Raw genomic sequence first — 50622 nt, 5'->3', positions numbered from 1 at the left:
GCCACCCGCTACGACAAGACCGCACAGTCCTACGAAGCAGCCGTCACCCTCGCATCACTCCTGATGTGGGCGTGACATTTGACGACAGAACCTAGGGGTCAAGGTGTGGGCGGGCAAGCGCGGGAAGGCGTGACCGCCTGCGAACGGCCCGCACGCCGGGCCCCGTACAGCAGTCCGCCGCTCCCCACTCGGCCTAGGAACCGTGGGAGCGGCGGAGCCATCCGGCACCACCGCGAAGGAGACCGCCAGATGTCCCTCCAGGATCCCATGGCCACCGCCGGACCGGAACCCGGTCCCGGCCGGCAGCTCACGATTCCGCTGCGCTATCCCTCCGGCACCGGCCTCGCCCTCGCCGGGGGCATCACCGCCGGGATCACCTGGCAGTACGTTCCGCCGGACGCCACCTGGCCGCTGGTCGTGCTCGGCGCCGTCGCGATGATCTGCGACACCGCCATCATCGCGATCCGCGCCCGGCGGCACACGGTCTGACGCTGACGTCTGGCGCGGTCGTCTGACGTGGTCGCGGTCGGAGTCGCCCTCGGCGGGTGTGCCGGTCAGGCCGTGGTGACGGTGAAGTCCGGTCCGGGGAAGCCCGGTGGGAACAGAGGGCAGACGACGGTGCGGGTGAGCACGGCGGTGAGGAACGTGGTCATGGTGCCGGGGTGTTCCCAGTTTCCGGAGCGGCCGATGACGACGACCTGGTCGGCGGCGGGGTGCCAGTGCAGACGCTCGCCGTTGGTGGTCGTCCCCCAGGGGTAGAGGCCACCGGGCTCGGGGTGCAAGGGGTAGGGGACGTCGTCGGGGTCGGCTTCGCGCAGGAGACGGTCCATGAACAGCAGGTCGTCGCCCGCGGTGAGCAGGTTGGGCGGTGCGGCGGCGGGGTGCCGGACGATCAGGAAGCCGTCGATGACGAGCTGGGGGTAGGCGTCGGCCCAGGACCGGTAGTCGGCGGGCGGGACGAAGCCGAGGAGCTGCTCGGTCCGGGCCCAGTCGACCGCCGGTGCGGTCGCCGGGGCCGGGCCGAGCAGGCCGGCCAGGCTACTTCTTGCAGGCATGGGCGGCGGAAGGCGTGTTGGGGAGGGTCACGTGGAACACTGTGCCCTTGTCGCCCCTGGCTGTCATCGTGACACTCGCGGGAATGAGCAGGCCGGGGACGTACGTCGCGGTCACGGTGTAGTCGACCGGCGACTCCGCCTTCACGAGGTCGGCGACCCGGTTCTCGCAGGTCCGCATCACCACCTGGTTCATCGTCCGGTACAGGGTCACGATGTTGCTGAACGTGTTGCCGGCGCCACCGAAACGCGCGCCGATCAGATGCCCGCCGTCGTGGATGGCCGGGTTGTAGCCGCGCGGGGCGACCGAGGCGGCGCTGCCGGTGGGCGGCGGATCGCACAGCACCACGTGCCCGGAGGTGCCGCGGCCCAGGCTGTCCAACGGACCGTAGACCGGGGGCTGCGGGGTGCAGGTGCGCGACGGGCTCGGCGAGCCGCTCGGCGTTCCCGTACCGAAGCGTTCGCGCTGGTGCTCCTCGTGCAGACGCTGGAGCTCTTCGATCAGGTAGTCGATGGCCGCCTCGCTCATGGCGTTGCCGACGACCTGGGCGAGCGCGGTGTAGACGTGGGTGCCGCGCGTGTTGCGGGCCCTGCTGTACCAGGCGGCCCAGGCGGGCGAGGTGTTGGTGCACGCGAGGGAGCCCGTCGCGTTGACGGGCAGGGTCCCGCTGGTGGCGCAGCCGCCGACCGGGCTGCCGCTGCCGGTCATCGACACCGTCATCATCGCGTTGATGTTCGTCGGCGGCTTGAGCTTCGCGCTGACGAACCGGCTGGTGATCGTGACGGTCACCGAGCAGGCGGCCGGACCGCAGCCGGTGAACGCCGCGCTCCCGCTGGCGTTGAACTGGTACGACATGTCCGCCGACTTCGCGAGTTGACGGGTGTTGCTGACGAGCTCGTCGAACAGCTCGTCGACCTCGGCCCGGGTCAGCTCGTCGACGTCGATCTGTGCCGTCGCCGCGGGCGCCCGAGGGACACCGCGGCGGGCCGAGCGGCTCGCCCGGCCGATGCCCGGCACGTCGAGCAGCGCCGACGGCAGCGCGGTCGGCAACGCGTTCTGCATCGACGGCAGCCCCGAAAGGCCCGAAAGACCGCTGCCCTTCGGCGCGATCCGCACGACCCGGTGGGGCGCGGTGCTGGTCACGTAGATGTCGCTGAGCGAGCCCGACGCCTTCCACGCGCTCTTGCCGTCGACCGTCACCGTCTCGTCCCGCTCGGGGAACCGGATCCCCGGCTGGTTCAGCTGCTGCGCCACCGCCGTGCCCAGCAGCTTCGGGGTCAGCGTCCCACCGGTACCCGGAAGCGCGCTGCCGGTCACCCACTTGTCCTTCAGCAGCTCCGCCTGCCCCGGCCGGGCGCCCGTACCGGCACCGGCACCGGCACCGGGGAGCTTGTCGTGCCACTTCACATAGGTCTTGCCGCCCACCGTCAGTGTGTTCGTCAGCGAGCCGCCCACCGTCATCGTGCCGATCGCCGCGCCCTCACGGGTCGCCCGCGTCCGGACCGAAAGCCCGCCGGGGGCGCTCATGCGGTACCCGAAGTTCGGCGCGTCACGCAGCGCGGCCGCCGCCTTCACGAACGCCTCGCGCGATCCGCCGCCCTTGGCGGCGCCCGCCGGATCGTTGTCGTCGCCGCCCGCCTTGCAGCCCGTCAGCAGCATCGCGATCGCGATGCCGGACGCGACCCCGGCGCCCAGCGCCCTGTTCCCTCCACGATGCACGGAGGATCCCCCTTGTCCACCCGAGCCCGCCGCGGGCGTCGGCCGCCCGCGGTCTCAGACACACGAGTGCCTGACGGGGACCGCACCCCGGGACATGGATAGCAGGTCTATCCTTAGATTTGGCGTGCGCATGACGACAAGCGGCTTTCCGGTCACACCACGACCCGCGAACTCCATCGGGTCGTGGTGTGACCGGATCCGGTAGCCGCGGGTGCGGACGGCGTCGATGATCTGGGGCAGGGCCTGTGCGTCGAGGACCGGGTCCTGGCCGTCGAGGGAGCCGACGTGCATCTGGACGATCTCGCCGGGGACAAGGGCGTCGAGGGCCCGTCTGACGGCCTGCTGCACCGTCATCCGCCCGCGACGCCCTGCGGGTGGCGCTCGGCGAAGTGGCCGGTGAGGAAGAAGGTGGCCGGGGCCGGCTGTCGGCGGCGGCCACGGGCGCGCGGAGTCCGGATGGGGCACGGCAGCGTGCATGTCCTGGGTCGCTGGCCAGGTTGCCGACGAAGCGGTGGACGACGTGGTTCGGCGCGAACATCCGGGTGAACCAGCGTTCCCGCAGCTTCTCTTCCACGCCCTGCTGCCCGTACTGGCGCGGGCACTTGCGGCAGGACTCGCCTGCCTCCCAGTCCCAGAAGGCCGAAGGCCCGTGCGGGCAGGGCTACTTGGCCAGTCCGTGCAGGAGTGTGTCGACCATCTGCTCGGTGCGGTCCTCGTCGAGCGGTTGCCGGATGAGCAGCGCCCGGAAGTGGAGGGGTGCGATGAGCAGTTCGAGGGCGAGCTGGTGGTCGGTGTCGGCGGCCAGTTCGGCGCGGTCGATGGCGCGGTCGATGATCGTGCGAGCGGCGTCGTAGCGGGCTCGCCAGAATCGGTCGCGGTTGGCGGCCAGGGCGGGGTCGTCGTCTCCTGCTGCCATGGCCTGGGCCAGTGCCGTGCCCAGTGGTGTGTCCAGGTAGGCCGTGACCAGGCGGGCCAGCGCGACCATGTCGTCCCGGAGGGTTCCGGTGTCGGGGATCGGCAGCTGCTCCTGGCTGTAGGCCAGAAGGGCGTCGAGGATCAGGTTCTGCAGGGTGCCCCAGCGCCGCTGGATCGACGTGGCGTGGACGCCCGATCGCCGGGAGATCTCGCTCATCGTCAGGCGGTCGGCGCCGCGGTCGGCAAGCGCTTCCAGCGTGGACTGCAAGACATCGGCGCGGATTCGCGCGGATCGGCCGCCCGGGCGGCGGGTCACCTGGGTGTGCATCTCGTCCCCGTTCACACCCCTGAGCTTAACGCACGATTCTTGCGTTTGCGGTCGACCGGACGTAGCGTCCCTGACGCACGAAGTCTGCGTTAGGGATCGCGTCGTAGAAGGAGCTGTCATGTCCTACCAGTGGCCGCTGGATGCTTCCGAGCTCTTCGGTGAGCGGTATCCGCAGATGATCAACACCGGGCTGCCGGTGTCCGATGTCGACACCGTGCGTGCTGCGGTCGCGGACATGTGGACGGACGCCCCGGGCGGCTGGGTCCATGAATGGTCGAAACTGGCCGCGTCCTACGCGGAGGCGGGCGCGCACGAGCGGGCCGCGCTGGCCTACGGGTGGGCGAAGTTTCCCGCCCTGGCCGATGGAGGCAAGCGCGTGGCCCTGGCCAGGCAGCTCGAGCAGTATCAGCTCGCCGCCCCCGGATTCGGTCTCGAATTCCAGCGTCAGGTACTGGGGTTGCCGTACCGGGGCGGCACAACCGACGTGTCGGTGCATGTGTTCACGCCCTTCGGCCTGCCCCCTGGCCGGCCGGTGCTGATCGCCAGCGGGGGAGTGGACAGCTGGAAGATGGATGTGCACGGGGTGCTGGTGCTTCTGGCGACCCAACTCCAGCTCCGCGTAGTGGCTTTCGACATCGCTGGTACCGGCGAATCCGCTGTGCCGATGACGGGTTCCGGCGGTGCGGAGATCGTCGGCGGGCTGATCGACCATGCCCGGTCGCTCGGCAACGGTGTGGTGGGGCACGTGGGGATCTCGATGGGCGGTTACTTCTCCGCCCGGTCCGGTCTCGCCGGCGATGTGGACGCCGCCGTGGTGTTGGGCGGGCCGGTCGAAGCCGCGTTCACCGGTGAGCGGAAGGCCGTCTTCGGAATGGACGGGATCGTCGGCAACGCCCTGGGGTTCGATGCGCCCCCCAGTCCCGAGGAGTTCGCGGCAAGCAGGGCGGAGTTCTCGCTGCGCCCGCTGCTCGACCAGGACCGCAACGCCCCGATGCTGATCGTCAACGGCGCCGATGACGTGCATGTCCCGCAGCACGACACCCTGGTGTTCCAAGGGCGTCGGGACACGGTGGTCGACCTTGTTCCCGACACCGGGCACTGCGCGGTGAGCAAATGGGGCGAAGTGTTCCCCACCGTCATCGGCTGGCTCGACCGTAGCCTCGCCGCCGCGGGGACGTCGCGATGAGTCCTCGGATGTCCTCGACCGCTTCCTTGCTCAACTCGGCCGCTGGGGCGAGGACGACCAGATCGGTGCGCTGAACCTTGTCGGCGCCGAACAGGTCCGCGCCGGGCCGCAGCCCGGCGGGCTGCGCTCCGATCCCCAGCTGATCACCGCCGCGACCCGGAACCGACCATCTCGCGGCGCGGCACGCAATGGTGCTTGTGCGTGACAGCAGGCTGTCGGTGTGCGACTGCTCGGTCCTGAACGGGGGGCCGGGCGGCGGGATCACTGGCACGGTGCCGGCCGGGGTCCCGGAGCTGTCGGGTGCATTCGCCGTGGGCGTGTTCGTGGTTGAGGTCGTGCGGGAGAACGGTGGGGGCCTGTGCGGAGAGGCGGATCTGAAGCCCCTGGAGGGCAAGCCCGCGCTCCAGGCGATCAGCGGCAGCCACAGGCGCCGGCCGCCGTCCTCGCACGCGAGGGGGTACTCCGGCAGCTCACCACCCGTGCTGACAGGGGAGTCCGTATCGCCGACGGCCCGCAGCCGGTCAACGGGCCGCCGCGGCACCGGCCGCCTGCGGTGCGGCGACCACCGCCGGGCCACCGGCTGGCGGCCCTGCGGCGGGTCGGCCGCCGGGTCCTTCGGTCGGCCTCGGACCGGCGTTCCGGCCCCGATATGTCCCGGGCGGGCGCACCGGATCATCGGACCGCGGTCGCCTCGATCTCAAGGAGCACACCGGGGCGGGCGAGCCGTTCGACACCGATGGCCGCGCTGGTGGGCTTGATGCCGGCCTTGTCGAGTCGGTCGATGACCTGGTCGAAGTGCTGGAAGAAGAGATCCTCGTCGGTCACCGAGTACCGCAGGTTGGTGATGTCCGAGGGCTTGTAGCCGGCGTCCTTGACGTACTTCTCCACCTGGTCGAAGACACGGTCGATCTGCCGCTCCATGTCCCACAGGTGCAGATAGGTGTTGTTCTCGTCCTTCGCCGTCTGCCCGGCCACGAACAGGATGCCGCGCGGGTCCTTCACCTCATGGGTCTGGTAGAGGGCGGTCCTGCCGTCGTACTTCCAGGGCTCACCCAGCTTTCGTCGGCTGTCCGTCTTCTGCGGTGCGGTGTCGGCGGGGGCCGCGGGTGCGGCCTTGGCCGCGCCGGTGGTGGTCAGTTGTGGACCGTCGCCGGTGCCGGACTGGACGCCGAGCACCAGCGCCGCGGTCGCCAGGCCGCTGACGACGGCGGTGGCGAGGTTCGTACGGCGGGTCAGGCTCTTGGTCATGGTCGTGCCTCTTCTCGGTGAGTGACGTTCGCGGGAATCCGTCGTGACGAGCCGTGGTGATCGGCCGCCGCGACGAATCGTCGTGACGAGGACAGTGAAGACCGCGGTCCTCCCACCGGCCCTCACCTGCGGTCCCTCATGCCCCTACGTGCAGGATTCCGTCACCCGACTCCCTCCCGGCGGTGGATTTCCGTCACCATGGGCCTTGACCACGAACAGGGCCGGAGGCGCGGCCCGGTCGAACTCGGAGGGGCCGCGATGGACGACACGGACAAGCTGGTGGTCTCGGCGCTGCTGGCCAACGGGCGGGCCTCGTGGGCGGTGATCGCCGAGGCTCTGGACCTCACCGAGAGCACGGTCCGCAGACGGGGCACCCGGCTGATGGAGTCCGGGCTGCTCGCGGTCACCGTCCTGGAGAACCCCTACCGCGCCTGGGGCGGCTGGCCCCTGCTGCTCATGCCGCGTGCCCGGCCCGACCGGACCCTGCGGCTGGCGCACCAACTCGCCCGGATGTACCCGGTGAAGACGGTCTGGGTGCTCGACAACGGCGAGATCTTCGCCCTGGTCCACCCCCGCCACCGCGACGAACGCAATGACCTGACGCTACGTCACCACGCGCTGGTCGGTGATCTCGTCGACCTGCGGACCCTGCCCGTGCTGCGCGCCCACACCCTGGCCGGTCCGCCGCATCCGCCCCTGCTCACCGCCGCCCAGACGGATCTGATCCGGCACCCGTACGGTGCTCCCGGCCTCGGTCCCGGCCCTCGTCTCGACACCGACGAACAGCACCTGGTGGAAGCGCTCGCCGTGGACGGCCGGATGAGCCTCGCCCGGCTCGCGGCGGCGACCCATACCTCCTCCGCGACCGCGCAGCGCCGCCTCGACCGCCTCCGACGCGGTGGGGGCGCCGAGATCGCCACGGTCGTGGACCGCTGCCAGGTGGGCCTGGAAGTCCAGGCGGTGTTCTTCATCCAGTGCGATCCGGCGACCCTGGCCGACACGGTCAAGCAGTTCACCTCGCTCACGGCGGTCCATCTGGCCGCCGCGGTGAGCGGCCCCGACAATCTGATCGCCGCGGTGGCGGTGTCGCACACCGACGACGTCTACCGCCTCCAGGCCGATGTCCTGCCCGGTCTGCCCGGCTACCGCCACTCCCGCGTCCATCTCGTCACCACGTTCATCAAGGACAGCGGGATGGTCTACCGCGAGGGCCGCTGGCAGCCGATCGAGCCCTGACCGACGGCCGCTCCGACCGGCCGCTCGGACCCGCTGCTCGGACCGGCTCCTCAGACCGGCCCCTCAGACCGGCCTTTGCGCCGCCGCGCTCTGGGCCTTCGCCACCTGACCGAGCGCCTGCTTGAAGGTGGCGTACGCCTCCTCGCCCAGGGCCTTCGCGTGCCGTTCCTCGATCGCGCGCATGATGGTGGTGGCCGTCTCCATCTGGAGGAGACCGCGTTCGGTGGGGCGGACCAGTTTGGCGCGGCGGTCGGCGGGGTCGGGGGCGCGCTCGACATAGCCGAGGCGTTCCAGGTCGTCGACGAGTGTGCCGACCACCTGCTTGTGCTGGCCGGACAGCCTGGCCAGTTCGCTGGCCCGGATGCCCTCGGGACGCAGATGGGCCAGGACGACCCCGGAGCGCGGCAGGATGTCGTCGAAACCGCGCTCGGCGAGGGTGGCGAACAGTTCGCGCTGGACGGAGAGCAGGACCCGGGCGGCGAGCACTCCCAGATCCGGTCCCGGTTCGGCCTGCCGGTCCCCGGTCATGTGTCCACGCCTTCCTTCCCGCTGCCGCTCTGCCTGCCGCCGTTGTGTCCAGGGCGGTCCTACCAGCGAGTTTATCCGTCCGGCCGTTGCCCGGCCGGCACCGCTCCAACTCCGGCTTGCATCTCTGGCGATGGTCACCTAGATTCAAAGTCGTCACTGAAATTGACTATCAAGATTAGTGACCAAACGTGAGTGGCTGAATCCCCGTTGACGATCCGAGGAGAAGAACGTGAGCGAGCGCAGCAAGTACCTGGAGCCGGTCACCCGCGAGAACGCCGCCGTCGTCCTGGTCGACCATCAGGTCGGTCTGCTGTCGGGCGTCCGGGACATCCCGGTGGGCGAGCTGAAGCACAACGTGGCGGCGCTGGCGCGGGCCGCGACCGCGCTGGACATCCCGCTGGTGGTGACCACCACCGCCGCCGACAGCATGTGGGGACCCACTGCCCCCGAACTGGTCGAGGCCCTCCCCGCCGGACAGAAGATCATCGACCGCAGCTCGGTCAACGCCTGGCACGACGGCCGGGTCCGCGAGGCCATCGAGGCCACCGGCCGCCAGAAGCTGATCTTCGCCGGGGTGTCCCTGGAGGTCTGCGCGGCCCTGCCCGCGTACGCGGCGACCGCCGCGGGCTACGACGCCTACGTGGCCGTGGACGCCTCCGGTACCTTCAGCGCGACCAAGCGGGAGGCCGGGCTGGCGCGGATGCAGCAGGCGGGCGTCATCCTCAGCGACTACGCCACCCTCATGGTCGAGGCCCTCGGGGACAACGCCGCCCCCGAGTCGGCGGCCGTGTACGCCGCGCTCGACATGCCGTTCGCGGTGCTGGTCGGCCAGATCTCGGCCGCGCACCGGTCCTGACACGACGATGGGCGACGCCCGTCCGGCGGTCGGGGGGCGACGCAGGGGGGCCATCGGTCTCACCGCGCGCCTCGTCATGAGCCGGGTCGCGATCGGCACCGGCGATCCGCCCACCCGGCCCCCCGGCCCCGCATCCATCTCGCCCTGCGCGTCGAGGTGCCCGGCCGACCGCTGCCGTATCTCTGGCGGGCCATGTTCTCCCAACCCGGGCAGAGCATGCGTGCCTCGGGCTCCCGGAACAGGACCGAGACCATGTTGCGATCCGCCGGGGGCCGGTCCGCCGGATCGCCCAGCAGGGCTTCGGCGAGCGGGTTCCAGGCGAGGACGTCGAGGTGGCGGCCGAGCACCGGGCCGGGGGTGGCCAGGACATGCAGCAGGCGCCGGGTGCTCTCCGGGACGCGTTCGGCGCTGCGGTGGTCCTGTGGGGATGGGGATGAGGATGCAGCCGGCGCCTGGGCCGACGACTCGACCGTACGCGAGCGGCACGCCCAGTCCAGGCCGGGCGGCAGCTCCGTCACGTGCTCGACGCGGTACGCGTCAGGATTCGTCCCGCAGGTCGAGGGCGGCCTGGAGGGACCGCCGGTAGCCGTCGCTGGTGACCGTCGCCCCCGTCACGGTGTCGATGTCGGCGCTCTGCTTCCGCAGGGTCTCCTCGATCAGCCGCGGCAGCGCGGACGTGGTCTGCGGGTGGGGCGGCGCCTTGAGCGCCCGGACCTCGCTGATCCGGCCGCCCGCGAGGGTCAGTTCGACCTGAACGTCGCCCTTCTCGGTGGGTATCGTCGGCCCGGCGATCACCTGCCGCCCGGGGGAACCCCCGGGCGGCGCCGACGAGCCCTCCGGGGCCGGCGCCGGTGCGTGCGGTACGGCCGCCGGGACGGGCGGTGCCTGCGCCGTCGTGCCGACCGACGGGCTGTACCGCCAGACCGGGACGAGGGCCGCGAAGGACACGACCAGGACGGGCAGGGCTCGCTTCATGTGGGGGTCCCCTCGGCTCGCCGGATCCGTTTCATCCGGCCAGGCTGAATCGTTCGAAATGGATCTGCGGCTTCGGTACGCCGAGCGTGCGCAGGCCGCGCAGCACGGCGCTCGTCATCCCGGGCGGGCCGCAGACGAAGACGTCACGCTCGGCCAGGTCGGGCACGAGCGCGACCAGGGCGTCCGGCGTGAGCGGGTCGGGGTTCGGCGGCCCGCTGATCAGGTGCAGTGCCGCGCCCCGGGCGGCGGCGAGCGCCCGCAGCTCGTCGTAGAGCACCGCGTCCTCGGGGCTCGACACGCGGTAGACGAGCACGGCGTGGCCGGGCAGTTCTTCCAGGAGCGCGCGGATCGGCGTGATGCCCACCCCGCCGGCGATCAGCAGGGAGTCCTCGCGGACGCGGTGCAGCGAGGTGAACGCGCCGTACGGGCCTTCGGCGAAGACCCGGGTCCCCGGCGTGAGCTGCCGCAGCGACGCGGAGCCCGCGCCGGACGCCTTGACCGTGAGCCGCAGGCGGGTGCCGTCGGGCGCGGCCGACAGCGAGTACGGGTTCGCCTGCCACCAGTGGTCCTTCGTCAGGAACCGCCACAGGAAGAACTGACCGGGGAGGGCGGGCAGCCGGTCCAGGTCGCGGCCCGTGACGTGGACGGAGACGACCCGGTCGGACTCGGGCACGACGGCCGCCACGCGCAGCCGGTGCCGCAGATTGCGCCGCACGGGCAGGGCGACCCGGCCCGCGAGCACCGCTCCGAGCGCGCAACCCCACAGGCCGTACCAGTAGGCGGTGGCCACCGGCGAGGACGTGAACGTGGTGCCCGCGGCGACCTGGTGGGTGAAGGCCAGCACCACCGCGACATACGCGTACAGGTGGACGAAGTGCCAGGTCTCGTAACTCAGCCGGCGGCGCGCCCAGCGGGCCGAGGCGCCCCCGACCAGCAGGATCAGGGCCATCGCGACAACCGCCCGCAGCACCCCCTCGGTGGTCTCCGCGAGGTCGACCAGCTGGTCGACGGGGTCCAGCGACGACGCCTGGGCGTAGCCGAAGGTGATGAACACGCCGTGCCCGAGGAGCGTCCACAGCAGTCCGAAGCCGGTGACCCGGTGCCAGGACGTCAGCCGGTCCATGCCGATGCGCCGGTCCAGCCACGGCAACCGGGCGACCAGCAACAGCTGGAATGCCATGAACAGCGCCCCGTACAGGCCGCACAGCCGCCCGAGGAGGATCAGCGCGTTGGACGCGAAACCGGCCTGGGCGAAGAACCAGCCGACGGCCGCCGCGTTCGCGGCGAGCAGGGCGTACAGCCCGAAGCCCGCCACCACCCGGGGGCGGGACGACGGGCGCACGGGCGGCGCCGGAGGCGGCTTCGGGGGTGTCAGGGGGACAGCAGCGGTCACGGGAGGGGACCTCCTGGATCGAGTCGGTGCTGAGAGCTTGACCGCCGGATCCTGTCGATTCCCTGTCGGGAGACTTCCAACTCCGTGTCAATGTGGGTCAGGACCGGCGGACGGGGCCGCGGATCCGGCCCGGTGCCGCAGGATGGGGGCGTGGACAAGACACGCGTACTGGTCGTGGACGACGACCCGCCGATCGCCGACCTGGTCGCGACGGTCGCCCGCTACGAGGGCTGGGAGGCCGTCACGGCCAACTCGGGCCACGAGGCGCTGCGGCTGGCCGCCGGGTTCGCGCCGGACATCGTCGTGCTCGACCTGATGCTGCCCGACATCGACGGCTTCGGCGTCCTCGACGCGCTCCGCGCGGCCGGGACCATGGTGCCCGTGGTGTTCCTCACCGCGCGCGACGGCGTCGCCGACCGGGTCGCCGGACTGACCCGCGGCGGCGACGACTATCTCGTCAAACCGTTCGCCGTCGAGGAGTTGATGGCCCGGCTGCGCACAGTGCTGCGCCGCAGCGCGGGACCGGCCTTCCAGCGCTCCGTGCTGCTCGTCGCCGACCTCACCATGGACGAGGACACCCGCGAGGTGCGCCGCGGCGACACCCCGCTGGTGCTCACCCCGACCGAGTACGAGGTGCTGCTCTACCTCATGCGGAAATCGCCCACCGTGCTGACCAAGGCACAGATCCTCGACCACGTGTGGGAGTACGGATTCGGCGGACGGTCCAACGTCGTCGAACTCGTCGTCAGTCGGCTCCGGCGCAAGCTGGACGCCACCGGCAGCCCGCTCATCCACACCGTGCGCGGCTTCGGCTACGTGATCAGGCCGGCCGCCGGATGATCGCGCGGCTCCGCGGCACGTACCGCAGACTGCGCCTCGGCACCCGCCTCGCCCTCGGTCTCGGCGTGCTGTCGCTCGTGGCGTTCGCCGTCGTCGGCACCGTCCTCACCACCTCCATGCGCCACTACCTGGCGCACCAGCAGGTCGCGCAGCTCACCTTGGTGCAGGACGTGCAGGCCAAGGACGCCGCCCAGCACCGCACCGTCACCCGGCAGCCGTACTACGGCTGGTACACCGCCGTGTACGAAGTCGGCGACGGCATCGCGCGTCTGCGCCGCCCGGCCGAAGTCCCCGGCGACATCGCCGAGTTCACCGCCCTCGCGCAGGAACGTGCCGACGCCGGGGGCGATCTCACGCGGACCGCGTGGGTCTCCGGCGAGGGCGCCTACCGGTTGCGGGCCTGCGAGGTCGTGCCCGGTGTGGTCCTGGTGAGCGCCGCGCCGATGGCGGAGACCGAGGACACGATGCGGCAGCTGATCACGGTCCAGGTGATCGCCTTCACGATCGCCCTGCTCGCCCTCGTCGTCCTCGGGCGGATCCTGCTGCGCCGGGGTCTCCAGCCGCTGAGCGACATGGCGCGCACCGCGCACGGCATCGCCTCCCACGACCTCAGCGAGTCGGCGGCCCGCCTGCCGCTGCGCGCCGACCGCTCCGGCGGCGGACCCGAGGTCGAGGAACTGCGCACCGCGTTCAACACGATGCTGGAACACATCGACGACTCCCTCGCCGTACGCGCCGAGGCCGAACAACGACTGCGCCGTTTCGTCGCCGACGCCTCGCACGAACTGCGCACCCCGCTCATGTCGGTGCGCGGTTACGCGGACCTCTTCCAGTACGCCGCCGCCAACGTGCCGGAGGAACGCGACCGGCACCTCGCCCGGCTGCGCTCCGAAGCGGCCCGCATGGGCGTCCTCCTCGACGACCTGCTGCTGCTCGCCCGCCTCGACGCCGCCGAGGTGGACGCGCCGCTGCGCCGGGAGCGCCACGACCTGGCCGACCTGGCCCGGCAGGCCGGCGACGCCTTCCGGGCCGCCCGGCCGGGGCACCCGCTCACCGTGGACGCGGGGCCCCGGGCGCTGCCGCTGAGCCTCGACCCCGTCCGGGTCCGGCAGGTCCTCGACAACCTGCTCGCCAACGCGGCGGTCCACACGCCCGAGGGGACGCGCGTGTCGGTGACGGCCCGCGCGACGCCGGGCGGTGCCCGGGTGGTCGTCGCCGACGAGGGGCCGGGCATCGGCGACGCCGACCAGCTGCGCGTCTTCGACCGCTTCTACCGCGTCGACAAGGCCCGCAGTCGTGACCGGGGCGGCAGCGGGCTCGGCCTGTCGGTGGCCCGCTCCCTGGTCGCCGCGCACGGCGGCACCCTGACCGTGCGCAGCAGCCCGGGCGCGACCGCGTTCGTCCTGGACCTGCCGGGCCGCACGGAGGACGACGGCTCCGGTCGCGGGTGACCCGGTGCGCGCGGTTCACGCGCGGTTGCCGCTGCCCGTCGCCCGAAACGGCCCCCGGGTCTGCCCGACGGTGCACAAGTCCGTCCGCTACGCCCCCAAGTGGTGTGTTCGCCGCTCTTCAATGACTAACGGTTAAGTAGATTGCCGTGCTGTCGGCGCGAACGCACAAGTGAACCTGGAGGGAATCGTGAGAGGTGCGTCCAAGAGCGGGTTCCGGGCGCGGACCGGGGCCCCTTCGTACGTCGGGGTGGTCTCCCTCGATCGCGACGAGACCTGGCTGTGGCGGCTCCGACGGGCCGGGGGCCCCTTGCTGGTCCCGCTGACCTGGAGCCAGGCCGCCGACCGGGGCAGCGACGGCCGGCTGACCCTCGTCGACAGTGCCGTCCCCCGCGAGATCGCCGAACTGGAGGAATGCGTCCGGTCGTTGGTGCTCGTCTCCCAGGTCGTCGTGTCGACCGCGGAGCACCGGCACACGACGGCGCTCCTCGAAGCGGGCGCGGTGAACGTCCTGCACCGGGACGCCCCGCCGGGCGTCCTCGTCGCCCGGCTCGACGCGGAACTGCGCTGGCTGGGCCGCACCGGGACCCAGCCGAAGGCCCCGGCCTGGGACCTCCCGCACGGGGGCGGGGAGCCGGCTCCGTCGTTCCGCACGCAGTCGCTGCTGATCGACATCCTGCGCACCCTTCCCGGCCCCGTGTGCTGCCACGATGTCCGCCGACTCCTCGGCGCCCCGGGCCGGTTGATGACGCTGCGGGCTCTCCGCAGCCGCATCCAGCGGCTGGCCCCCCACCTCGCCGAGCTCGGCATCGTGTGCGTGCGGACGGTCCGCTGGGGCGCCGACACCCTCACGGTGCACGCCCTCGACGACACGGCCCCCCACCCCGCACCTCGCCGGGCGTCGTAGGCCGCGCCCGGCGTGGCGCCTAGAAGATCTCCGTCGCCGAGTCGGTGAGCCGCCTGCGGGCCGTCTTCGCCGCGGGCGCCAGGGCGGCGGCCGCGCCGACCGCCGTCGCCGTGGCGACCAGGGTCGCCAGGAGCAGCGGCGACGGCACGTGGGCGATGCCCGCGCCGATGCCGCTGGCCCGCCCCTCCCGGTCGACGAGCCAGCGGCCGACCGCCGAGCCGACCGCGGTGCCGAGGAGGGCCGAGACCAGGGTGCTCAGGGCCGCCGCCGTGACGACGACGCCACCGATCTGGCGGGGGGTGAGGCCGATCGCGCGCAGCGCCAGCAGGTCACGCACCCGGTCGCGGGCCCCGGTGCCGATGAGGGTGAGGAGTTCGACGAGGGCGATGAAGGCGAGGACGGCGATGAGCGCGGCCATCACGCCGCGCGGGGTGTCCAGCCGGTCGGCCGGCGTGGGCGTCTCGCGGACCTCCAAGGGGCCGCCCGCCGCCCGGGACACGTCGGCCGCGACCCTGCCCGGGTCGGCGCCCGGTCGCAGGACCAGCGCGTGGAACTCGGCCCGCAGCGCGGGTGCGGCGTCGCGGAGGGTGTCGAGCGAGGTGGAGATCACCTGCCCGTCGCGGTCGGGTTCGAGGCTGCGGCCCACGACGTGCAGGATCTGCGGGCGCCCTTCGACGGTCATCCGCACCCACTCCCCGACCCGTACGCCCAGCAGGTCGAGCAGTCCCTGCCCGGCGACCGCCTCGTCCGGGCCGCTCGGGGCGCGCCCCTCGACGACGCTGTGCGGGTACGGGCGGGCCCGGCCGCCCAGTCCGCGCAGGGTGATGGTGCCGGTCTGGCCGGGCACGAGCGCGACGAACTCGGCGCCGGGGTAGGCGTCCTGGACGCCGGGGACCGAGGCCAGGGCGCGTTCCAGGGCCGGGTCGTCGCCCGGCCCCGGGTGTTCGGCGCGGACGGTCAGGGCGGCGGCCCGGCCCATCCGGGCGGGATCGTCGCCGAACTGGGCGAGCGTCGACCAGGCCACCAGGGCGACGCTCATCAGGGCGACGGGCAGCGCGAGCCGCGCGATCGACAGCAGGCTGCGGCCGCGCCCGGTGAACGCCGAGCGCCAGCCGAGGACGAGCGCGGGCGACAGGCGAAGTCCGAGGGCGCGGCGGCCGAGGAGGGTGAGCGGGGCAGCGGTCAGGCGGGCCGATCGGGCGGCGGGGACGGGCGGCACCCGGCCCGCGCGCCAGGCGGCGAGCCCGGTGGCTGTGCCGATGAGCAGGACCGCCGCGCACGGCAGGCCGACGACGATGGCCCGGTACCCGGGGAGCTCCGGCCACAGCACCATCGCCTCGCCGATCCGGCCCGGGATGAGCCGCCCGAGGGTGAGCGTCGCGAGGGTGCCGAGCCCGGCGCCGAGGGTCGCGAAACCCAGGTGCTGGACGAGGAAACCGCTGATCACCTGGGCGGGGGTGAAGCCGACGGCCCTCAGGACGGCGATGTCCCGCAGCTGGCCCCGTACCTGGGCGCGGACCGCCCCGGAGACGGCGACGGCCGCCGCGAACAGGGCCGCCAGACCGAACGCGGCGAACATCTGCCCGAGCAGCCGGTCGTCGCCGCCCGCGGAGGCCCTGGCCTCCCGCCAGTTCGTCACCTGGTCGACCCGGTCCGCGCCGAGCAGGGTCACCGCCCGCTGGACGACGTAGTCGGTGTCGTCCGGGTCCTTCAGCCGCAGGCCCACGCTGCGCCCCGCCGGTGCGGTGCGGTCCAGGGTGCTGGGCAGAACCCAGGCGAGGCCGGCCCCCTGCCCGGCCCGGTAGCGGGGTTCGGCGGTCTCCGCGACGCCCGCGACCCGCAGCGACAGGGGGGTGCCGGTGGAGCCGGTGACGGTCACCGTGTCGCCGGGGTCGGCCCACAGGGCCCGGGCGAGCCCGCTGTCCAGGACGATCTCGCCGCCGCCGGGCGCCGCCGCCAGCCAGTGCCCCTCGGTGACCTGCGGGCGGGCCACGGCCGGGGGCCGGATCCCGGCGCCCCGGAGCACGACGGAGGCGCGGGCGCCGCCCGCCCGGACGGTCGCGTCGGCCGTGCGGAACGGGCCCGACAGCGCGGCGACCTCGTCGAGCGAGGCCAGCGACGCGAGCGCGGGCGGGTCGAGGTCACCGCGGGTGTGCAGCCAGATGTGGGCGCCCTGGGACTGGTTGAACACGCGCTGCCACGGGTTCACGGCGTAGCTGAGGAGCGCCCCGGACAGCAGCAGCGAGGCGATCACACCGGCGCTGGCGAGGACGGCGAACAGCGCCTCGCCCCGATGGGCCCGCAGGTCGGAGTGTGCCCAGCGCAGAATGGCTCGCACGTCGCGCCGCCTCAGTCCTTCAGTTCGAGCACGCCGGACACCCCGGGCCGTGCCGTGCCGCCGGTGCCGAGCGTCGCGTCGTCGGTGACCTGGCCGTCGAAGAAGCTGATGACCCGGTCGGCGGCGCTGGCCATCCGGGCGTCGTGGGTGACCATGAGGATGCTCTGGCCGCGCCGGTGGAACCGGGAGAGGAGCCGGACGACGTCGCGGGTGCCCTTGCCGTCGAGGCTGCCCGCAGGCTCGTCGGCGAGGAGCAGCGCCGGGTCGTTGACCAGCGCCCGGGCCAGCGCGACGCGCTGCTGTTCACCGCCGGACAGCTCGCCGGGCATGGCCCGGTGCCGGTGCCCGAGGCCCAGTTCCTCCAGGAGTTCGGTGCGGCCGCGGCGGGCGGCACGGGGCGACACCCCGGCGAGCAGGGCCGGCAGTTCGATGTTGTCGGCGACGGTGAGGTTGGAGACGAGGTTGAAGAACTGGAAGACGACGCCGATGTGGCGGCGCCGCAGCACCGCCCAGCGGGCCTCGGAGTAGCCGTCGACGCGTTCCCCGCCCAGCCACAGCCGCCCGCCGTCGGGCCGCTCCAGACCGCCGACGAGATGCAGCAGGGTCGACTTGCCCGCTCCGGACGGTCCGGTGACGGCGACGAACTCGCCCGCCCGCACGGTCAGGTCCACGCCCCGCACCGCCCGGACGGGGGCGCTGTCACCGCGGTGGGTCTTCGTCAGGCCCTCGGCGCGCACGATCGTCCCGTGCGGCCCGGCCGTGTCCGGAGCTCCGGTCATTCCAGTTCCTCCTGACAGCGCTCCAGCCAGTCGAGGTCGGCCTGGAGGTGCAGCATGGCGCCCTCGATGAGGAGTTGGGCGATCTTGTTGTCGCGGTCCTCCGTGGCGGCGAGCCGGGACAGGGTGCGCATGGTGTTCAGGTGCTGCCGCCGCTGCCGGTTGATCAGGGCGATCGGGTCGGCGAGTCCCGACAGCGGTGCCAGCGCCAGCTTCATGAAGAACTCGTCGCGCACCCTCGGCTCGTCGGCGGTCTCCTCGAACCAGGCGGAGACGGCTTCCCGGCCCGCCTCGGTCAGCCGGTACGTCCGCTTGTTGGGGCGGCCGGTCTGCTCGACGTCCTCGCCCTCGATCAGACCGCTCTTCTCCAGCCGTCCGAGGGTCACGTAGACCTGGCCGACGTTCGGCTGAGGGTAGGCCGAGCCCAGCATCTGTTCAAGGCCCTGCTTCAGCTCGTAGCCGTGGGCGGGGCCCCGGGTGAGGAGTGCCAGCAACTGCTGCCGCACACGCTCCCCCTTCTGTGTCGTTCGGCAAGCCCGGACCTGAGACCGGCGGACCAGGTGACGGGCGGTGTCATCCGGCGGTCCAGTATCACCGATTCCCCCGGGGTCGACCTATGCCACGATGGTCCTCGTCACGTCCAGGACCACGTCCGGGAGGAACCCATGGGGTGGATACGGGCCGTGGGGAGGGGCGTTCTCGTGGCGGCGGTCCTGCTCACCGGGTGCTCCGACGCCGCGCGGCGCCCCGCACCGGCGCCGGACGGCCGGGGCCCGCTGACCTTCGTCACGGCCGGTGACCTCACCCACTACCTCGCGCCGCTGGTCGACGCATGGAACCGGGACCACCGCGCCGAGCCCGTCACCCTCGTCGAGCTGCCGGACACGGCGGACGAGACCCGGGCCCAGATGCTCAGTGAACTCCGCTCCGGCAGCAGCCGCTTCGACGTCCTCAACATCGACGTCGCCTGGACCTCGGAGTTCGCCGCCGCCGGACTGGTCAGGCCCCTCGACCCGGGCCGCTTCGAGCTGGACGCCTTCCTGCGCCCCGTCGTCGACACGGCCACCTTCGAAGGACGCCTGTACGCCGTCCCGTACGTGACCAACGCCGGGCTGCTCTATTACCGCGCGGACGTCCTGGAAGCGGCCGGCGAACGGCCGCCGAGGACCTGGGCCGAGCTGGCCCGGCAGGCCCGCACCCTCGCGCCCCGGCACGGACTGGCCGGATACGCGGGGCAGTTCCTGCCCTACGAGGGGCTGACGGTGAACCTGACCGAGGCGATCCAGTCCGCGGGCGGCACCGTCCTGCGCGACGACGGCACCCGCGTCGGCGTCGACTCCGACGCGGCGCGCGCCGGACTGGAGTTCCTCGCGGACGGGCTGCGCGAGGGCTGGATCCCCGCCGAGGCGCTGCGCTACAACGAGGAGGAGTCCCGGGCCGCGTTCGAGGCGGGCCGCCTGCTGTTCCTGCGGAACTGGCCGTACGTCTACACCGACGCCAACGGCACCGGTTCGAAGGTCGCCGGACGCTTCGGAGCCGTCCCGCTGCCCGGTCTCGACGGGCCCGGCACGAGCGTGCTCGGCGGATCGAACCTCGCCGTGTCCGCCCGCTCCCGGCACCCCGCCACCGCCGCCGACTTCCTCGCCTACCTGACCAGCGAGCCCGTGCAGCGGACCGTGCTGACCCGGGGCTCCCTGCCGCCGGTGCGGGCCTCCCTCTACGACGACCCCGGACTCGTCGCCTCCCACCCCTATCTGCCGATCCTCCGGCAGAGCGTCCTGGCCGCCGTGCCGCGCCCCAAGAGCGCCCGCTACGAGCAGGTGAGTCTGGCCGTCCAGGCCGTCGGGCAGGACCTGCTCGCCCGGCGCGCCACCCCCGAGGAAGCCGTCCGGCGCCTCGCCCGGGAACTCGCCGCGATCGCCGGGACCTCCTGAACGCCACCCCGTCCCGGTCCGCGCGCATCACCCTTGACTCCTGTCTCTCGAAGCACTGTTGACCATGGCCGGTTCCCTTCGGTGCAGCACCTGTGCCCAAGTGGGCATCCGGCCAAGCAAGTTCGGCAGCATCGTTGACACCCGTCCGTCATCACTACTTAACATGAATGCATAGCAGGGTGCCCCGGTCGGGTGCTCCCGCATTCACCTCAGACAGGTCGACGCGAGATGCTCAGCACTCTTCCGGCCCAGGCCGGCCCTCCCTCCACCCGCTCCGCCACCCCATGGTGGCGGGACGCGGTGATCTATCAGGTCTACGTCCGCAGCTTCCTCGACAGCACGGGGGACGGCGTCGGCGACCTCGCCGGTGTCCGGGCGGGGCTGCCGTACCTGAGGAAGCTCGGTGTCGACGGGGTCTGGCTCAGCCCCTTCTACCCCTCGCCGCAGCACGACCACGGCTACGACGTCGCCGACTACCGCGACGTCGACCCCGTGTACGGCGACCTCGCCGAGTTCGGGCGCGTGGTGACCCAGGCCCACCGGCTCGGGCTCAAGCTGCTCATCGACATCGTCCCCAACCACTGCTCCAGCGAGCACCGCTGGTTCAGGAAGGCGCTGGCCGACGGGCCGGGCAGTGTCGCCCGCCAACGCTTCCACTTCGCCCCCGGGCGCGGACCGAACGGCGACGAACCGCCGAACAACTGGCACGCCATGTTCGGCGGACCCGCCTGGACCCGCGTCACCGAGGCCGACGGCACCCCCGGCGAGTGGTACCTCCACCTCTTCACCCCCGAACAGCCCGACCTGAACTGGCGCGACCCCCGCGTCGCCCAGCAGTTCGAACAGGTGCTGCGGTTCTGGCTCGACCGGGGTGTCGACGGCTTCCGCATCGACGTCGCCGCCGGCCTGTTCAAACACCCCGACCTCCCCGACTCGGACGATCCGACGGCCGACGAACGCACCCGCGACTCCGTCAACCCGCTCGCCTGGAACCAGCCGGAGGTCCACGACGTGTGGCGCCGCTGGCGGTCCGTCTGCGAGGAGTACACCGCCCGCGACGGCGTCGAACGGCTCCTCGTCGGCGAGGTGTCGGTGCCCAGTGCCCGCGAACACGCCCAGTACGTACGCCCGGACGAACTGCACCAGGCGTTCTTCTTCGACCTGCTCAGCGCCCCCTGGGACGCCGCCGCCTTCCGTACCGTCATCGACGAGGCCCTGCGCGACATCGCGGGGACCGGCTCCACCGTCACCTGGGTCCTCAACAACCACGACCAGGTCCGCACCGTCACCCGCTACGCGGGCGGCCCCGGATCCGAGAACGTCGGTGCCGCCCGGGCCCGCGCCGCCGCCCTCCTCATGCTGGCGCTGCCCGGCGCCGCCTATGTCTACCAGGGCGAGGAACTCGGCCTGCCCGAAGTGCTCGACCTGCCCGACGACGTCCTGACCGACCCCATCTTCCACCGTACCGGCAGCCGCGAGCGGATCCGGGACGGCTGCCGTGTCCCGCTGCCCTGGTCGGGCCAGGCATCCCCGTTCGGCTTCAGCGACGCCGCCGCCGGGGCGCGCACCTGGCTCCCGCAGCCCGAGTGGTTCGCCGAGTACGCCACCGACCGCGCCCTCGCCGACACCCGGTCCTTCTGGCACCTGTACCGCGAGGGTCTCCAACTGCGGCGCAGTCTGCCTCAATTGGGGGAGGGGACGCTCCGCTGGCTGGAAGCGCCTCCCCAGGTCCTCGCCATCGCGCGGGGCGACGGACTGGTCTGCGCCGTCAACTTCGGCTCCGAGTCCGTTCCCGCCCCCGTCCCGGGCTCCCCCCTGCTGGCCAGCGGCCCCTGCCGGGAGGGCGAGCTGCCCGGCGCGACCGCCGCCTGGTGGTCCACCGACACCCCCGTCTCCTGATCCGAACCGCCCCGCCCCGAGGCACATCTCCCAGGAAAGGAAGACCGTCATGCGACGACCCGCCGCGACAGCCCTCCGCACCACCGCCACCGTGTCCAGCGTCCTCGCCCTCACGCTCGCCGTCTCCGCCTGCGGCGGCGACACCGAACCCGCCGGAGGCGGCGGCGAACTCGCCGGAAAGACCGTCACGGTCGCCGGAGTGTGGACCGGCAGCGAGCAGAAGAACTTCAAGAAGGTCCTCGACGCCTTCAGCGCCAAGACCGGCGCCAAGACCGTCTTCGTGCCCTCCGGCGACAACGTCTCCACCTTCGTCGGGAGCAAGATCGAGGGCGGCAACGCCCCCGACGTCGTCCTCGTCCCGCAGGTCGGCGTCCTCCAGCAGTTCGTCAAGGCGGGCTGGCTCAGCCCGCTGTCCAAGGAGACCACCGCCACCGCCACCGCCGGACTGGCCCCCGTCTGGAAGAACTACGGCACCGTCGACGGCACCTACTACGGGCTCTACTTCAAGGCCGCCCACAAGTCCACCGTCTGGTACGCCCCCGACGCGCTGTCCCAGGCCGGCGTGAACGAGCCCAAGACGTGGGCCGAACTCCTCGCCGCCGGACGTGCCCTCGCCGACTCCGGACGCCCCGCGTTCGCCGTCGCCGGGGAGGACGGCTGGACCCTCACCGACTGGTTCGAGAACGTCTACCTCTCCCAGGCCGGACCCGAGAAGTACGACCAGCTCGCCCAGCACCGGATCAAGTGGACCGACCAGAGCGTCGTCACCGCCCTCACCACCCTCGCCGAGGTCTTCAAGGACAAGCAGCTCGTCGCGGGCGGCGCCCAAGGCGCCCTCCAGACCGACTTCCCCGGCTCCGTCGAGAAGGTCTTCGGCCCCCAGCCCGAGGCCGGCATGGTCTACGAGGGCGACTTCGTCGGCGGCGTCGCCAAGGACGAGTTCGGCAAGAAGCCCGGCGTCGACGCCAAGTTCTTCCCGTTCCCCGCGGTCGGCACGGGCACCCCGCCCGTCGTCAGCGGCGGCGACGCGGCCGTCGTCCTCAAGGACGCCAAGAACGGCGCGGGCGGCATGAAGCTCCTGGAGTTCCTCGCCACCCCCGAGGCGGCCGAGGTGTGGGCCGGCGCCGGCGGCTTCCTCTCCCCGAACAAGAATGTCAAGCCCGAGGCGTACGGGGACGACACCGCCCGCGCCACAGCCAAGTCGCTCGTCGCCGCCGGCGACTCCGTCCGCTTCGACATGTCCGACCAGGCCCCGGCGGCCTTCGGCGGCACCAAGGGCGCCGGCGAGTGGAAACTCCTCCAGGACTTCCTGCGCGACCCGTCGAACCCCAAGGCGACCGCGGCGGCACTGGAGGCAGCGGCGGCCAAGGCGTACGGGAACTGACGCCGTGTCCGTCACGACCCCCGACCCGAAGCCGGGCGCCGCGGTGAACCCGCGGCGCCGTGCCCTGCGCAGGCGCCGGCTCCTCGGCGCGCTGTTCGCCCTGCCCGCCCTGCTGCTCCTCGGCGCCCTCGTCGTCTACCCCGTGCTGTTCTCCGTCGGACGCAGCCTGTTCGACGCGACCGGCGACCGCTTCGTCGGCGCCGACAACTACCTGGAGATGTTCCAGGACCCGGCCACCCTCAAGGCCGTCCGCAACAGCGCCCTCTGGGTCGTCGTCGCCCCCGCCCTCCTCACCGGCCTCGGACTGGTCCTCGCCGTCCTCACCGAGAAGGTCCGCTGGGCCACCGCGTTCAAACTGGTGCTGTTCCTGCCGATGGCCGTGTCCTTCCTCGCCGCCGGCATCATCTTCCGCCTCGCCTACGACCAGGACCCCGAACGCGGCGTCCTCAACGCGGCGATCGTCACCGTCCACGACGCCGTCGACCCGCCCGCCCCCTACCCCACCGCCCGCGCCCGCCCCGGGCGGGGCCTCGACGGCAGCCCCGGCGCCGGCTACACGAGCGAGGCCCTGCGCCCCGGCACCGACGCCGTCCTGCCCTTCGTCGGCGTCGCCCCCGAAGCCGTACCCGGCGGGGCGGCCCCCGCCCGCGCCCCGGGCCCGGCCGCCGGCACCCTGACGGGCGCGGTCTACCTGGACTTCACCCCCGGAGCGGGCGGCCGGCAGGGCGCGATCGACCCGAACGAGAAGGGCCTGCCCGGCATGACCGTCGAGCTGCTGCGCGGCGGCACCGTCGTCACCACCGCCGAGACCGCCACCGACGGCTCCTTCCGCTTCGACGGCCTCACCGACACCACCTACACCCTGCGGGTCCCCGCGTCGAACTTCGCCGCCGGCTACGCCGGAGTCGACTGGCTCGGCCCCGCCCTGGTCACCCCGGCCATCATCGGTGCCTACCTGTGGGTCTGGACCGGCTTCTCCATGGTCCTCATCGGAGCCGGGCTCTCCGCCATCCCGCGCGACGCCCTGGAGGCCGCCCGCGTCGACGGCGCCACGGAGGGCCAGATCTTCCGCAAGATCACCGTGCCACTGCTCGCGCCCGTCCTCACCGTCGTCTTCGTCACCCTCGTCATCAACGTCATGAAGGTCTTCGACCTCGTCTACATCATCGCCCCCGGCCCCGTGCAGGAGGACGCCAACGTCCTCGCCACCCGCATGTGGCTGGTCTCCTTCGGCGGCGGCAACGACCAGGGCCTCGGCAGCGCGCTGAGCGTCCTGCTCCTCGCCCTCGTCGTCCCGGCGATGGTCTTCAACATCCGGCGCTTCAGGAAGGGCGGATCATGAGCAGCCACACCGGCCGGAACCGCTGGCTGGGCAACTCGGCCGTCCAGGCCCTCCTGGCCGTCGTCGCCCTCGTATGGATCACCCCGCTCGCGGGCCTCTTCCTCTCCTCGCTCCGCTCGGAGCAGGACAACGCCTCGCACGGCTGGTGGACGTCGCTCCTCGACCCCGCCCAGCTGTCCGTCGACAACTACCGCGCCCTCTTCGAGGACTCCGGACTCGTCCAGGCCTTCTGGAACACCGTCCTGATCTCCGTGCCGACGACGGTCCTCGTCGTCGCGATCGCCGCGCTCGCGGGCTACGCCTTCGCCTGGCTGAGTTTCCCCGGACGCGACGCGATCTTCCTCCTGGTCGTCGGCCTGCTCGTGGTCCCCGTCCAGATCGGCCTGCTGCCGGTGGCCAAACTCTTCGGCGCCGTCGGCCTGTTCGGCACCACCGCGGGCGTCATCCTCTTCCACGTCGCCTACGGACTGCCGTTCGCCGTCTTCCTGCTGCGGAACTACTTCGCGGAGATCCCCGCCGAGATGCTGGAGGCGGCGCGCCTCGACGGCGGCAGCGAATGGCGGATCTTCCTGCGCCTGATCCTGCCGCTGGGCCGGCCCGCCCTCGCCAGCCTCGCCATCTTCCAGTTCCTCTGGGTGTGGAACGACATGCTCGTCGCGCTGCTGTTCGCCGACAGCGAGTCGCAGCCGCTGACCGTGGCGCTCCAGTCGCAGATGCGCCAGTTCGGCAGCAACATCGGCGTCCTCGCACCCGGCGCCTTCCTCTCCCTCATCGTGCCGCTGGTGGTGTTCTTCGCCTTCCAGAAGCACTTCGTCCAGGGCGTCATGGCCGGATCGGTGAAATGACGTCGACGCCGTGACGACGTCGGCGTGGCGTCCTGCCCGCCGGGCCGGTCGCCCGGCTCAGACCGCGCTGTAGCCGCCGTCGACCGCCAGTACGGACCCCGTGACGTACCAGGCGGCCGGGGACGCGAGGAAGACATAGGGGGCGGCGATCTCCCAGACAGTGGCTCGCCGCCCCAGTGGCGTGAGCATCCCGGCCCGCCGGTCCGAGGCCGGATCGGCGGGCAAGGTGACCCCGTCCATGACGGGGGCGGCGTGACCCGGCGCTATCGCGTTGACCCGGATGGCGTGCGTGGCCCATTCCGCCGCCAGCGTGCGCACGAGCTGGTTGACGCCGCCTTTGCTGGCGGCGTACGGGGCGAGCATCGGAATGCCGACCACTCCGGCGGCCGAGGACGTCATCGTGACCGACCCGCCCGACCCCTCGGCGATCCAGTGCCGGGCCGCCGCCTGCGCGGGTTGGAAGGCCCCCCGCAGGTTGACCGCGACCACGTGGTCCCACTCCTCCGGCAGGTAGTCGACCGCCGGTTTCACGATGTCGACACCCGCGTTGCACACCAGGTGGTCGAGGTGCCCGAAGACGCGGACCGCCTCGGCGACCAGACCCCGCGCGAGATCCGCGTCCGTGACGTCCCCGGCGAGCGCCGCGACCCGGGGCCGCGCCCCCGGCGCGCTGGGGTGCCGCGCGCGCAGTGCCTCCAGCGCGGCTGCGGTCTCCGCTTCGTCGTGCCCGTGCACGAGGACGCTCGCACCCTCCTCCAGCAACGCGCGGGCGACACCCAGGCCGATGCCCCGGCTGGACCCGGTGATGACGGCGGTACGCCCGGAGAGGTCGAACAGTTGGCTCATACGGGGTCTCCTCAGGTGGACTCGGTACGGGGAAACGGGACGGCACCCCGCGTGCGTGGACCGGTCAGGCCGGCCGGCTCTCCTTGTGGTAGCCCAGCTCCGTCAGCCTCTGGTGCAGGGCGGCCCGCGAGGAGATGCCCAGCTTCGGGAAGAGGTTGTAGAGGTGGGTGCTCACGGTGCGCGGGGAGAGGTACAGGCGGCGCCCGATCTCCTTGTTCGACAACCCCGACGCCGCGAGCCGCCCGATCTGCAACTCCTGCCGGGTGAGCGCGGCGGGGTTGCCCGCCGGGCCGGTGACGACGGGGGCCGGGGCGGCGGGGCCGACCGGCAGCAGCGGGGTGATCCGGGCTGCCCCGGGATCGGGCTGAGGATGGGCGATGACGGCCCGCACACCCGTGCCGCGGGTCTGGGCCGGGACGGCCGACCGGTTCCCGCCGGCCACCCGTCGCCTCCGTTCGAAGGCCAGCCGCAGCCGCGCGCAGACGAAGGCGTTCCGCTCCCGCTCGGGAAACCCCACCGACGTCTCGAACAGGGACTCCGCCTGCTGCGGCGGCGCGAGCAGGGCACGAGCCCCGGCGAGCAACGCCAGGTGCCGCGCCGAACGGTGCGCGAGCCCCGCCGCCTCGGCCGCCGCCACGTGCATGTGCGCCTCCTGGGTCCGGCCCGTCAGCACGGCCGACTCCACGAGCGTCAGCACGACCCACGGCTGCAGCGGCGACAGCACCGCACTGTCCGCCGCCGCCCCCGAAGCCCGCAACGCATGCGCGTACGCCTCGGCGTACGAGCCCTCCGACAGGGCGGCCCAGGCACTCGCCTGATGCGCCATCAGGGCGGTGAACCCGGTAGGGCCGATGACACTGGTGGGGTCGGTGGCGCCGTCATGCCGGTGAGGCCCGCTCAGCTCGTGGGGCCGGCTCGGCCCCCCGTACACCTCGTCACCGCCGGTCACCCCGGGTGCGCCGCCCATCCGTTCCGCACCGACGACCCCGTACGCGCCCGTCGAGGGCTCCGCGCCCGTCGCGTACCCCCCGGGGACCGGGTGCGTCATCGACGCGGCGACCAGCGTGCGGGCCGCCTCCGCGTCGCCTCGGGCCGCGGCCATCAGTGCCGACTGGGCCCTGGCGCGGCGGGCGGTGAGGAACAAGCCGTGGGCTTCGGCGAGGTGGAGCATGCGGGTGGTCGCTTCCTCGGCGGCGTCCTGATGTCCGGCGAGGAGGAGGTCGAGGCCGAAGATCCCGAGGGCCTCCGCGCAGTCGGCGACCGATCCGCCGCGTTCGGCGGCCTCGGCCACTCGCCGCAGCCGTTCCCGCAGGGGGCCCAGGCCGTCGAGGGCCAGCGCCAGATGGGAGAGGCGCAGGACCTCGGCGCAGTCGGCGTCCGGGGCCAGCTCCTTGACGGCGGCCTCCAGTCGGGCCGTCGGCCGCCCGCTCCCGTCGGCGACGGGCGCCGCCAGTTCCTTGACGAGCCGCGCCCAGCCCGGCCCGGTGCCCAGCCTGGACGCGGTCGCGTGCCACTGTTCGGCGTCGCCGGAGAGCAGTGCGAGCGAGAAGAGCCGGCTCAGGAGCGCGTCACGCCACGCGACGGGGGGCCCCGACTCGCCGCCCGGCGCGTCCCCGTACGAGTCGAACGCGCCGAGCAGCAGGTGGAACGCGGCCCGGCCGTCGCCGCCCCGCTCGGCCAGCAGCTGCGCCCGCGCGAGGGCGAAGGCGGCTCCTTCCGGGGCCCCGTCGGGTCGAGGCGCCCCCGCCGACGCCTCGGCCAGCAGCTCGGCCGCGAGCCCGAACCGTCCCGCGCGCCCCGCGTTGTGCGCGCCGAGGGCCAGCAGGGCTGCGCGCTCGGCGGCGTCCCCGGTCAGGTCGGCCGCCCGGCGGTGCGCCGCGAGGGCGACCCGCTCCAGGCCGTGCCGGGCCGCGCGGGCCGCGCCGGTCGCGAGGGCCCCCGCCACGGCGGGGTCGAGTCCGACGGCCGCCGCCATCAGGTGCCGTACCTGGGTACCTGGTTCGTGGTCGAGGACGGAGGCGAGCGCCCGGTGTGCGGCGCGCAGCGCGTCGGGCGTGGCCGTCGCGACCACGGCGGCGCGCAGCAGCGGGTCGCTGAAGACGACCCGTTCCCGTTCGCCGGCCACCCGTAGGATTCCGTCCCGTTCGGCGGTCGTCAGTGCCTCGCCCGCCGCCGCCCAGCCGTGCCGGTAGGCGGCCCACACCGGGCGCGTGCGGCCCTGCTCCTCCAGCGCCATCAGCAGGACCAACTCCCGTACCTCGACCGGCAGGTCCTCGACCTGCGGGCCGTACCGGCGCAGCAGCGGGTCGCTGAGCGGCAGGACGGCGGGCAGCGGCTCGCGGCCCGTCAGCTGGGCCGGGGACAGGGCGCGGGGCAGTTCGAGCAGGGCCAGCGGGCTGCCGGCGGCGGCTTCGAGGAGCCGGCGCCGGGGCTCCGGTGCGAGCCCGGCATGGCGGGCGTCGAGCAGTTCGGCCGCGGCGGTCCCGGGCAGCGGGCCCACCGGGCACAGTGCCGTCGGGGCGGCGTCGAGGAAGGGGCGGGCGCCGTCCGCCGTGGCGGCGACGAGTGAGATCCGGGTGCCGGTCAGCCGCCGTGCGAGGAAGGCGAACACCGCGCGGCTCTCCGTGTCGAACCAGTGGACGTCGTCGAGGACCAGGAGCACCGGTCGCTCCCCGGCGGCCCGGCGGAGCGCCGCGAGCAGGTCCGTCGACAGGCGCAGGACGTCGTCGGGGGTGCCGACGGCCGCGCGGGTCAGGGTGTCCGCGAGGCCGGGGAGGCCGTCCGGTCCGTCCGGGGCGGACCACAGGGCCAGGTGGAGCGCCCCACCTGTGAGAGCGCTCTCCGAACGTGCCCCGGCCGCCCGCAGGACGAGCGCGCCGACAGACCGGGCTTCGGCCGCGCAGGCGTCGAGGAGGGCGGTCCTGCCCATTCCGGGCCGCCCGTGGAGGATCACGGCCCGCTCGGCGTCCGGGTGGCGTGGCGGTCGGGCGAGTGCGCGCAGCCGAGCTGTCTCCGTCTCCCTGCCGACCAGTCGCCCGGGGGTCCTCACCTCGGCGGACTCCATCCTGTCCCGCCCCCTCAGCCTCGTGTTCCATCGCTCTTGCCGTCCAGCACAGCACGCGGTTCCGGGGATTCCCGAAGCGAGGAGCGGTCCGCCTCCCGTTCGGGCAGGACGTGTGTCCGGCCGGGCAGCTGAGGGGCTCCGGGTGAACCGTTCCGATAGCCAACACGTATCCATGCCCCGGGACGGGCCCCTGCGGAGTCGACCGGACCGGGCCGCCGCCCATGGCCAACGAGTAGCTAGGCCGGGTCCGGAAAGTCCCGCCTGCCCCGGAGCGGCCTCGGGCGCCCGGAGCCCGGCTTCCGCGACCCCCCGGCCCCGGCGCGGGGAGGCCCCCGCCCGGGTGTTCCGGACGGGGGCCTCCTCTCGTACGGGGCGGGTGCGCGGATGCCCGGTCAGTACTGGGTGCCGCTGCCCCAGAGGAACCGTCCGCCCGCCGCCTGGATGGTGACGTTCCCGTCGTTCTGCAGCACCAGCTGGGCCCCGGGGTTGCCGTCCGTGCGGGTCGACCAGACGGTCGTCCCCTCGGCCGACAGCACGACCAGGTTGCCGTCGCCCTGGAAGACGGCTCGGTCACCGCGACCGGAGGTGCCCGTGGACCAGCGGGCCCGCCCGTTGGCGTCGAACACCACCAGGTTGCCGTTCTGCTGCATGGTCAGCGAGATGCGGTTGGTGGAGACCGACTGGCCGCGCCCGATCACGTACGTGCCGTGCACGACCCTGGTCTGTCCCTGCCGCGCGGTCGGCGCCGACGGCTTGGCGGCGGCCCGCACCGGGCTGGCCGCCCGGGTCCGCGCCTGTGCCGCCGGCGCGGGCTTCACCGAGCGCACGGCGGCCGGTTCGGTCGCCGTGCGGGTGGCGCTGCCCGCGGCGGCGCGCCGGACCGGCGGCGGCGCGGGCTTGTCGGCCGCCATCGTCAGGACCGCCGGACGCGTCGCGGGCTCGCGGTCCGCGTCCGCCTGCCGCACCTCGGACCGTCCGCCCTGGCCGCCGGTGTCGCCCCGGACGACCTGGACGACCGGGGGAGTGGTGACCGGACGCCTGACGGGCGTCCTCGGGACGCTCGTCCCGCTCCGGACGTTCGCCTTCTCCTCGGCCGGCGAGATCGGCGGCGGCCGGTAGCCGGACGTGTCCACCACGTCCTGCCGCCCGGGCGCGCCCTTCGACGGGACTCCGCCCGACGGCTCCTGGACCCGCTCGGCGGGTACCAGGGACTGCCGGTCCGTCCTGCCCTGCGGGCTGGGCCACGTGGCACCGCCCTGCTCGCCGAGGAGCGCCACGGGGGCGGACGCGGTGACGTCGTCGACCGCGCGCGTCTCCTGCCCGGCGTCGGAACGCTGGCTCATCACCAGCGGTACGGACACCAGGACGGCACCCGCGATGGCCGCCGCGGCCATCAGGGGACGCCCGCCCTGACCGCTGCTCCCGCCCGCGGTCTGGTGGGGCGGCGGGGTGGCGCCGTCGGAGGCGGCGCGCGGGGCCGCCGTCGTCGGCGAGGCCGCCATGGTCCCGGCGGGCGCCGAGCCGGAGCCGTCCGGCTCCTCGGGCGTTGCCGCCGGGACCGCCACGAGCGGTGCCGGTTCCGGGGTGACGCGGGCCGGACGGGCCTCGGTGGCGGTGGACCGGGAGCGCCGCTCGGCGCGTCCGGTTCCGCGGGTCGTGGTCGGTTCCGTCCCGGCGGGCCGCGGTGCGGCCGCGGTGCGCCCGGGCTGCGACACGAACACCGGCCCGACGGAGGTCCGTGCGGACTCGGCGCCGGCGTTCAGCGTCACCGCCTGCCGGATCCTCGGCCGTTCCGGGCTTCCGAGCGAGCCGCCCGGAGGGCCCTCGCTCATGGTCGGTTCTTCTGGTGCCACGGGAAATCTCCTCTGTCGATGTCGACGTCGATGGGCTGACCGCCCTGGCCTTCAGGACAGGACGGGTGCGGGACCGGCCGCGGGCACGGGGGCACCGGGCCGCTCCCGCAGCCGCCCGGCGCAGCGCTCGGGCCAGGCGGCCGTCTCGTCCCAGCGCGGTTCGGCGTCGGCGAGCCACGCGAGCAGTCGCTCCATGAACAGCGCGTCCTGGCTGTCGAGTTCGCCGGGCACGGCGGGCGGCGCGGAGTCCGGCAGTTCCCGGAGCAGGATCAGCCGGCCGTCGGGCCGGTCGTCCCGCACGCCGAGGACCCGCAGCCGGGTCCCCGCACCGAACACGACCTCCTCCACGCGGTCCGAGCCCTTGGTGCCGTCGTCGAGGAGCGGCCGGATCCGGCGGGCGGTCGCCGACCAGATCAGATACCGGTCCCCGCCGGTGCGGGGCAGGGCCCGGTCGGCGGCGAGCGCGCTGACCGGCGTGTCGGAGGTCAGCTCCGTGCCGGGTACGGGATCGTCCGCCCCCACGCCGGGGCCGGTGGTCCGCAGCGCGGGCCCCCGGTACGAGGGCAGTCGGCGCAAGCCCGCGTTGATCGCCGCGCGGCGCCGCTCCTCGGGCAGGACGCCCGCCTCGCCGGTGAGATGCAGGTGAAGGGCGACGAGGTCCGCCCGCATGGCGTCGTCGGCGCGGCTGCGCATCGACGGCAGATGTGCCAACGCGCGCACCACCGCTTGATGATGCCGCTCCCACGCGGGTCCCAGCAGCGTGCGCAGATCCGTACCACCGCCGTCGCCTCCGGTCCGTGCCGCGACCGGCGCGGCCGCCCCCGAGGTCCGGGACCGCTCGACGCCCGCCGGCAGGGTCTCGGGTCCTTCTGCGGGCTCGGGCTGTACGGGTTCGGGCCGGTCGGGTTCGGGTCGTACGGGCTCGGCCTGGGCGGCTTCGGGGCGTACGGCCTCGGCCGTCGCCGGACCGGGAGCCAGGGACCCGGTCCCGGAGGGGCCGGACCGCGCCGGCTCCCGCTCCGGCCCCTGCTCCGGGCCCGCGGTCTCCGCTGTCCCCTCGGGCTCCGGTTCCGGCGTGGGCTCCGGTTCGACGGCGGTGTGTTCCGGTGTGGTGGGTGTCGCTGCGGCGGGTTCGGTGGTGCGGATCGGGGTTCCGGAGGTCAGCCAGCCCGGCAGGGCGGCGGCGGAGGCGGCCGCGACGGCGGTCTCGGGGAAGCCGATCTGCGGTAGCGCCAGTACCCGGGTGGTCTCCGGGTTCTCGGCCTCGGAGGCGGTCCCGGCCTCGGGCTCGGTCCCGGCCGCGGGCTCGGCCGGGGGAGCGGCCGTGGTCAGGGACGGGGCGGTGGTGGACATCAGGGCGGCGGGGGCCGGAGCGGCCGTGGGCCGGGGCGCAGGTGTCTGCGCGGTGGCCGGGGTGTGGCCCGGCAGGTAGGCGGTGGCGTCGACGCCGGGCAGCCAGCCCCGGCGGGCCATGCCGATGCCGTGCCGGACGGCGATCCTGCGCAGCTGGGTCAACTGCTCGGGGGTGCACTCCGCGTGGACCTGGAGCATGGCGCGCTCGCGGCCCGACGGCTCCAGCCTGGACAGCATGCCGTCCAGGACGGGCAGCAGGGAGTCGTCCGCGCGGGTGCCGGGCAGTCCGACGTCGATGGCCAGCACTTCGGCCTCCACCGGGCGCTCCCAGGCGCTGATGTCCTGCCCGGTGGGGCCCACCCACAGTCCGGCGCGGGTGACGGCGACCTGCCAGTCGTCGGAGAGGCGGTAGCTGCCGTCGCGGCCTCCGGGGGCGAGCCCGGGCAGCGGCGGCCGCCAGCGCTTGAGGCGTCCGCCGGGGCCGTCGTGGGGACCGTAGACGACGGATTCGACGTACGAGTGCCAGGTGGGGTCCCCGTCGGTCGAGACCAGCAGGGTCCGCGACTCGGGGGGCTCGCCCTCGGGCGCGTCGAGCAGCAGCGGCAGGCCGCCGGCGACCTCCACCTCGGTGTCGAGGAGGTGGGCGACGTCCTTGGCGACCGGCAACAGGTCCCCGGACCAGGGGACGAGCCGGGTGGCGCGGCGGACCCGGTCCGGCAGCGCGGCGAGCACGCTGGCCACGGCCTCGGCGGAGGTGCCGCTCGCCCAGGGGCCGCCGGTGAGCAGGATCGCGCTGGTCGCCTCCATCGGCACGGTGTGCGCGAGGGCCGGTACCGGCGGTGCCGCGTAGCGGTCGGGGCGCAGGATGACGCCGGCCGGGATGTGGTCGATGCGGTGTCCTTCCGCCGTGTCGGCGGCGAGCCGGGAGAACGCCGCCTCCCAGGCGGGCGTCGGGTAGCGGCGACCGACGACTTCGGGGGCCCGGCCGGACACGAAGCGCAGCCAGCCCTGGTGGCTGAAGAGGGTGCCGTCCGGTCCGACGACGGGCACTCCCCGGCAGGCGAGGACCTCGACCGGCCAGGCGTCGGCGATGAGTGCGGCGATGCCGGACAGCGCTCCGTCGGCCATCACCAGCGCCACCCGGCCGACCTGGTGGCGCACGGCGGAGGCCAGGACGGGGGTGAAGCGGTCGAGCAGGCTGCCGGAGTCCTCGGCGCCGTTGACGCCGCTGTCGACGAGGAACACCACCTGCTCCTGAGCGACGGGACCCAGGCACTGGGCGGCTTCGGTGAGGTGCTGCGGCGGGTGTTCGGTGGTGTGGAAGAGGTAGACGCCGGGGCCGCCCTCGGGCGGGGCGGTCGGGTGGGAGTCCGTCGCCGACGCGTCGCGGTCGCCCCCGGTCGCGCGGCGGCCGAGGAAGCTCTGCCACAGGCTCATCGGCGGGCCCCTCCTTCGTGCTGGAGCGTTTTGTGCGGGTCGCGTGCGGCGGGGGTGTCCGGCGGCAGGTCCTCCGGGAGCAGCCGGCTCAGGGCCTCCAGGCTGGGATCGGTCAAACCGCGCAGCCGGCCGGCCTGCCGGGTCATCATGGTCTCCACGATCTGGCGGGCCAGTCGGGCGTTGCCGAACGACTTGCCGCGGGGGGTGGCCGCGAAGACCCGGCCCAGGGCGTCCAGGGTCTCCGGCGCGCACTGGTAGCCGAGTTCGAGGGTGTGCCGGTCCGCGATGGTGACGAGTTCGGCGTCGGTGTAGTCCTCGAAGGTGACGTGCCGGGAGAAGCGGGAGGCGAGGCCGGGGTTGGAGTCGAGGAAGCGGCCCATCTCGCCGGTGTAGCCGGCGACGATGACGACGACCTCGTCGCGGTGGTCCTCCATCAGCTTGAGCAGGGTGTCCACGGCCTCCCGGCCGAAGTCGGACGGCGAGTCCAGCGGAGTGAGGGTGTACGCCTCGTCGATGAACAGCACGCCGCCCAGGGCGCGTTCGAAGGCTTCGCGGGTGAGCTGCGCGGTGTGTCCGATGTAGCGGCCGACGAGGTCGGCGCGGGCCACTTCGACGAGTTGGCCGCGGGGCAGCACCCCGAACGAGCACAGCAGGTCGGCGTAGAGCCGGGCGACGGTGGTCTTGCCGGTGCCGGGCGGCCCCGCGAAGACGAGGTGGTGGCTGATCCTGGGGGCCGCCAGGCCGGCGGCCTGCCGCTGTCGGGTCGCCTCCAGGAGGTCGACCATGCCCGCGACCTCCGCCTTCACCGCGGAGAGCCCGATCATGCTGTTGAGGCGTGCCAGCACCTCCGAGTCGGCGGGTCGCTCCTCGCCGCCCGCGCTGATGAGGGCGGCCTCCTCCTCCCCGACGTCCTCGGCCACGAGCTGCGCCAGGTCGGACTGGCTGATCTCGGCGCGCGACGCGAGCCGGAAGGCCTGTCGGTCGACCATCTCCTCGAACACCTTGCGGGCCGCACGGCCGTTGCCGAAGCCGGCGTCCCTGGGCATGCGGGTGAAGTGCAGGGCGAGTGCCTCGCGGGCGGTGGGCGCCAGTTGGTAGCTGTGGGAGGCGCACATGTTCTCGACGATGGTGACGAGCTCGTCGACGGTGTAGTTGATGAACTCGATGCTGCGGGTGAACCGGGAGGCGAGTCCCGGGTTGGCCGACAGGAAGGCCTGCATCTCCTTGGAGTAGCCGGCGACGATCACGACGACCTCGTCGCGGTGGTCCTCCATCAGTTTGACCAGGGTGTCGATGGCCTCCTGGCCGAAGTCGGCGCCGGAGCCCTTGCTGTCGGAGAGCAGGGTGTATGCCTCGTCGATGAACAGGACCCCGCCGAGGGCGCGTTCGAAGGTCTCGGTGGTCTTGATGGCGGTGCCGCCGATGATCTGGGCGACCAGGTCGGCCCGGGAAACCTCCACGATGTGCCCGGAGGGCAGCGAGCCCAGTTCGGCGAGGATGCTGCCGTACAGGCGGGCCACCGTGGTCTTGCCGGTGCCCGGCGGGCCCGCGAAGACCAGGTGGCGGCTCATGGGCGGCGCGGGCATGCCGAGGCTGGCGCGCTGCTGGGCCAGCCGGTTGAGGTTGATCAGGGTGCTGACCTGGTGCTTGACGCCTTCGAGGCCGACCAGGGCGTCCAGTTCGCCGAGCGGGCCCTTCGGTGCGGTGTCGGGGGCCGGGCCGCCCGGGGCGGTGTCCCCGGCGCCGGTCCCGTTCGCGGGGAGTTCCTGCTTGGGGGCGCCGTCCCAGCTGTCGACGGCGCCGTTGCCCGTGCTGACCAGGCCGTCCACCAGGAGCCGGGGGCCGGGACGGGAGTGCCGCAGTCCGGCGCCCCGGTTGGTGCGGACGGTGCAGCCGGTGATGGTGACCTGTTCGGCGCTGTCGACGCGGATGCCGTCGCCGGTGCTGTCGGTGAACCCGCAGGAGGTGAGCGAGGCCCGGGCTCCGGCGGCGACCAGGATGCCGTGGGCTCCGGCCTCCTTCACGTCGACCCGGGTCATGGACAGTTCGCCGCCGTCCTCCACCGACACGCCCTCGGTGCCCGTCCCGCCGATCTCGCAGTCCCGCAGCGAACCCCGGCCGAGCGAGCCGACCGACACCCCGGCCTGCCGGGAGCCGCGCAGGGCGCTGTTGCCGACGTGCGGGTTGCCGTGCCCCTCGATGCGCAGGGCCGCCGAGCCGGTGTCCTCGACCTCGCAGTGTTCGAGTCGGCCACGGCCGTCCTCCGCTACCTCGATCCCGTACCCCTTCGTGCCGTTGACGCGGACCCGGCGCAGCAGCGGGTTGGCGCCGGAGCGCACGGAGATGCCGTGGCCGCCGGAGTCGAGGACGTCCAGCCGGTCGATCTCGGCGACCGACTCGTCGGCGAGGAGGACGCCGACGCCCTCGGTGTCACGGACGGTCGTGCCGGTCAGGACCGGGCCGCTGGACTCGGCGACCCGCACGGCCGCCTGCGCCGAACGCAGGAAGACGCAGTCCTCGTAGGTGCCGCGCGACCGGCCGGTGACGAGCAGGCCGCTGCCCCGGGTGTCGGCGGTGCCGCAGCGGCGCAGCAGCGGGTCCGAACCGGCGGCGACGACCATGCCGTGCCCGGTGGTGTCGGCGACGTGCACGTTCTCCAGGACGGTCCGGGACGCGCTGGTGACGTAGACGCCCACGGTCACGCCGGTGACGGTGACGTCCTGCACGGTGAGGCTGGAGGAGCCCTCCAGGGCCACCGCCGGCTTGTCGGTGGAGGAGATCTCACAGTTCTCGACGGAGCCGCGCGCCTCGCCGTTGGCGAGGACGCCGTTGCCGCGCGCGTCGCGGAGCCGGCAGCCGCGTACGCTGATCCGGCCCTGGTCGACGACGACGACCGCCGACGTGCCCAGGTGCTCGATGACGGAGTCCTCCACCGCGGACGGCTGGGCCGAGGTCACGACGACGCCCGCCCCGTCGGGGTTGGTGATGCGGCAGTTCCGCAGCGCGAGCGACCCGGTGTCGGAGGCCGAAACGGCCGTCCAGCCCTTGCCGACGACCTCGCAGTCACGCATGGCGAGCTGTCCCCGGGCGGCGTGCACCACCGGTACGTCGCTCTCGCCGCCGCGCACCAGCAGATCGGTGAGCATCACCGCCTCGGCGGCGAGGGTGATGGCGGTGTCGCGGCGCGGCGCTATCTCGACGCTGCCCTTGGGGCCGTCGGCGACGATGGTGACCTGCGTGGTCACCAGCAGGTTCTCCACGTAGCGGCCGGGCTGCACGCTGATCACCGCGCCCGTGCGGGCGTGGCTGAGGGCCTCCTTGATGGTCCGGTACTCGCCGGAGCCGTTGTGATCGACGGTGAGTACCTGGCGTACCACGACGGTGCCTCCCCTGATGGTGCGGCGGTGCGCGACGCGTGCCGCGGCCGGCTGCCAGGCTGCCGGGGGAAGGCCGGCCCCCACTACCGCGAAATGACTGGTTCGGGCGACGTAGCGGGCCGGGCCGATGACGTAGATTTCCCCGTCTGCGTCCCCCGGCTTTCCGAACTCCGCCCGCGCCCGGCCCGGTCGGCGGGCGGCGCTCCTACGCTGCGTCCATGAGAGCGATGCGACGGGGCGCGGCCCCCCTGCTGTCCGCGCTGGCCCTGGTGGGTGCCGCGACCGCCCCCGGCGTGGCCGCCGGGACCGCCGACGAGACGCTGCCGGTGGTCGTGCAGACCCTCGCGGACGACGCGCCGTGCCGGCCGGCCTCCGGCAAACGGGCGGCGGAGCCGCCGTGGACCCAGGACATGCTCGGCCTCGACCGGGTGTGGCGGATGGCTCGCGGCCGGGGTGTCGCCGTCGCCGTCGTCGGCACCGGGGTCGGCGCCACCGTCCCCGCGCTGCTGGGGCGGGTGACGCCGGTCGGCGCGGGCAGCGGCCAGGACTGCGTGGGCCACGGCAGCTTCGTGGCCGGGCTGATCGCCGCCGCGCCCCGCGAGGGCGCCGGTTTCACGGGGGTGGCGCCCGAGGCGCGGATCCTCGCCGTGCGGGCCACGAGCCAGCGTGGCGCGGCCACCCCGGCCGGGGTGGCCCGGGGGATCGAGGCGGCCGTACGGGCCGGGGCCGACGTCATCGCCGTGCCGTACGCGTTCTCCGCGCGCCGCCCCGAACTCACCGCCGCCGTACGCCTGGCGGCCCGCGCCGACGCCCTGGTGGTGGCGCCCGCCGCGCCCGACAAGGCACCGGTCCTCGCGGGAACCGGCGATCTCCCGCCCCGCGACTACTGGCCGGCGGCCGAGCCCGGGGTGCTGTCCGTCCTGGACTTCGGCGCCGACGGCTCCCGCCCGCAGAACGCGCTCGTGCCGCGCCACGCCGACCTCGGCGCCCCGGGCGACCGGGTCGTCAGCGTCGGCCCGGGCGGCGAGGGGGCGTTCACCGGTTCGGGCTCGTCCCTCGCGGTCGGCTTCGCCGCGGGCGCCGCCGCGCTGGTCCGCTCCTACGAGCCCGGCATCGACGCCGCCCGGACCCGTACCCGGCTGCTCGGCGGCTCGTACACCTCCGCCGTGCCGAGGCTCGATCCGTACGCGGCGGTCTCGGGCGTGCTGCCCGCCGACGCCGCCCCGGCGCCGCGGCGGGCCGACCCGGTCACCCTGCCCGTGCCGGTCCCGGACGGCGGGGCCCGCTCCCGCAGCCTCCTCATCGCGACCGGCGCCCTCTCGGTGGCGCTGCTCCTCGGCGCGCTCGCCGTGGTCCTTCCCCGGGCCCGGGCCCGGGGGTGGCGGGCGGGCTGAGCGCCGCACCGGCCAAGGGGGCCGGACGCCCGGCCCCCCAGGGCCCGGCCCCCGTCAGTCCTCCAGGAGCGCCGTCTGGATCATGAGGCTGCGGCGGCGGGCGATGCGGACGGCCCGGCCCGGCGGCAGCAGCTTCGGCTTCACGTTGCCGATGAAAGTGCCCTCGTTCGGCGGGCAGGACATCAGCAGGGCCGTGCTGTTCGCGTCGAGGAGGCCGCGGATCATGCTGTCGGAGGCACCGCGCACCGCGCCCGACGACGCCCTCGCGACGACGAGGTGGAGGCCGATCTCGAAGCCGAGCGGGATGTGCGGCAGCAGCGCCTCCAGGGGCGAGTTGAAGCCCGTGCCGACCATCTCGTAGTCGTCGACCAGGACGAACAGCCGGGGCCCCTCCCACCAGTCGCAGAGCCGCATCCGGGCCGGCGGGATGTCCTCGCCGGGAGTGCGCTCGGTCATCGCCTGCGCCACTCCCTGCGCGTACTCGCGCAGCGCGTCCCCGGACACGGCGTGGCCGAGCCGGTACTCCGGCGGCACCGCGTCCACCAGCTCGCGCCGGAAGTCGGCGATGAGGATCTTCGCCTCCGACGGCGAGTAGCGGCTGGTGATGGAACGGGCCAGCGAACGCAGCAGGTTGGTCTTCCCGCACTCGGTGTCGCCGACCACGACGAGGTGCGGGCTCTGCGAGAAGTCGTGGTGCACGGGGGAGAGTTCGTTCTCCTCGACGCCGAGCGGCAGCCGGTACCCGTCCGGCGCGGGCAGCTCCCGGTACCCGAGGCGGGCCGGGAGCATCCGGACCGCCGGGGCGGCCGGACGCCCCGCCCAGCCGTCCGCCACGGCGCTCACCAGTCCGGCTACGCCGTCGGCGAGGTCGTCGGCCGAGTCGGCGCCGTCGATCCGCGGCAGCGCCGCGAGGTAGTGCAGCTTGGTCTGGGCGGTCAGCCCCCGGCCGGGCGCGTTGGTGGGGACGGTCGCCGCCTTGCGCATGTCGATGGTCGAGTCCATCGGATCGCCCATCCGCAGCTCCATCTTGGTGCCGATGGCCTCGCGCAGCACCGGAGTGAGCTCCATCCAGCGGGCCGTCGACAGCATCACGTGGATGCCGTAGTTGAGACCCCGCTGCGCGATCTTGTTGATGTCGTCGACGAGCTGGTCGAAGTCCTGGCGCACCGTCGGCCAGCCGTCGACGACCAGGAAGACGTCACCGAACGGCTCGTCGGCGAACTCCCCGGCGGCCCGCCGCTGCCGGTAGGCGGTGACCGTGTCGATGCCGTGGTCGAGGAAGAACTGCTCGCGGCGCCGCAGCAGGACGCTGACCTCGCTGACCGTACGCGCCACCCGGTCCTCGTCCAGCCGGCCCGTCACTCCGCCCACATGCGGCAGCCCGGCCAGACCCGACAGGGAGCCGCCGCCGAAGTCCAGGCAGTAGAACTGGACCTCACGCGGGGTGTGGGTCAGCGCCAGCGAGGCGATGAGGGTGCGCAGCAGGGTCGATTTGCCGCTCTGCGGGCCACCCGCGATGCCCACGTGCCCGCCCGCCGCCGACAGGTCGACGGTCAGCAGGTCCCGCAGCTGCTCGAACGGCTTGTCGACCACCCCGACCGGCACCCGAAGCCGCGGCTTCCCCTCGACACCCGTCAGCCCCCGCTCGGGGTGCGGCTCGAGCGGCGGCAGCAGCAGGTCCAGCGGCGGCGACGCGGCGAGCGGCGGCAGCCACACCTGGTGGGCGGCCGGACCCGAGCCGACCAGCCGGCCCACGGCCACCGACAGGAGCGAGTCGGACTCCTCCTCGCTCGCGGCCCGCGCCTCCTCCTCCGTCGGCTCCACGGGCTGCCGCGGCACCACCCAGGTCGTCGTCCACGGCACGATCTGGTGGGCGACCCGGGAGGTCGACACGGCGCCCGCGCGGCTCTTGTACGTCCCCGAGACGTACGCGGCACGGAACCGGGTCAGCTCCTCCACGCCGGTCTTCAGATAGCCGTTGCCCGGCTCCGGCGGCAGCAGATAGGCGTCCGGCACGCCCAGCACGCCCCGGCTCTCCATCGCCGAGAACGTCCGCAGTCCGATCCGGTACGACAGGTGGCTCTCCAACTGGTGCACCCGGCCCTCGTCGAGCCGCTGCGACGCGAGCAGAAGGTGCACCCCGAGGGACCGCCCGAGCCGCCCGATCATCACGAACAGATCCATGAAGTCCCGGTGCGCGGAGAGCAGTTCGCTGAACTCGTCGACCACGACCACCAGGCTCGGCAGCGGCGCCAGCGGCACCCCGCCGGCCCGCGCCTGCTCGTAGTCGAGCGCCGACGCGTAGTTCCCGGCCTGCCGCAGCAGCTCCTGGCGCCGCATCAGCTCACCGTGCAGGGCGTCCTGCATGCGGTCGACCAGAGCCGCCTCCTCGGACAGGTTGGTGATGACCGCCGAGACGTGCGGGAGCGTGTCGAGGCCCAGAAACGTCGCACCGCCCTTGAAGTCGACGAGGACGAAGTTCAGGCGCTCCGAGGAGTGCGTCAGGGCCAGACCGAGGACCAGCGTCCGCAGCAGCTCGCTCTTGCCGGAGCCGGTCGCCCCGATCAGCATCCCGTGCGGCCCCATGCCGCCCTGCGCGGACTCCTTCAGGTCCAGTTCCACCGGCGCCCCGTTGCCGGCGAGCGCGATCGGCACCCGCAGGTGCTGGTGCGCGGACCGCCGCTGCCACAGCGTGGCCGGCTCGTGGCGCCGCAGGTCCTTGATGCCGAGCAGCCCGCTCAGCTGGATGTCCGAGGCCAGCGGCTCGGCCGACTCCCCGCCCGTGGTCGCCCGGAAGGGCGCCAGCTCCTTGGCGAGCGCCCGGGCCGCGTTCGGCCCCAGTGTGTCGGGGACCCCGAGCACCGTCGACTGCTCGCGCCGGCTGCTGTCCGTGCGGACCAGCTCCACCCGGCCCTCGGTCAGCGCGAGCCGCAGGGTGGTGCGCCCCGGCCGCCACCGCAGCTCGCCGGACAGGTCGAGGACCACACAGTTGCGGAAGCCCGTGCCGTCGAACCGGTGCCCCGACGACACGTTGCCCCCGTCGATCACCACGACCACCATGGGTTCGTCCCGGGTCGGCGACGCCGTCGGGTCGAACGGCGGGCGCTCGGAGAACTCGGCGCCGATCAGATCGGTCAGCTCGCCCACCGCCGACGCGGCCATCCGGGTCGGCCCCGCGCCGTCGGTGGCCTGCGGGTGCAGGGCGTGCGGCAGCCACTTCGCCCAGTCCCACTCGTCCTTCACGTCGTCGCCGACGCACAGCGCGAGCCACAGGTCGTCCGGGCTGTGCAGGGTCGCCAACTGTCCCAGCACGGCCCGCGCGAACGCCCGCGCCTCCGCGGGCTCGGCCCGGACCAGCACCCGCGACCAGGCCCGCAGATACACGGCGATCGGCTGGTCGGGGATCTGCGCGTAGGCCTCCACGAAGCACCGCAGCGCGTGCGCCGTCAGCGGCTCCAGATCCTCCACCGGACGGGTCGTGACCGGCGCGAGTCGCAGCCCGAGCCGCTGCGCGCCGCGCGCGATCCGCACCTCGGCGAAGTCCGGGTCGGTCACCCGCCGCTCCCACAGCCGCGGCGAGCGCGCCAGCGACCAGAGCGCCCCCGGCGCGGGATGCCGCCAGGCCAGGGCCTCGCCCTGCTCGACGATCGCCTTGCGCACGCGGCGCCGCACCTGCGACAGATAGCGCAGATAGTCGCGCCGCTCCCCGTTCATCTTCGACTTGCGTTCGCCGCGACGCTGCATGGCCTGACCGATCAGCATCGCCAGCAGGCCCAGCACCATCATGCCGACCGCGACGTACATGAACACACCGCCGGACCCCGGCCGCAGGAACATCATCATCATCGACAACGACATGATGCCCATCGGCAGGAACGTCCAGACGCCGCCGGCGTTCGGCTGCGCCTCGGCCAGCACCGGCGGTTCCTGGAGGTTCAGCTCGCCGTCCGGCATCTCCGGCCCGCGCCGACGGGCCGGCCTGCGGAAGAGGACCACACTCACGGACTGCTCCTTCGTCTGCGCGCCGGCGATGCGCCGGGGGGTCCGAGCACCCTAGGACGCACTCCGGCCCGCCCGGGCCGCCCCGCGAGGAACACCGTCATCAGGGTCGCGCAATTGCGTCATTCGTCGGAAGGGAGCGGTGCCCGCCCGCCCGTAAGGTGCGGCCCATGAGTGAGAGTCCCCTCGCCGGGCTGACCCGCCTGACCATCCAAGTGCCCGGCCGACGAGTCGAGTTGGCCGCGCCGGCCGACATCCCCGTCTCCGATCTGCTGCCGGCCCTGCTCGGTTTCGCCGGGGCCGCGGCCGAGGAGACCAACGTCGAGGGCCAGGGCTGGGTGCTCCAGCGGCTCGGCGAGGCCCCGCTCGACCCGGAGGGCACCCTGGCCTCGCTGCAGGTGCGCGACGGCGAGACGCTGCATCTGCGCTCCGCCGCCGACACCATGCCGGAGGCCCACTTCGACGACGTCGTCGACGGGGTGGCCACCGTCATGGGCCGCCTCGGCGGCGACTGGACCGAATCCACCAGCCGCGCCTTCGTCCGGGTCGTCGCCGCCACCCTGCTCGCCGCCGTGGCCCTGGTCCTGGCCATGGACGGACTGCCGGCCATGGACCGGGGCCTGACCGCCGCGCTGTGCGGGGTGCTGCTGCTCGCCGGCGCCGGCACCGCGAGCCGGGCGATCGGCGACGCGTTCACCGCGGTCATGCTGGGCTGCGCCGCCGTGCCCTTCCTGGCGCTGGCGGGCTGGCTGCTGCCCGGCGGACCGCCCGGCGCCGAACTCCTCGGCCCCCGGCTCCTGTCCGGCGGGGCCGCCGCGGCCGGCGGCGCGGTCCTCGCGCTGTCCGTGGTGGGCGCCTCGGCGGCCGTGTTCATGTCCGTGGGGGTGGTCGCCGCCTTCGCGACCGCGGCCGGCGGACTGATCGCCGCCACCGGCTTCCCGGCCCCCGACGTGGCCGCCGTCGTCGCGGTCGGGGCGGTCGTCCTCGGCGGGTTCGTGCCCGGGCTCGCCTTCCGCATGGCCGGCCTGCGCATGCGCCCGCTGCCCACCTCGCCGGAGGAGCTCCAGCAGGACATCGAACCCCACGCGAGCGAGGACGTGGCCGCCCGCTCGGCGGCGGCGAACGCCTGGCTCACCGCCCTGTACGCGGCCACCGGACTCGTCTGCACCTTCTGCGTCACCGTGCTCGCCCGGCACTTCGGCCTCGCCGAGGCCGTCACCGCCGCCACCCTCACGGTGCTGCTCCTGCTGCACGGCCGCAACCTCGGCAGCCGCTGGCAGCGGGTGTCCATCCTCGCCCCCGGCGTCTGGGGCGTCGCCGTCCTCGCCATGGCCTGGGCCGATGCCCTCGAAGGCGGCGGACGGCTGGGCCTGGTGGCGGCCCTCGCCGCCCTCGCCGTCGTCCTGACCATCGCCATCTGGACCGTCCCGGGCCGCCGCATGGTCCCGTACTGGGGCCGGGCGGCGGAGATCCTTCACTTCGTGGTGGCCCTCGCGCTGCTGCCCCTCGCCCTGTGGGTGCTGGGGGTCTACGGCAGGGTCCGCGGCATGACGGGCTGAGTACACCCCGCCCCCTCCCCGTACCCCCCCGAACACCGACGATCAGGCCGGAGGGCCCCGTGCAGTCAAGGCGCGACCAGGTACAGGCGCATCTCTTCCAGATGGGCCGGCTCACCTCCGGGATGCTCCGCGCCAACCCGGACCACCTGGAGACCCCCGGCGGGCGCACCAACCGCGGGATGGCCTTCGGGCTGGTGATCGGTGTCGTCGCGGTGCTCGTCTCGGCCCTTGTCGGCCTCTTCTCCCCGGGAACGCCCAGCAGTTGGCGGACGGAGGGGACGCTGGTCCTGGAGAAGGACACCGGGAACCGGTACGTGTACGCGCAGGGCAGGCTGCGGCCCGTCCTCAACTACGCCTCGGCGCGCCTGCTGACGGGCGGCGACATGAAGTCCGCGACCGTCTCCAGCTCCGCCACGAAGGACACCCCGCACGGGCCGCCGGTGGGCATCCCCGGCGCCCCCGACTACCTGCCCGGCCGGACGAGCCTGCTGTCCTCCGCGTGGCAGGTGTGCGCGGCCACCACCCGGCAGACCTCGGGGGAGATGGTCGTCCGGACCCGGCTGGCGCTCGGCGCGGCCGGGGCCGCGCGTCCGCTGGGCGCGGGCGAGGGCTTCCTCGTACAGGGCCCCGACGGGCGCCGCTCGCTGCTCCTGGGCGGTGAACGGCACCTCCTCGACGAGGCCACCGGCGCGGCCACCTCACTCGGCTACGGCGCCGCCGGCGCGTATCCCGTCTCCGCCGCCTTCCTCGTCGCGGTCCCCGCCGCCGCCGACCTCGCGGCGCCCGCCGTGCCGGGCCGGGGGGAGCCGGGGCCCGCGCTCGACGGGGCGGCGACCCGCGTCGGGCAGGTCTTCAGCGTGCAGGTGCCGGGCGCGGCCGGTCAGCTGCACCTGCTGCGGCGGGAGGGCCTGAGCCCGCTCACCGGGACGGAGGCCGCCCTCCTCCTCGGTGATCCGCAGACCCGCAAGGTCGCGTACGCGGGCGGGACGCCGGTCGCGCGTCCGCTCGGCGCGGAGGCCGTCCGGGGGCACCTCGCGCCCGCCGCGAGCCGCCCGGGCGGCGAGTCCCTGCCGGCCACCCCGCCCCGCCTGGTCGGGATTCCCGCCGGGTCCGAGCCCTGCGCGGTGGTCCGGCCCAGCGGCGGCACGGCGATGGGCGTGAGCATCGCCTTCGCCCCGGCGGAGGTCGCGGAGGACCATGTGGCGCAGCCGCCGGCCGACTCGGTCGCCCCGGCCTGCCTGCCGGTGGACCGGGTGGAGGTGCCGCCGGGCAAGGGCGCCCTGATCCAGGCCCTCAGCAGCGCGGGTACCCGGATGGGCGACACGGTCTACCTCGTCACCGACGCGGGGGTACGTCATCCGGTCGCCCCGGGCGGCGCCCTGGCGGCCCTCGGTTACACGTCCGCGGACGTCCGCGGACTGCCCTCGGCGCTGCTCATGACCCTGCCGACCGGCGCGGCCCTGGACGCGTCGGCCGCCGCCCGGCCGCCGGCGGCCGGTTCGGGCGCCCCGCGCAGGAGCTGCCCGGGCGCACCGGGCGCCGCCGAGAGCACCGCCAACGCTGTCGAAACCCTGTCGAACCGGGGCGGTTGACGTATCCGCCGAGGCGCCGTCGGCAGATACGTCACGCGACGGATCCGGCCGGGGGGCGGCCGGATGCAGGCTCACACCCCAGGAGCACGACCCACACGGAAAGGGTGAATCCGATGCCCGACGACATTCCCGGCAGCGGTTACAAAACCACAGTCGAGGCGAACCTCAAGGTCGCCGAGCTGATGCAGAACGCGCACGACGACATCACCCGGATCCGGGGCATCGTCCGCAACTCCGCCAACGACCTGGTGGGACCCGCGGGTTACACCGGCGCCGACGGCAAGGCCTACCAGGACCTGCTGGCCTCGTGGGACGCCGACGTGATGAAGGTCGAGCAGGGCCTGGAGGGCGTCAAGGAGACCATGATCCGCAACTCCGGTCAGCAGCAGAACCAGCAGGACGACCTGACCGGGCGGATCAACCGCTTCCAGAGCGTCATCACCGGCCTCAAGGGCTGATCCCGTACCCCCAACCGCAGACGCAGGACGAAGGAGGACCTCGTGCCCGAGGCCAGTTACGACCACGGATCCATCAACATCAACTACGGCACGACCGACGGCGTGACCGCCCAGCTCCTCAACGCGAGCGAGGCGATCGACACGGTCCTGAACAATCTCCAGGCGGCCATCAGCCAGTGGGCCGACAGCTGTGTCGGTATGGACAAGGCGGCCTTCAACCAGAAGTTCGTCGAGTGGCACGGCTACGTCGACCACGCGGCGCAGGCGGTCGCCGGCAGCGGCAAGCTGCTCAGCGACATCGCCGAGAACTACGGCGCCCTCGACCGCAGCCTGGCCCAGGACTGGGGCAACCTCCAGGTCTACTGACCGTCCCGCCGGACGAAGGGAGCGGCCACGTGCCCACCGACGCGCAGCTCACGAAGCTCGACAGCCCCGCGATCCAGGCGTTCATCAACGGGCCCCTCGCCGAGTTCTTCGCCACGCTCGAAGCTCTGGGCAAGGACTCGGGTACCGACCTCTCGCCGCGCAACATCGCCCGGGGCTACACCAACCCGGACAACTTCACGCTGGTCAAGCCGCTCGCCATCGGCATCATGACGTCCAGCGACAACATGCACGGTCAGTCCTTGAACGGCAACACGCAGGTCTTCACGGAGAGCATCGACAAGATCCTCACCTTCATCCAGAACCTGTCGCAGGAGATCGAGGACACCCTCCTGAAGATGATCGAGGAGTTCCTCAAGAAGCAGGGAGGGACGCTCGACGACATCAAGGCGCAGGAGTTCCTGAACACGATCAAGTCGGCCGGCAGCCCGAAGATCCCGAACACGACAGGGCTGCCCGACGATTCGACCACCACCGGCGCCTGAGCCGTCGGCCCGGAGAGCAACACCGAAGAGCGGAGGGTATTCATGCCTGGGGACGACTGGGCGAACGCGGTCAAGAACCTGACGGGCTATCCGATGCCCGATCGCTCCACGCTCTTCCAGGAGCTCTCCGGGACCGACGGCAAGGTCCCGCTGATGAACGTCTCGGTCGAGACCTACGACAGCGTGACCATCCAGTCCAAGCTGGGGGACAGCGTCGGGCCGAACGTGAACGGCCACTCGTACATGCTCGCGTACTACACGCAGCGCACCATGGGCAGCCTCAACCTCAACAAGATCACCATCGACTTCCTCTGGAACCCGGCCGAGCGCCCGGCGCGCCCGGGCACCCCGCTCGACAACTACATCTTCGGTCCGCTGAACATGCTGAACCGGCTCGTGAACCTGCCCTTCTCCACGCAGGACGGCAACTACGGCGGGCTCGCGGTCGATCCGCAGAACGCCGTGAAGCTGCGGACCTTCTCCGACGTCGCCGGCGCCTACGACCGCTCGTACCTGTACTTCCGCGACCAGGAGGAAGTCCTCAAGCAGTGGGCGGAGTCCCTGGGCCACCCGGACGCCGACATGCGGGGCACGGCGGCCGACGCCTTCGCGGCGCTGATCAGGCGGATGCAGGAGAACTTCAAGGGGTACAAGGAGCAGCTGCGCCCGGAGGGCTTCTCGCCCAAGAACTTCGCCCTGTACCCGGTGTACGGCCAGGGCGCCTCCCTGACCAGGCCGGGCGACTCCCTGATCGGCGCCGCCAACGCGGTGCACCAGGCGGGCTACGAACTGGTCCAGGCCTGGCACAACTGGGCGTCGAACTCCCTGTCCAACCCGATGCAGACGCTGAACAAGCTGGTCTACGACATCGCCATCTGGATCCAGGCGAACAACATCGGCCAGGTGCTGCAGGACATCGGCGTGAACGGCGACAACTACTGGATGGCCCCCGGAGCGAACTTCTGGCAGGACCATCCCACGTACGGGAATCTCACCCAGATCGACGCCTGGACGAGGATCGGCAACGACGCGATCAAGGCCTGGAACGACTTCGGCGACGGCACGCTCGTGCCGAAGGGCACCGAGCAGATGAGCTACGTGAACAACGCCTTCATCTCCGCGACGACCGCCCTCGTCGAGCCGCTCGCCACCCGCAACACCTCGCCGCTCGGCAGCGACAACAAGGGCGGGGGCGGCGACGGCAAGGGCGGCGGCTCCGGGAACCAGAACGTCGACGACATCCTCAACAAGCTGGGCCTCGGCGGCGGCAACGGCGACAACGGCAACGACGGCAAGAACGGCAAAGACGGCGCGGGCGGCGACAACAAGACGAAGATCCCGCCGCCGCCCGACCTCAACAGCCTCGGCGGCGACGGGGACAACGGGGCGAACGGAGCCGACGGGAAGGACGGGAACGGCGGCCTCGGCGACCCCAACCGGTTCCTCGCGAACGTCCCCCCGCCGGGCCTCAACGGCCCGGGAGGCGGGGGTTCCGGCCTGAACACGCCGGACGGCCTCGGGGGCGGCGCCCCCGGCGGCCTCCCCGGCAGCACCGGAGCCGGTGGTCCCGGAGGTACGGGGAACCCCAGGACCCTCGTCAGCCAGCCGCCGCCCGGCCTCGGCCTGCCGGACGCGGTCACGCCCGGTTCCGGTCTGCCCGGTTCCGGCACCCCGGGCTCCACCCCCGGCACCTCCCGGCTCGTACAGCCGGACCTGCCCGAACTCGGCTCCCCCGGTGGGGGACTCCCCGGCGGCAGCGGGCTTCCGGACAGCGGCCTCCCCGGTACCACCAACCCCGACGGCACCACCGGACCCAACGGCACCACCGTCCCCCTCGTGCCCGGCGGGACCCGGGTCGGCATCAAGCCGCCCTCGCTGCAGGACCGGGACCGCGCGGGCGGCCTGCCGACCGCCCTTCCCGACGGCAGCACCCGCACCGTCCTTCCCGACGGCAGCTCCGTCACCACCGACCCCGACGGCACGAAGACGACCCGGCGCCCCGACGGCACCATCCTGACGGAGAAGCCCGACGGCACGAAGGTCACCACGGGGCGCGACGGCACCACCACGACGGAGAAGCCCGACGGCAGCAAGCGGGTGCTGCACCCGGGCGGCATCGTCACCCTCACCTCGCCCGACGGCGAGACCTCGTACCTGGGCCCGGACGGCAAGCCGCTCGGCGACCGCCCGAAGACCGACCTGACCACGCCGCCGCTGCCCTCCCTGAACCCGCCCGGCCTCGACCTCCCCGGGGTGAGCACGGCGTCCGGCTACGACACCTCCGGCGGCGGCGTCACCGGCGGCGGCGGAACCCTGCACAGCGGGGGCGGGAACCCGCTCCAGGCGACCCTGCCCCGTTACGAGGAAGCCGGCTACGACGTGTCCACCGACTTCCCCGACTACGGGGTGAACGCCCTCAGCGGCATCCCCGACCCGTCCCTCGGCGGCACGCCGAACGGCTCCCCGGCCGGGAGCCCGATGATGCCCGGCATGGGCGCCGGCGGGATGGGCGGTATGGGCGGCGCGGGCGGCATGGGCGCCGGCGGCGCCGGCGACCGGATCCGCGAGTACGCGGGCGACCCGGCCGGCTCGCCGAACCGGATGGCCCAGGCCCCCGGCACCACCGGATCCGGCGGCACACCCCCGTACATGCCGCCGGCCGGCGGGCAGGGCGGCAACGGCCAGCAGACCCAGAGCTCCGACCGGGAGCGGGCCAACTGGCTCGCCGAGGAGGAGGACGTCTGGGGCACCGAGGACGACGTCAACCCGGCGGTCCTCGGCCGTGCCGAGCCCGGCACGGGCAACGGGGCGAAGAACGCCTTCATGACGGGAGAGAGCCGATGAGCACGTCGAAGCATTCGATCGAGGAACGCCTCGCCATGGCCATCGCGGACCTGGACGCCTCGGAACGCGCCGCGGCGCAGGCCCAGGAGCAGGTACGCGGCATCAGGCTCTCGGCCGTCTCCAAGGACCGCAGCGTCGAGGTGACCGTCGCGGGCACCGGTGAGATGGCGGGCATCCGCTTCCTGGAGAGCAAGTACCGGACCATGGCGGCCCCGCAGCTCGCGGCCTCCGTGATGGAGGCCTTCGACAGCGCCCGGGCCCTCGTCTCCCGGGACGTGACCGAGCTGGTCAAGCCGCTCACCGACAGCGTGAACGCCCTCGGCGCCATGGCCGGGATGCCCACGCTGCCGGGCATCCCCGGCAGCCAGGCCGACTGGGGCGCGCTCATCGGCCAGTTCCTCGGCCCGGCCGCCCCGCCGGAGCCCGAGCGCCAGGCCGACGGCCAGAGCGGCCGGCGCCGCAAGGGCCGCGCCCTGTACGACGAGGTCGACGCGGACCCGAACGACTGAGCCGGCCGGACGCCGCCGCCAGGGCCCCGGAGATCCGTGACGTACGTCAACTGACTCAAGCGCCGCCGGATCTCCGGGCGCAGAATTCCCCCAGCACCGCACCACCACCGCCGCACGCCGTGGGCGTAGCAGATTCCCGGGAGCAAGGACATGGCCTCGAAGTTCGAAGCGTCGGCCGACGACGTCATCGCCGCGTCCAACGTGCTCCGCGACTTCACGACCAACATCAGGAACATGCTGCAGCGGTACCGGGACGGGGTGGACGCGACCGACGCCTGGCCCGGCGAGGGCGACGACGAGTTCGCGAAGGTGCAGCGG

At 73.4% G+C, this 50622-nt stretch carries 39 protein-coding genes (1 of these 39 only partly in view); 21 read left to right on the top strand and 18 right to left on the bottom strand.

Annotated features, from left to right (window positions below; genetic code table 11):
• Positions 1-249: 249 nt before the first annotated feature.
• A complete protein-coding gene (locus ACIPXM_RS20825; protein WP_401657410.1) occupies positions 250-489 on the top strand; it encodes a hypothetical protein in 240 nt (79 codons plus the stop codon).
• A gap of 65 nt (positions 490-554) precedes the next feature.
• Here the strand turns inward: ACIPXM_RS20825 and ACIPXM_RS20820 are convergent, their stop codons facing one another.
• The 4 genes from ACIPXM_RS20820 to ACIPXM_RS20805 all read right to left on the bottom strand — a co-directional run bounded on the left by ACIPXM_RS20820 (position 555) and on the right by ACIPXM_RS20805 (position 4030).
• Positions 555-1055 carry a hypothetical protein gene (locus tag ACIPXM_RS20820; RefSeq protein ID WP_401657407.1) on the bottom strand — a complete coding sequence of 167 codons (501 nt, stop codon included), beginning with the start codon at positions 1053-1055 and terminating at the stop codon, positions 555-557.
• Positions 1039-2772, bottom strand: a complete 1734-nt coding sequence (locus ACIPXM_RS20815; protein ID WP_401657405.1) for a DNA/RNA non-specific endonuclease — start codon at positions 2770-2772, stop codon at positions 1039-1041. The genes ACIPXM_RS20820 and ACIPXM_RS20815 overlap by 17 nt, the downstream gene beginning before the upstream one ends.
• A 54-nt stretch (positions 2773-2826) precedes the next feature.
• Positions 2827-3126, bottom strand: a complete 300-nt coding sequence (locus tag ACIPXM_RS20810) for a hypothetical protein (protein ID WP_401657403.1) — start codon at positions 3124-3126, stop codon at positions 2827-2829.
• A 307-nt stretch (positions 3127-3433) separates the two neighbouring features.
• Positions 3434-4030 carry a TetR-like C-terminal domain-containing protein gene (locus ACIPXM_RS20805; protein WP_401657401.1) on the bottom strand — a complete coding sequence of 199 codons (597 nt, stop codon included), beginning with the start codon at positions 4028-4030 and terminating at the stop codon, positions 3434-3436.
• A gap of 103 nt (positions 4031-4133) precedes the next feature.
• On the opposite strand from ACIPXM_RS20805, the gene ACIPXM_RS20800 reads away from it, so the two are divergent.
• Positions 4134-5201 (top strand): alpha/beta hydrolase, encoded by a 1068-nt coding sequence (locus tag ACIPXM_RS20800; protein ID WP_401657399.1) that lies wholly within the window; start codon positions 4134-4136, stop codon positions 5199-5201.
• Positions 5202-5873: 672 nt separating this feature from the next.
• Here ACIPXM_RS20800 and ACIPXM_RS20795 read toward each other — a convergent pair.
• Positions 5874-6449, bottom strand: coding sequence for a RidA family protein (locus ACIPXM_RS20795; RefSeq protein ID WP_401657397.1), 576 nt, complete (start codon positions 6447-6449; stop codon positions 5874-5876).
• A gap of 258 nt (positions 6450-6707) precedes the next feature.
• Between ACIPXM_RS20795 and ACIPXM_RS20790 the strand changes: the two genes are divergently transcribed.
• The gene (locus ACIPXM_RS20790) at positions 6708-7685 is read left to right on the top strand and encodes an Lrp/AsnC family transcriptional regulator (RefSeq protein WP_401657395.1); all 978 of its coding nucleotides are present in this window, start codon (positions 6708-6710) and stop codon (positions 7683-7685) included.
• A 63-nt stretch (positions 7686-7748) separates the two neighbouring features.
• Here ACIPXM_RS20790 and ACIPXM_RS20785 read toward each other — a convergent pair whose 3' ends face one another.
• The gene (locus ACIPXM_RS20785; RefSeq protein ID WP_401657393.1) at positions 7749-8213 is read right to left on the bottom strand and encodes a MarR family winged helix-turn-helix transcriptional regulator; all 465 of its coding nucleotides are present in this window, start codon (positions 8211-8213) and stop codon (positions 7749-7751) included.
• A gap of 229 nt (positions 8214-8442) precedes the next feature.
• Here ACIPXM_RS20785 and ACIPXM_RS20780 point away from each other — a divergent pair, with 229 nt between their 5' ends.
• Positions 8443-9069, top strand: coding sequence for an isochorismatase family protein (locus tag ACIPXM_RS20780; protein ID WP_401657391.1), 627 nt, complete (start codon positions 8443-8445; stop codon positions 9067-9069).
• A 74-nt stretch (positions 9070-9143) separates the two neighbouring features.
• Here ACIPXM_RS20780 and ACIPXM_RS20775 read toward each other — a convergent pair whose 3' ends face one another.
• Genes ACIPXM_RS20775 through ACIPXM_RS20765 form a run of 3 tightly spaced genes read right to left on the bottom strand, consistent with a single transcriptional unit; the run spans position 9144 to position 11419 of the window.
• Positions 9144-9587 carry a hypothetical protein gene (locus ACIPXM_RS20775; protein ID WP_401657389.1) on the bottom strand — a complete coding sequence of 148 codons (444 nt, stop codon included), beginning with the start codon at positions 9585-9587 and terminating at the stop codon, positions 9144-9146.
• Between the two features lie 19 nt (positions 9588-9606).
• Entirely contained in the window at positions 9607-10044 is a 438-nt protein-coding gene (locus ACIPXM_RS20770) for an FMN-binding protein (protein ID WP_401657387.1), read from the bottom strand.
• Between the two features lie 31 nt (positions 10045-10075).
• Complete coding sequence (locus ACIPXM_RS20765) at positions 10076-11419, bottom strand: ferric reductase-like transmembrane domain-containing protein (RefSeq protein WP_401657432.1); 1344 nt, start codon at positions 11417-11419, stop codon at positions 10076-10078.
• Positions 11420-11587: 168 nt separating this feature from the next.
• On the opposite strand from ACIPXM_RS20765, the gene ACIPXM_RS20760 reads away from it, so the two are divergent.
• From ACIPXM_RS20760 to ACIPXM_RS20750, 3 genes are all read left to right on the top strand, one after another.
• Positions 11588-12277 (top strand): response regulator transcription factor, encoded by a 690-nt coding sequence (locus ACIPXM_RS20760; protein ID WP_401657385.1) that lies wholly within the window; start codon positions 11588-11590, stop codon positions 12275-12277.
• Entirely contained in the window at positions 12274-13728 is a 1455-nt protein-coding gene (locus ACIPXM_RS20755) for a sensor histidine kinase (RefSeq protein ID WP_401657383.1), read from the top strand. The genes ACIPXM_RS20760 and ACIPXM_RS20755 overlap by 4 nt, the downstream gene beginning before the upstream one ends.
• A gap of 187 nt (positions 13729-13915) precedes the next feature.
• Positions 13916-14632: a hypothetical protein gene (locus ACIPXM_RS20750; protein ID WP_401657381.1), complete on the top strand. Its 717-nt coding sequence runs from the start codon at positions 13916-13918 to the stop codon at positions 14630-14632.
• Positions 14633-14651: 19 nt separating this feature from the next.
• On the opposite strand, the gene ACIPXM_RS20745 is transcribed toward ACIPXM_RS20750, so the two are convergent.
• The 3 genes from ACIPXM_RS20745 to ACIPXM_RS20735 are packed head-to-tail and all read right to left on the bottom strand — an operon-like array spanning position 14652 to position 18252.
• On the bottom strand, positions 14652-16970 hold the full coding sequence (locus ACIPXM_RS20745) for an ABC transporter permease (protein ID WP_401657379.1): 2319 nt from the start codon (positions 16968-16970) through the stop codon (positions 14652-14654).
• 11 nt (positions 16971-16981) lie between these two features.
• Positions 16982-17749: an ABC transporter ATP-binding protein gene (locus tag ACIPXM_RS20740; RefSeq protein WP_401657377.1), complete on the bottom strand. Its 768-nt coding sequence runs from the start codon at positions 17747-17749 to the stop codon at positions 16982-16984.
• A complete protein-coding gene (locus ACIPXM_RS20735) occupies positions 17746-18252 on the bottom strand; it encodes a PadR family transcriptional regulator (protein WP_401657375.1) in 507 nt (168 codons plus the stop codon). Before ACIPXM_RS20735 ends, ACIPXM_RS20740 begins: the two co-directional genes overlap by 4 nt.
• Positions 18253-18411: 159 nt before the next feature.
• On the opposite strand from ACIPXM_RS20735, the gene ACIPXM_RS20730 reads away from it, so the two are divergent.
• The 5 genes from ACIPXM_RS20730 (at position 18412) to ACIPXM_RS20710 (ending at position 25150) form a co-directional block, all read left to right on the top strand.
• Entirely contained in the window at positions 18412-19680 is a 1269-nt protein-coding gene (locus tag ACIPXM_RS20730) for an ABC transporter substrate-binding protein (protein ID WP_401657373.1), read from the top strand.
• A gap of 228 nt (positions 19681-19908) precedes the next feature.
• Positions 19909-21579 carry a glycoside hydrolase family 13 protein gene (locus ACIPXM_RS20725; RefSeq protein ID WP_401657371.1) on the top strand — a complete coding sequence of 557 codons (1671 nt, stop codon included), beginning with the start codon at positions 19909-19911 and terminating at the stop codon, positions 21577-21579.
• Between the two features lie 49 nt (positions 21580-21628).
• Positions 21629-22963: an ABC transporter substrate-binding protein gene (locus ACIPXM_RS20720; RefSeq protein WP_401657369.1), complete on the top strand. Its 1335-nt coding sequence runs from the start codon at positions 21629-21631 to the stop codon at positions 22961-22963.
• Between the two features lie 4 nt (positions 22964-22967).
• Positions 22968-24305, top strand: coding sequence for a carbohydrate ABC transporter permease (locus tag ACIPXM_RS20715; RefSeq protein ID WP_401657367.1), 1338 nt, complete (start codon positions 22968-22970; stop codon positions 24303-24305).
• Positions 24302-25150, top strand: a complete 849-nt coding sequence (locus ACIPXM_RS20710) for a carbohydrate ABC transporter permease (RefSeq protein WP_401657365.1) — start codon at positions 24302-24304, stop codon at positions 25148-25150. Before ACIPXM_RS20715 ends, ACIPXM_RS20710 begins: the two co-directional genes overlap by 4 nt.
• Before the next feature lie 57 nt (positions 25151-25207).
• Here ACIPXM_RS20710 and ACIPXM_RS20705 read toward each other — a convergent pair whose 3' ends face one another.
• The 5 genes from ACIPXM_RS20705 to ACIPXM_RS20685 form a co-directional block, all read right to left on the bottom strand.
• On the bottom strand, positions 25208-25996 hold the full coding sequence (locus tag ACIPXM_RS20705; protein ID WP_401657363.1) for an SDR family NAD(P)-dependent oxidoreductase: 789 nt from the start codon (positions 25994-25996) through the stop codon (positions 25208-25210).
• Positions 25997-26060: 64 nt separating this feature from the next.
• The gene (locus tag ACIPXM_RS20700; RefSeq protein WP_401657361.1) at positions 26061-29060 is read right to left on the bottom strand and encodes an AAA family ATPase; all 3000 of its coding nucleotides are present in this window, start codon (positions 29058-29060) and stop codon (positions 26061-26063) included.
• 392 nt (positions 29061-29452) lie between these two features.
• Complete coding sequence (locus tag ACIPXM_RS20695; RefSeq protein WP_401657359.1) at positions 29453-30892, bottom strand: hypothetical protein; 1440 nt, start codon at positions 30890-30892, stop codon at positions 29453-29455.
• A 72-nt stretch (positions 30893-30964) separates the two neighbouring features.
• Positions 30965-33703, bottom strand: a complete 2739-nt coding sequence (locus tag ACIPXM_RS20690; RefSeq protein ID WP_401657357.1) for a hypothetical protein — start codon at positions 33701-33703, stop codon at positions 30965-30967.
• Positions 33700-37080, bottom strand: coding sequence for a right-handed parallel beta-helix repeat-containing protein (locus ACIPXM_RS20685; RefSeq protein ID WP_401657355.1), 3381 nt, complete (start codon positions 37078-37080; stop codon positions 33700-33702). The genes ACIPXM_RS20690 and ACIPXM_RS20685 overlap by 4 nt, the downstream gene beginning before the upstream one ends.
• Positions 37081-37298: 218 nt before the next feature.
• Between ACIPXM_RS20685 and ACIPXM_RS20680 the strand changes: the two genes are divergently transcribed.
• A complete protein-coding gene (locus ACIPXM_RS20680) occupies positions 37299-38474 on the top strand; it encodes a S8 family serine peptidase (protein ID WP_401657353.1) in 1176 nt (391 codons plus the stop codon).
• A gap of 54 nt (positions 38475-38528) precedes the next feature.
• Here the strand turns inward: ACIPXM_RS20680 and eccCa are convergent, their stop codons facing one another.
• Positions 38529-42476, bottom strand: a complete 3948-nt coding sequence (gene eccCa / locus ACIPXM_RS20675; protein ID WP_401657351.1) for a type VII secretion protein EccCa — start codon at positions 42474-42476, stop codon at positions 38529-38531.
• A 167-nt stretch (positions 42477-42643) separates the two neighbouring features.
• Between eccCa and eccD the strand changes: the two genes are divergently transcribed.
• The 8 genes from eccD to ACIPXM_RS20635 all read left to right on the top strand — a co-directional run.
• Positions 42644-44032 (top strand): type VII secretion integral membrane protein EccD, encoded by a 1389-nt coding sequence (gene eccD / locus ACIPXM_RS20670; RefSeq protein WP_401657349.1) that lies wholly within the window; start codon positions 42644-42646, stop codon positions 44030-44032.
• A gap of 59 nt (positions 44033-44091) precedes the next feature.
• Positions 44092-45624 carry a type VII secretion protein EccB gene (gene eccB, locus ACIPXM_RS20665; RefSeq protein WP_401657347.1) on the top strand — a complete coding sequence of 511 codons (1533 nt, stop codon included), beginning with the start codon at positions 44092-44094 and terminating at the stop codon, positions 45622-45624.
• Between the two features lie 113 nt (positions 45625-45737).
• Positions 45738-46082, top strand: a complete 345-nt coding sequence (locus ACIPXM_RS20660) for a WXG100 family type VII secretion target (protein WP_401657345.1) — start codon at positions 45738-45740, stop codon at positions 46080-46082.
• Between the two features lie 42 nt (positions 46083-46124).
• Positions 46125-46448, top strand: coding sequence for a WXG100 family type VII secretion target (locus tag ACIPXM_RS20655; protein WP_401657343.1), 324 nt, complete (start codon positions 46125-46127; stop codon positions 46446-46448).
• A gap of 29 nt (positions 46449-46477) precedes the next feature.
• Complete coding sequence (locus ACIPXM_RS20650; RefSeq protein WP_401657341.1) at positions 46478-46951, top strand: type VII secretion system-associated protein; 474 nt, start codon at positions 46478-46480, stop codon at positions 46949-46951.
• A 42-nt stretch (positions 46952-46993) separates the two neighbouring features.
• Entirely contained in the window at positions 46994-49795 is a 2802-nt protein-coding gene (locus ACIPXM_RS20645) for an AAWKG family protein (protein ID WP_401657339.1), read from the top strand.
• Positions 49792-50304 (top strand): YbaB/EbfC family nucleoid-associated protein, encoded by a 513-nt coding sequence (locus ACIPXM_RS20640; RefSeq protein ID WP_401657337.1) that lies wholly within the window; start codon positions 49792-49794, stop codon positions 50302-50304. Before ACIPXM_RS20645 ends, ACIPXM_RS20640 begins: the two co-directional genes overlap by 4 nt.
• Positions 50305-50454: 150 nt before the next feature.
• Positions 50455-50622: the 5' end (the start) of a hypothetical protein gene (locus tag ACIPXM_RS20635; RefSeq protein WP_401657335.1), read on the top strand. It continues 177 nt past the right edge of the window; only the first 168 of its 345 coding nucleotides appear in the window; it begins with the start codon at positions 50455-50457; its stop codon lies off the right edge, out of view.

Origin of the sequence: Streptomyces sp. NPDC090025, from assembly GCF_044748125.1 — a bacterium.
In the GTDB taxonomy this organism is placed as follows: domain Bacteria; phylum Actinomycetota; class Actinomycetes; order Streptomycetales; family Streptomycetaceae; genus Streptomyces.
This window is presented reverse-complemented; position numbering and strand designations above follow the sequence as displayed.

Coding starts and splice junctions, on each gene's coding strand:
- ACIPXM_RS20660 (WP_401657345.1), top strand. CDS start 45,738: ATGCCCGACGACATTCCCGGCAGCGGTTACAAAACCACAGTCGAGGCG.
- ACIPXM_RS20770 (WP_401657387.1), bottom strand. CDS start 10,044: ATGAAGCGAGCCCTGCCCGTCCTGGTCGTGTCCTTCGCGGCCCTCGTC.
- ACIPXM_RS20720 (WP_401657369.1), top strand. CDS start 21,629: ATGCGACGACCCGCCGCGACAGCCCTCCGCACCACCGCCACCGTGTCC.
- ACIPXM_RS20810 (WP_401657403.1), bottom strand. CDS start 3,126: ATGACGGTGCAGCAGGCCGTCAGACGGGCCCTCGACGCCCTTGTCCCC.
- ACIPXM_RS20755 (WP_401657383.1), top strand. CDS start 12,274: ATGATCGCGCGGCTCCGCGGCACGTACCGCAGACTGCGCCTCGGCACC.
- eccD (WP_401657349.1), top strand. CDS start 42,644: ATGAGTGAGAGTCCCCTCGCCGGGCTGACCCGCCTGACCATCCAAGTG.
- ACIPXM_RS20705 (WP_401657363.1), bottom strand. CDS start 25,996: ATGAGCCAACTGTTCGACCTCTCCGGGCGTACCGCCGTCATCACCGGG.
- ACIPXM_RS20795 (WP_401657397.1), bottom strand. CDS start 6,449: ATGACCAAGAGCCTGACCCGCCGTACGAACCTCGCCACCGCCGTCGTC.
- ACIPXM_RS20725 (WP_401657371.1), top strand. CDS start 19,909: ATGCTCAGCACTCTTCCGGCCCAGGCCGGCCCTCCCTCCACCCGCTCC.
- ACIPXM_RS20690 (WP_401657357.1), bottom strand. CDS start 33,703: ATGAGCCTGTGGCAGAGCTTCCTCGGCCGCCGCGCGACCGGGGGCGAC.
- ACIPXM_RS20740 (WP_401657377.1), bottom strand. CDS start 17,749: ATGACCGGAGCTCCGGACACGGCCGGGCCGCACGGGACGATCGTGCGC.
- ACIPXM_RS20700 (WP_401657361.1), bottom strand. CDS start 29,060: ATGGAGTCCGCCGAGGTGAGGACCCCCGGGCGACTGGTCGGCAGGGAG.
- ACIPXM_RS20820 (WP_401657407.1), bottom strand. CDS start 1,055: ATGCCTGCAAGAAGTAGCCTGGCCGGCCTGCTCGGCCCGGCCCCGGCG.
- ACIPXM_RS20790 (WP_401657395.1), top strand. CDS start 6,708: ATGGACGACACGGACAAGCTGGTGGTCTCGGCGCTGCTGGCCAACGGG.
- ACIPXM_RS20730 (WP_401657373.1), top strand. CDS start 18,412: ATGGGGTGGATACGGGCCGTGGGGAGGGGCGTTCTCGTGGCGGCGGTC.
- ACIPXM_RS20645 (WP_401657339.1), top strand. CDS start 46,994: ATGCCTGGGGACGACTGGGCGAACGCGGTCAAGAACCTGACGGGCTAT.
- ACIPXM_RS20825 (WP_401657410.1), top strand. CDS start 250: ATGTCCCTCCAGGATCCCATGGCCACCGCCGGACCGGAACCCGGTCCC.
- ACIPXM_RS20800 (WP_401657399.1), top strand. CDS start 4,134: ATGTCCTACCAGTGGCCGCTGGATGCTTCCGAGCTCTTCGGTGAGCGG.
- ACIPXM_RS20710 (WP_401657365.1), top strand. CDS start 24,302: ATGAGCAGCCACACCGGCCGGAACCGCTGGCTGGGCAACTCGGCCGTC.
- ACIPXM_RS20680 (WP_401657353.1), top strand. CDS start 37,299: ATGAGAGCGATGCGACGGGGCGCGGCCCCCCTGCTGTCCGCGCTGGCC.
- ACIPXM_RS20785 (WP_401657393.1), bottom strand. CDS start 8,213: ATGACCGGGGACCGGCAGGCCGAACCGGGACCGGATCTGGGAGTGCTC.
- ACIPXM_RS20695 (WP_401657359.1), bottom strand. CDS start 30,892: ATGAGCGAGGGCCCTCCGGGCGGCTCGCTCGGAAGCCCGGAACGGCCG.
- ACIPXM_RS20640 (WP_401657337.1), top strand. CDS start 49,792: ATGAGCACGTCGAAGCATTCGATCGAGGAACGCCTCGCCATGGCCATC.